Genomic DNA, 57,329 nt, shown 5'->3' on the forward strand with positions numbered 1-57,329 from the left:
TCGACAACCGAGCGCTTGAAACTCTCGCTGTATTTGGACATGCAAAACCCCCGAAGGTTGTGTCCAACTTTCGGGGGTCAGTTCAAAACGGGGCTTTTTTCATTGGAGCGGGAGGACGCATGGCCGGGCAGATCATTATCTTGAACGGCGCGCCGCGATCGGGAAAATCAAGCATCGCGAGGGCTATTCAGGAGAGCTTCGACGGCGTCTGGCTCCATCTCGGCGTCGACGTCTACGAGCAGGCCACGCCGGCACGCTATCGGCCTGGGATAGGATTGCGGCCTGGCGGCGAGCGTCCGGACCTTGAGGCCCTCGTGCCCGGATTATACGCCGCGCTCTACGAATCGATAGCCGCTCATAGCCGGTTGGAGCTGAATGTCGTTGCGGATGTCGGCCATCACGATGCCTATTCGAAACCGCTCCACATCCTGGCCGATTGCGCTCGCCGTCTCGCCGGTCTGCCGGTGCTGCTTGTCGGTGTTCGCTGTCCGATCGAAATCATCATGGAGAGGCGTGCGGCCAGCGCGGCAGACAAGGGATATGTAACCGGCTCGCCCGACGATCCCGTGCCATTGCCCGTGCGTCTGTGGCAGGAAGAGGTTCACCGGCCAGGCATATACGATCTGGAGGTCGACACCTCGCTCCTCAGCCCTGGGCAATGCGCGGATACGATCGGAGAGCAGCTTCGGCAAGCACCGTATCCAACAGCGTTTCAGAAACTATTCAACCCATCCAGCGCGGCCCTTGAGCCGTTTTGACCGGCATGGCCGCCGCAGGCGGGTTCGTCCAGATCGGCGAATTTACAGCCCGCATACGGCCGGCGATTGCATGGTGGAGCTCTCGATTTCAGCGGCCATGCGGTCCGACGCGAAACGTGTCACCAAATATCCGCACGCCTTCCAGATCGCGATCATCAGGAATGCACCCGCATAGCCATCCACGGCATAGTGCCAGCCAAGCACGACGGAACCGACCATAATGACGCCGGCGAATAACCACATCACAAGACCGGCCAGCCGAGACCGCCGTGTTGCATAGAGGGCGACCAGAACCGCCATCGCAACGTGCAGGGATGGGAAGGCGGATATACCGACGCTGCCGGTAGTTGCGCCGGTATAGCCACTCCACAGCATATCCTGCGTGCTGAGCGCCCAGATCGGATAGACGCGATCGGCAACGGCAAGTGCTTGCATGAGGGGGTGAAAGTCGTTGCCGAACCCCAATCGCTCGTAAAAGCAAGGGCCAGCCGACGACAGGCCCATCGCGAGGAAGAAGCCACCCAGCGTCCACATCGTCATGAAGCTCATCAGGAACTGGTGACGCAGCTTCGTATCCTTGCGTGTGATGCACACGGTGAAAACCGTGGTGATGAGCACGACGAACCAGAAATTGTACGCGATGTTGATGATCTTCAACGCAAGCGGCGACTGGACGACAAACCACAACCATTCGTGCGGGGCTCGACCGAAATGCAGGATGCGATCGGCGTGAGCCAATGCTTTGTCCCATGCAAACGGAGAGAGGATTGCAATGGCTCCCTTCAACACACCGATCGCGGATATGAAGGCAAGACCCGCACCCAGGCCATTCAGGCTGTTGGCAATGCGTTCGGCATCGCCAAAGAATCTACCCAGTGACTTGAGGAAGGTGTGCAGCGGTTCGGTATCCCGCTGGACCAGCGCAAGGTGGAAAAGCGTCCCAAGTGCAAGGGCTGAGCCGCAAATCCAGAAGGCGATGAAAAGATACTTGGCGTATTCCTCCAGAACGCCGAAATCCGGCATGTTTCCAGTGTGCCACCCGACTGCGCTTGCCAGAACCAGCGCAGCGGCAGCCATAGCGTGCAGCAGCCGGTGTCGCCAAAAGGCATCCGCCAAGATACCAAGAAAAGCACGTCCGAAAATTGCCCCCGTCAGCGGGGCCGATGCCGCAACCGAATCTTCCATGGTTTTGAAGCCCCACAGCTCGCCACGCCGTTACTGCTTTACCGTGAGACGGTTCAATATTTCCTAATCAGACGATTAGAGTTGCAAACGGTTGAGTCCCGGCCCGGCACGGCCGGGCACTAGAATCGTCTTCTCGGCTGAACGGCGCTACCCGGTCCGCCACATCGGCTTACCTCTCGCTCTCAATTTTTGAGTGCAGTCCGGATCTTTTCGGCATTTTCGGTCAGCACCTCCGGCTTCTCCATTCCTCCCGTGTGCGACTTCAGCGGGATGCCGTCGAAGCGCGGAATGACATGTACATGCAGATGATAGACGGTTTGCCCCGATGCCGGCTCATTGAACTGCATGATGGTGACGCCGTCGGCGCCAAAGGCCTTTTTCACCGCCAGCGCCACTTTCTGAACGACGCTCAAGAGATGGCCGAAAATCGACGGGTCGGCGTCGAGCAGGTTGCGCGATGGCGCCTTCGGCACCACGAGCGTATGGCCTGGCCCCTGCGGCATCACATCCATGAAGGCTATGAACGCATCGTCCTCGTAGACGCGGTGCGAGGGAATTTCGCCGCGCAGGATCTTGGCGAAGATGTTGTCGGTATCGTAGGCGGCCTCTGTCATGGTGAACGCTCCGGATTGCCTTTCGTGTAGCGAAACGGTGGAAAATCGGCAAGACGATCGGACAAAGTCGGCCCTGCTCGTCAAGGCAGCCCTGTTGCTACTCCTCCAGATCCTTGCGGAACGGGGTGTGCTCTTCCAGATATTCGCTCATCCGCTCCACCTCCTGTCGTTCGCGCCGGAGGTAGTCGGCGACGGCATTGCGCAGGCCTGGGTGTGCAATGTAGTGCGCGGAATGCATGGTCACCGGCCGGTAGCCGCGCGCCAGCTTGTGCTCGCCCTGCGCGCCCGCCTCCACCACCTTCAGCTTGCGCTCGATGGCGAAGTCGATCGCCTGGTGATAGCAGACCTCGAAATGCAGGAAGGGATGGTCCTCGATACAGCCCCAGTTGCGGCCATAGAGTGCGTCGGAGCCGATGAAATTGATGGCCCCGGCAATGTATCGCCCGTTGCGCCTCGCCATCACCAGCAGGATGTCGTCGGCCATGCGTTCGCCGATCAGCGAAAAGAATTGACGGTTGAGATAGGGCCGACCCCATTTGCGGCTGCCGGTGTCCATGTAGAAGGCGAAGAAATCGTCCCAGGCCTTCTCCGTGAGGTCCTTGCCGGTCAGCCGGTCGATCGAAATGCCTGGGGCAAGCGCTTCACGCCTTTCCTTCTTCATCGCCTTTCGCTTGCGCGAGGCAAGGGTGGCGAGGAAGTCGTCATAGGTCGAAAAGCCTTCGTTGAAGAAATGGAATTGCTGGTCGGTGCGGTGCAGGAAGCCTGCCGCTTCCAGCACCTCCACATCGCTCTCTTGCGCGAAGGTGACATGCGCGGAAGAGACGCCGAGTTTTTGCGTCACCGCCTTCAGGCCCGCCACGAGACCGGCCTTTACTTTGGCGCTGTCCTCGCCTTTGCTGACCAGCAGGCGAGGGCCGGTGACCGGGGAGAACGGCACGGCACTTTGCAGTTTGGGGTAGTAACGGCCGCCGGCGCGCTCGAAGGCATCCGACCAGCCATGATCGAACACATATTCGCCCTGGCTGTGCGATTTGAGATAACAGGGCACCGCGCCCAGCAATCTGCCTTGCCCGTCCTCCAGCCTGAGGTGATGGCCCTGCCAGCCGGTACGCCGCACGGCGCATCCAGAATCTTCGAGCGCACTTAGAAAAGCGAAGGAAACCAAAGGATTGTAACTGGTTTCTGAATCTCCGCGCGCAGTTCCGGCAAAGCCGTTCCATTCATCACAGGTGAAGGCGCCGATGCCGGCGGCGACGCGGATCGAATAGTCCGCATTGGCCGTTTGTCCGTCACCCTCGTCGCCCTGATCCATGAGGCTTATTTAAGCTCCGTCCGGCCTGGTACAAGTCACGTTTCAGACACTCAGGCGACTTTGACCAGATCGGGTTCGAACCCTTCGAACGTCATCTGGTCGGCATATCTGAAGGTCAGGTCGACCGCCGGCTGGTCATGCACCGTCCAGGTGATAACAGGCATTTTCAGCCTTTCACGCACGAAGCTGACAAATGGGTTCGGCAGGTCGCCGGCGGCGTAGGAGGTGAAGGCGATCTCATGCGCCAGCATGGCGAAATGCGCCTCGATCAACCCGACGTCCTTGCCGTAGGCGGTGAGCCCCCCTGGGATACCCGGCGCGTCCTTCGGAAAATCGCGGACCAGCCAGTGGTCGAACGACATGATCGCCGCTTTGCCCTTGTAGCGCTTGAGCATCTTGCCGACGCTTGCCACCAGGCCTTCGTCATAGCCGGGCGTGCCTTTCAACTCGACCACCAATGGCACGCGGCCGTTCACCAGGTCGAGCGCTTCCTGCAGCGTCGGCACATGGTCCGCCGTGCCACCGACCCTGAGCGCCGCGAGTTCAGCTGCGGTACGCTGCCAGACGAAACCATCCTGGCCGGTCAGGCGCTTGAGATCGCCGTCATGGATGATGACGGGAACACGGTCGGACGACAGGTGCACGTCGCATTCGATGGCATAGCCGCGCTCGGCGGCCGCGGCGAAGGCCGACAGCGTGTTTTCCCAGCGCGTCTTGTTCATGTCGTGGAAGCCGCGATGGGCGACGGGCCGGGCGGTCAGCCAGGATAGGTCGGTCATATCTATCCCCTGGCTCATTCGATTTCGAAGACGGCTTCGATTTCCACTGCGGCATTAAGCGGCAAGCAGGCGGTGCCGACGGCGGAGCGCGCATGCTTGCCACGTTCGCCAAGGGCCGCCACCAGGAAATCGGAGGCGCCGTTGGCAACCAGATGCTGCTCGACGAACTCAGGTGCCGAGGCGACGAAAACGGTGATCTTCACCAGACGGCTAATCTTCTCGAGGTCGCCGAGTGCTGCCTTGGCCTGTGCCAGGATGTTGATCGCGCAGTATTTTGCCGCGTCCTTGCCGCCTGCCGTATCCAGATCGCGACCTAACAGCCCGCTCGCCTGCAGCTTGCCGTCCTTGAGCGGCAATTGCCCGGCGGTGAACAGCAGATTACCGGTCCGGCAATAGGGCACATAGTTGGCGGCGGGCGCGGCGGCGACGGGAAGCGTCACACCCAGATCGCTTAGCCGCTTTTCGATTGTTTCACTCATGGTATTTCCCTATTGCTTGGTGACGCCGCGCCGGCCGGGCCGAAATTGCTATTTTTGCCTCGCTTCCGCCACGACTTTTTTTAAGCTGGACCATCTTTCCCTGCGGCCTGCCATCAGTCGCGACGATCGGAGTACCTCATGCGCGCAACGCGCCTCGCATTCCATGCCGTCCTGTTGTCGGGGGTCTTCTCGATAGGCCCTGCCTTCGCAGCGCCTGCGTTGCAAGCGCACCGCGCCGTTTACGATCTTACCCTGAAAAAAGCGTCCGATCAGTCCGGCATCACGGGCATATCCGGCCGCATGGTTTATGAGTTCAATGGCTCGGCCTGCGAAGGCTATACGGTGAAATTCCGCTTCGTCACCCAGATCGTCACCGCCGACAACACCAGGTTGACCGACCAGCAGACGACCACTTTCGAGGACGCCGAAGGCAAGACTTTTTCGTTCGTGACAAAATCCTTCGTCGACCAGAATCTCGACAAGGAGGTCAGGGGCATCGCCACGAAAGAGACCAAGGGCCTGAAGGTCGACATCGACAAGCCTGAAAAGAACAGCGTCGAGCTGGCGACAACCCAATTCCCGACCCAGCATCTGGTCGAACTGATCGGCAAGGCCGAAAAGGGCGAGAATTTTTACGAAACGAACCTGTTCGACGGTTCCGAAGACGCCAACAAGGTGATGACCACCACCGTGGTGGTCGGCAAGAAAACCGATGCCGACAAGGCCGACCCGGAAGCTTCGGCACTGGCAAAGCTCGCCACCGACAAATACTGGCCGGTCGACATCGCCTATTTCGACGACACCAACAAGACGGGCGAAGAGGTGCCGGAATACCGTATCAGCTTCAAGCTGCATGAGAACGGCATCACCCGCGATCTCGTCATGGACTATGGCGACTTCTCGATGACCGGCAAGCTGGTCAATCTGTCGCTGTTCGACCAGACGAAAGCCTGCCCGACGAAATAGGGCTTCATCCGGCCGGTTGATTAACCACGACACGGGGTGGTCGTCGCGGACGACTTGAACGTGCCGCAATCGTCTCTCAACCTCTCCCAGCGTCCAGGCGCGAGGGGGATCAGCTTGAGCAGGATCGATACATTCGTGGCGCCGCGGCCCAACCCGGCACTGATCAGGGCCATGACATCCGTCAACCGGATCGTCATGCTGCGCGGAATTCCCGGATTTCGCGATATCTTGCCTTTCAATCGCCTGGCCGGTCTGCGCGGCGTCTCAAATGTCCGCCATATCGACTTTCCCCATGCCGATCTTGAGCGGCTGAAGGCCAGTTGCGGGGCAGGGAAGGCGACCTTCATCACGCCCAATCATCCCGAATTCTTCACCGACTGGATGATCGACAAGGAGATCGTGTCGCAAGTCAGCCCGCTCGCGGCCTCATGGGCAACCAATGGTGTCGTCAACGGCCTTGGCCGGCTGATGCAGAAATTCTGGCTGGCCAACAATCTGATCGCCCAGATCCCCGGCAACAGCGGGGCAGCGAAGGAACACTCCGTCGCCTGGGCCTTGAAGGGCCATGGCGTGCTGCTGCATCCCGAAGGCGGCGTCGGCTGGCACGCCAATGTCGTTGCGCCGTTGCTGCCGGGTGCCGTCGAGATGGGGCTTGAGGCCCTCAAGCGTGGCCGGGCGACGGATCCGGATTTCAAGGTCTGGATCGCGCCAGTCGTCTGGAAGCTTGCCTTCACCAGGAATGTCGAAGCGGCGCTGGCGAAGGAATGCGCCTATGTCGAGAAAAGCCTGAACATAGAACGCCACGCGACCGACACGCTGCCGCAGCGCATCCACCATATCTATTCGACGCTGCTGACCCGCGACGAAGCCGTGTGGGGCATGCAATCCGACGAAGGCGCGACATATGCCAAGCGCCAACAGGGGTTGGTCACCGAGCTCGGCCGCCGGCTTGGCGAAAGCATCTCACACGACGCTGCCATCACCGACACCACCGAGCTTCTGCGGCGGGCGCGTCGTTGGCAGCGTGAAAACACCGGCGATGTGGAAGGGCAAAAGCAGGTCCGCGCGCTCGCCGACACGATTCAGAGGCTGCAACGCGTCGGGCCCTGGGCCGCGGCCAACCCGCGCATCAGCCTGGAAGAGATCGCCGAACATGTGAAGCGGGTCCGCAACGACTATTGCCGGGGCGGACTGCGTGACACGATGAACCGGTTCATTCCGCAGCCGGCGGGGCCGCGTTGCGCCCATATCCGGGTGCCCGATCCACTTGGCTTGCATGAATATCCGGGCTCGATCGACGATGCGGTTGCCGAGCTGCACCGTCGCATGCAGGACACAATCACCAGCACCGTGGCTGAAGTCGAGGCCGGCGGCGGCTTCATTTTCTATCCGAATCCCTTCTATCATCGCTAGACGAGTGCCTGTCGGCGCAAGATGAAGGAATACGGCAAGCTTCATGGCGGTCTATGTCGACGCAGCGATCTGGAACTGGGCCGGCCATCGCTGGTGCCATCTGTTGGCCGACGACACCGACGAGTTGCATCGCTTTGCCGCCCGGCTCGGCGTCAAGCGCTCATCCTACCAGGGGCCGCCCAAGACATCGGCCCCGCATTATGACATAACCGGCTTCGAGCGCGACCGAGCGGTGCGGCTCGGCGCTATCGAATGCAGCCGCGAGGAGATCGTCGCGGTCTTCCGGCGGGTGCGGGTGCCGAACGGGAAGATAAAGCGCTGACGCAGGGCGCGGATCGTCGCACGCAGCACCACGGATCCCGCGGCGCTTGCGTTTATCGCGCATACCCTCTATATGCGCGCTCATTCCACACACGGACTTTGGTGTCTGCCCGGGAGAAATCCGGCTGAAACCTCCGGTGGCGTTCGAGGACAAAGTCCAAAAATGCCTGTGTCCGTGGAGGCTAACCGGAAAGGAACTTTGAATGGCACTGCCTGATTTCAGCATGCGCCAGCTTTTGGAAGCTGGCATTCACTTCGGCCACCAGACCCACCGCTGGAACCCGAAGATGGCGCCCTACATCTATGGCGCCCGCAACAACATCCACATCATCGACCTGTCGCAGACGGTGCCTTTGCTGCACCAGGCGCTGAAGCAGGTTTCCGACACCGTCGCCAAGGGTGGCCGCGTGCTGTTCGTCGGCACCAAGCGCCAGGCCTCCGACATCGTCGCCGATGCGGCACAGCGTTCGGCTCAGTATTATGTCAACTCGCGTTGGCTCGGCGGCATGCTGACCAACTGGAAGACGATCTCGAACTCGATCCAGCGCCTGCGCAAGCTCGACGAGATGCTGGCCGGCGAAGCGCAAGGGTTGACCAAGAAGGAACGCCTCAACCTCGACCGCGAGCGCGAGAAGCTCGACAAGGCGCTGGGCGGCATCAAGGACATGGGCTCGACGCCCGACCTGATGTTCGTGATCGACACCAACAAGGAAGCGATCGCCATCCTTGAGGCCAAGCGCCTCGGCATCCCGGTCGTCGCCATCATCGATTCGAACTGCGATCCGGACAAGATCGACTTCCCGATCCCCGGCAATGACGACGCGGCCCGCGCCATCCAGCTCTATTGCGACCTGATCGCCAAGGCTGCGATCGACGGCATCGCCCGCCAGCAGGGCGCGCTCGGCGTCGACATCGGCGCTTCGGTCGAAGCTCCGGTCGAACCCGCGCTCGACCCGGCTCCGGCCCCGGCGTCGGAAGCTCCCGAAGCTTGATAATCGAAGGCCGGTTGCGGCCTTCATCTTTCTCATATTCTGGCACGCTAAACAGACGCACCATCGAATACCGATGGTGCGTCGGTGCATTTAAAACAAAGAGGCGACAATGAGCATTTCGGCTGCACAGGTCAAAGAACTCCGCGACTTGACCGGCGCGGGCATGATGGATTGCAAGGCCGCGTTGACCGAGACCAACGGCAACATGGAAGAGGCCGTCGACTGGCTGCGCAAGAAGGGTATCTCCAAGGCCGACAAGAAGGCTGGCCGCACCGCGGCTGAAGGTCTGATCGGCGTCGACAATGGCGTGCGCGAAGCTGCCGTCGTGGAAGTCAATTCCGAGACCGACTTCGTGGCCCGCAACGCCGCGTTTCAGGAAATCGTGGCCAACGTTGCCAAGGTTGCGCTGGCCTATGGCACGACGGAGGCTGTGGCCGCCGCAAAGTATCCAGGTTCCGACAAGTCGGTTGCCGACACCATCAAGGACGCTGTCGGCACCATCGGCGAAAACATGGGCTTCCGCCGCTCGGCCAAGCTCACCGTTCCGCACGGCGCTGTCGCTACCTACGTTCACAACGCGGTTGCCGACGGCCTTGGCAAGCTCGGCGTGCTGGTCGCGATCGAGACCACGGGCAATGAGCATGCCGCCAACGCCTTTGGCCGCCAGGTGGCCATGCATGTTGCCGCCACCAACCCTCTGGCACTGACCGCAGAGCAGATCGATCCGGCCGCGGTCGAACGCGAGAAGGCGATCTTCTCCGACCAGGCGCGCCAGTCCGGCAAGCCGGAAGCGATCATCGAGAAGATGGTCGAGGGCCGTCTGCGCAAGTTCTACGAGGAAGTCGTGCTCCTGAAGCAGGCCTTCGTGCTCAATCCCGACATCACTGTCGAGAAGGCGCTGAAGGATGCCGAGAAGGAGATCGGTGCGCCGGCCAAGATCACCGCCTACCTGCGCTTTGCGCTGGGCGAGGGCATCGAGAAGGAAGAGACCGATTTCGCCGCGGAAGTCGCTGCAGCGGTCAAGAAATAGCCCTTTCCAGGGCTCACGAACTCAGGCATCTCGGCCGGGTGTCCGCAAGGAGGCCCGGCCGATTTCTTGTGCGGTGTCGATAAAGGCCCTGAGCTTCGGCGCCATCGCCGCCCGGCGAGGGAAATAGAGGAATAGCCCCGGTTCCTCGATCGCCGTCTGCGGCAGCACCTGGACGAGGCGGCCCGCGGCAAGATCGGCGCGCGCCAGCGGCTCGAACACATAGGCAAGCCCGACGCCTGCAAGCGCAAGATCGATTGCTGCGAGCGAATCCGTCACGACAACGCTGCCCCGCGTCTCCATGGCGATGTCCTTGCCATCCTCGATCAAATCCCAGCGATAGAGCGCACCGGAGCGGACGAGCCGGTAGCCGATACAATTGTGGTTCGCCAGGTCGGCAACGCCGCCGGGACGGCCGTGCCTTCCGATATAGGCGGGCGAGGCGACGATTACGACGGAGAATGGCGGCGTCAGCCGGACCGCAACCATGTCCTGAGCGATCATCTCGCCAAGCCGGACGCCGGCATCGAAGCCTTCGCCGACGATATCAACCAGACCCTGGTCAGCGAAGACCTCGACCGTAACCTCCGGATAGCGCTCGGCCATCGCCGCGACCACCGGCGTCACCGCCAATGGTATCGCTATGTTGGAGGCGTTGATCCTGAGCAGGCCAGACGGCCTGCCTTTGACGCTGCGGATGCGGTCCATCCGCTCGGCAATATCCTGGAGGGCCGGAGCCGCCGTTTCCACCAGCGCCTTGCCGGCCTCGGTGAGCGAAACGCTGCGCGTCGTGCGGGCGAACAAGGGCTGGCCGATCCGCTCTTCGACAATGCGCACCGCATGGCTGACCGCCGAAGGGCTCATGCCGAGTTCGGCGGCGGCAAGCGCGAAGCCGCCACGCCGGGCAACGGCGACCACGACCGGAAGATGGCTGAGCAGATCGCGATCCATTCATGAATGATATCGCATGGTCTTTGCGAACAATGCAATCTTATCGATGCCAAGGCTGCGGTCCACATTGTCGCCAAAACATCGGCGATCGGCCGATGGCATCGAGGAGACGAGACATGAATGCGTTAAGACAGGTAACATTCGCGGCAGGCATGGCGTTGGCGCCGATGGATGCCGGTGGGGCGGAGCCATCAGACTGGCGGGCCCTTGCAGACGAACGCGCGGTCATTCGCATTGCCGATGCCATCGACCGGGCCGTCGACGCCCAGGACTGGAAACTTGCACGCGGCTATTTTGCGGATCGGATCACCGCCGACTTCAGCAGTCTCTCCGGACAGCCAGCGGCCAACATCGCTTCCGACGATCTGGTTGGCGCTTGGGCGGCCAACCTCAAGGGCAGCAAGACAAGCCTGCATCTGCGCACCAATCACCAGGTCGCTCTCAAGGCGGACACGGCGACTGTCCTGTCGAACGGCTATGCTTGGAACCGGATGGAAGGCAATGGCGACCCGCTTTGGGAGGTCTGGGGCACCTATGAGCATCACCTGACGCGTTTTGCGGATGGCTGGAAGGTCGATGGCTTCGCGTTCCACATGACACACGAGCGCGGCAATCCCTGGGTCAAGAACACTCCGGGCCAGTGACGCGCGGGGGTATCTATCACCAAGCATTGGAAGACGATCATGACCATGACCTACTACACTCTTGGCAACAGCGGCCTTAGGGTCAGCCGACTGGCACTGGGCACGATGACTTTCGGCAAGGAATGGGGCTGGGGAGCCGACAGGGATACGGCGCGGGCGATTTTCGACGCCTATGTCGAGGCGGGCGGCAATGTCTTCGACACGGCGGATCTCTACACAGATGGCACGGCCGAAGCCTGGCTTGGTGAATTCATCGCCGAGCGCGGGCTGCGCGACACGGCGGTGATAGCCAGCAAGTTCACCATGAACATGCAGCCCGGCAATCCGAATGCTGGCGGCAACGGCCGCAAGAACATCATGCGGGCCGTCGATGCTTCGCTGAAACGGTTGGGGACCGACTATATCGATCTCTATCTCATGCATGTCTGGGACAGGCTGACCCCGGCTGAAGAGGTCATGCGCACGCTGGACGACCTGGTTCGGATGGGCAAGATTCGCCATGTGGGACTTTCCGATGTGCCCGCCTGGTACGCGGGTCGCGCACAGGCGATCGCCGAATTGCGAGGATATGAGCCGGTTTCGGCGCTACAGCTCGAATATTCGCTGGCCGAACGCGCGATCGAGAACGAGTTCGTGCCATTCGGCACGCGCCATGGCGCCGGCATCATGGTGTGGAGCCCGCTGGCCAGCGGTTTGCTGAGCGGCAAGTATCGACCGGCCCAGACCGGAAACGGCCGCCTCGACGGATTTCGCAACTCGACGCATCCGGGTTTCCAAAAGTTCACGCAACGCAACTGGGCTATCGTGGCCGAACTCGAGAAGGTCGCATCCGAGATCGGCCGCAGCATGCCTCAGGTCGCTCTCAACTGGGTGGCGACGCAGCCGGGGATCGCAACCGTCATCCTCGGTGCGACGACGCTCAGCCAAATGCATGACAATCTTGGCGCGCTGGATTTCGAGATTCCGAAAGCGCATCGCGACCGGCTGGAGAGAGCCAGCGGAACTCCAGCGCCGTTTCCCTATTCCTATTTCGGTTCACAGATACAGGCGCGCGTTACCGGCGGCGCGACAACCGGCGACAAGCCCTCCAACTACGCGTCACCGGTGCTTATCGAAGGAGAGTCGGCCAGCGTGTCCACCAATTGATCGATGGGACGGGAAACCGGCAATTTGCCGTTTGGGCGCCGCGTGACATCGGGGCGCCCTTCGTGTATCGGAACGCCATTGTTTCGGATGGCGCGCCTGCGCCAGAGAGCCACCCGGAACGCGCCACATGCAAATGAAGAGGCCCAGATGACGGTGAAGCCCCTCTACCGACGTGTCTTGCTGAAAGCGTCGGGCGAAGCACTGATGGGCGAGCAGCATTTCGGCATCGACGTGTCAGTGGTGGATCGCATCGCCGGCGACATCGCCGAGGCGCGCGCATTGGGCATCGAGGTTGGCGTCGTCATCGGCGGCGGCAACATCTTTCGCGGCGTGGCCGTTGCCTCCAAGGGCGGCGATCGTGTCACCGGCGACCACATGGGCATGCTTGCCACGGTGATCAACTCGTTGGCGCTGCGCACGTCATTGAACAAGATCGGCGTCGACGCCGTGGTGCTTTCGGCGATCGCCATGCCCGAACTTTGCGAGAGCTTTTCGCAGCGCCAGGCGACCGCCTACATGAACCAGGGCAAGGTGGTGATCTTTGCCGGCGGCACCGGCAATCCGTTCTTCACCACTGATTCGGCCGCCGCCCTCCGTGCGGCTGAAATCGGCGCCGACGCTCTGTTCAAGGGCACTCAGGTCGACGGCGTCTACTCGGCGGACCCGAAAAAGGACCCCAGTGCGACGCGCTTCGAGCGCATCAGCCATGGCGAAGTCATAAATCGCGGCCTTTCCATCATGGATACTGCTGCGATTGCACTTGCGCGCGAAAACAACATTCCGATAATCGTCTATTCGATCCACGAAAAAGGTGGTTTCGGCGATATTCTGAGGGGCGGCGGCCGCTGCACGGTCGTCGCGGACGATTGATCGGCGGCCTGACCCGAAAAGGGAAGCCGGTTTTCGAAAGTTCGATTCGAAGACGGCCCCGAAGCAGTGAGCCCGCATTAGACGGGTCGAGGAGATAAAGATGAGTGGTGAGTACGACGATCTCAAGCGGCGCATGGATGGGGCTATTGCCGCGTTCAAGCATGATCTGGCCTCGCTGCGGACCGGTCGCGCCTCCAGCAATCTGCTCGATGCGATCCAGGTGCAGGCCTACGGCACCACCATGCCGATCAATCAGGTCGCCAACGTCTCGGTGCCGGAGCCGCGCATGATCTCGGTATCGGTATGGGACAAGTCGATGGTTGGCGCGGTCGACCGCGCGATCCGCGAATCCAATTTGGGGTTCAACCCGATCGTGGACGGCACCAATCTCAGGATTCCACTTCCCGAACTTAACGAACAGCGCCGCAAGGAACTGGTCAAGATCTCGCACACCTACGCCGAGAACGCCCGTGTCGCCGCGCGCCATGTGCGCCGCGACGGCATGGACTTCCTGAAGAAGGCGGAGAAGGACGGCGACATCAGCGAAGACGATCAGCGCAAGCGCTCGGACCAGGTCCAGAAACTTACCGACGAGACGATCAGCACCATCGACCACCTGCTTTCCGATAAGGAAGCTGAAATCATGCAGGTTTAGGGTCATGGCCGCCGGCTGACCCGAAAGCGAGAACATGGCAACGCCCGCGCATGTCGCGATCATCATGGACGGAAACGGACGCTGGGCCAAGGCGCGCGGCATGCCCCGTCTTGCGGGCCACCGTGCCGGTGTCGAGGCGCTGCGCAAGACGGTGCGCGCGGCACCTGGGCTCGGCATTTCCTACCTGACCGTCTATGCTTTCTCGTCGGAGAATTGGTCGCGGCCGAAGTCCGAGGTCAGCGACCTGATGGGCCTCTTGAAAATGTTCATCCGCCGTGACCTTGCCGAACTGCACCAGAGCGGTGTGCGGGTTAGAATCATCGGCGACCGGGCAGGGCTGCAGTCTGATATCAGGGGACTGCTCGATGAGGCCGAAACGCTGACGGCCGCAAACGAATCGCTGACGCTGGTGATCGCCTTCAACTATGGCGGACGAGACGAAATCGTTCGCACGGCACAAAAGCTTGCGGCGGCCGTGGCGCGTGGCGAACTCGACGCCGAGGCGATATCAGCCGAAAGTTTTGCCGGCGCGCTTGATACGCAAGGCATTCCCGACCCGGAACTCGTCATCCGCACCAGCGGCGAGCTTCGGTTGTCAAACTTCCTTCTGTGGCAAGCCGCCTATAGCGAACTCGTCTTCCTGCCTTGCTATTGGCCCGACTTCAGCCGCGAGCACCTTGCGGAAGCTTTGCGTGAGTTTGCTGGCCGCGAACGCCGTTTCGGCGGACTTGGAGGCCAGGACGTCGCTTCGCGACCGGCCGCGGGATGAGCAATCTTCAACTCCGTATCGTTTCGGCGATCGTGCTCGCCATCATCACTCTCGGCTTGACCTGGATCGGCGGTTTGCCGTTCCGGCTGCTGTGTGCCGTGATCGTAGCGGCGATCTTCTATGAATGGACCCGCATGTCGCGGCCAACCGGGGCAACGGGTCTGGGTTTCCTGCCGGAAGCACTGCTGGTTGTCTTCATTGGCGCCTTGATTGGCGGCCTGGCCTCCTCCTGGCTGCTACCGCTTGTGGCGGCCATTGTTGCCGCAACGGCGATAGCCGCCTCGGTTCGCAAGACCGGACAATGGGATGCGAGCGGCCTTGCCTATGCCGCGGTTTCAGGCCTGTCGCTCGCCTTGCTGCGGGATGGCGATCGTTCAGGCCTCATTGCCATCCTGTTCCTGTTCGCGGTCGTCTGGGCCACCGATATCCTTGCCTATTTCGTGGGGCGCGCCGTTGGGGGGCCGAAACTGGCGCCGGCGATCTCGCCCGGCAAGACGCGCAGCGGCGCACTCGGCGGCGCTGTCGGCGGCGTCGTCGCCGGGCTGGTCCTCGCCGCAGCTGCCGGTGTCGGCAATCTGGTATTGCTCGGCTTGGTCGCGCTCGTGCTGTCGATTGTCTCGCAGGCAGGCGACCTGTTCGAATCCTGGATCAAGCGCCGCCATGGCCGCAAGGATTCGGGGGCGCTCATCCCGGGCCATGGCGGCGTCATGGATCGTGTCGACGGGCTTGTCGCAGCGGCATTCGCCCTATACGTCATCGGCTGGATTTCGGCGAACGCCGATCATCCGGCGCAGGGTCTGTTTCCCGTTTGAGCGATGTCATTTCAGGGTCCTATGCGCGGTGCGCCTTGGATTCGCCCGGATTGGTGTCACAGTCACGGCGCAGTCTGCGCCGTGGAAGAATTTGAGGGTTTGTCTTGAACGAGATTCTTCACGCGCTTTTCAGCACAGAAGGCTTTGTCCTGGGCACGCTGGTGCCATTCCTCTTCGTGCTGACAGTGGTCGTGTTCGTCCATGAAATGGGCCATTACCTTGTCGGGCGCTGGTGCGGCATCGGTGTCAGGGCCTTCTCGATCGGCTTCGGCCCGGAACTTTTCGGCTTCAACGACAGCCACGGCACGCGCTGGAAACTGTGTGCGATACCGCTTGGCGGCTATGTCAAATTCGTCGGCGACATGAACGCCACATCGAGCCAGCCCACGTCGGAAGAAATTGAAACGCTGACCGAGGAAGAGCGCAAGGTCGCCTTCCACACGCAGCCGATCTGGAAGCGCGCGGCAACGGTGGTGGCCGGACCGTTGTTCAATTTCCTGCTGACGATCGTCGTCTTTTCCGTGCTGTTCACCGCCTATGGCCGCTATGTCGCCGAGCCCATGGTGGCCGAGGTGACCGCCGACAGCCCGGCGGCGAAGGCCGGCATTCTTCCCGGCGACCGATTCGTCAGCGTCGACGGCAACAAGGTCGAAACCTTTGGCGACGTTCAACGCCTGGTCTCGGGCCGTGCCGACGACGCAATCACCTTCGTCATGCTGCGCGACGGCCAGGAGGTCACTGTGACCGCGGCGCCGCGGCTGATGGAACAGGAAGACGCGCTCGGCAACAAGGTCAAGGTCGCCGTGATCGGTGTCGTCAATAACAAGGAACTCGGCCAGCCGAGGCTCATCACCTACACGCCGGTCGGAGCGGTCGCGGCGGCGGTCGAGGAAACCGGTCACGTCATCCAGCGCACCGGCCAGTTCCTGCAGCGCTTTGTTGTCGGGCGCGAAGACAAATGTCAGCTGGGCGGTCCGGTGAAGATAGCCGACATGGCGGGCAGGGCTGCGAAGCTGGGATTCGAATGGCTCGTGCAGCTGGTTGCACTGCTATCCGTTGGCATCGGAATTCTGAACCTTTTGCCGATTCCCCCCCTCGACGGCGGTCACCTCTTGTTCTACGGGGTGGAGGCTGTCATTCGCCGTCCGGTGTCGGAACGGATGATGGAAATGGCCTATCGGGCCGGGTTGCTTCTGGTGCTGTGCTTCATGGGGTTCGTTTTTTGGAACGATCTGTTTGGGTGCTGAAATCATGAAGAAATTTGGCTTCTGCATGGACGATGTTGAGACGCCGTTTACCATGCAAGGGGATATGAGTGACGCGAAAGCCACGCCGCAGGGTTAAGTAAATACAAATTAACCAGAAGCCTTGCGTGTAGGGAAAATCCGGTTAATACGGTAGGGGAAATTACCGCACGTCCGGTTTTCTCGCCGTGGGGACTACGAGAAAAGGTTATTAAGCCCGATGAAGGCAGCATCCAAGTTTCTAAGCGCCGCGTCCGCGGTGACCCTGTCCGCGGCCATGGTCGTGCCAGGCGCGCTCGCAGTGCAGTTCGTTGCCACATCGGCGGCTGAAGCCGCTGTCGTCAGCAGAGTCGAAGTGAGCGGCAATCAGCGTATCGACGCTGAGACCATCCGCAATTACATCACCATCAAGCCGGGCAAGGCTTTCTCCAGTTCCGATATCGACGGTGCGGTCAAGGCGCTCTTCGGCACAGGCCTGTTTTCGGACGTGCAGATCAACCAGGTCGGCTCGACGCTGGTGGTCAAGGTTGCCGAGTACCAGGTTGTCAACCAGGTGCTGTTCCAGAACAACAAGAAGCTCAAGGACAATGCGCTTGCGGCGGCCGTGCAGCTGAAGCCGCGCGGAACGTTCTCGCAGGCGACGCTCGATGCCGACGTGGAATCGGTCAAGGCTGCATACAGGCGCATTGGTCGCGACGATGTGACCGTGACCACGCAGGTCATGCAGCTTGGCGACAATCGCGTAAATGTTGTCTTCAACATCGCTGAAGGCGATCGCACGCAGATCGCGGCGATCAATTTCGTCGGCAATAGCGCCTATTCCAGCCGCCGCCTGTCGGATATCATCAACACCAAGCGTTCGTCCTGGGTTTCCTTCATCCTGCGCGACGACGTCTATGACGACGACAAGCTGCGCGCCGACCAGGAGCTGCTGCGTCGCTTTTACTACAATCATGGGTATGCCGACTTCCAGGTCGTGTCCGCTGTCGGTGAACTCGACAGTGCGACGAACAAGTACACGGTCACCATCACCGTCCAGGAAGGCGACCGCTACACGTTCGGTGACGTCAGCGTCGAGAGCTCGATCCCTGAAGTCGACGGCAAGTCGCTGGAATCGGTGATCGAGACCCACAAGGGTGACGTCTACAACGCCAAGAACGTAGAGGATTCCATCATCGCGCTGACCGAGAAGGTGGCCGGTTCCGGCTATGCCTTCGCGCAGGTCACGCCGCGCGGCGACCGCAATTTCGAGAACCACACCATTTCGGTTGTCTATACGATCGACCAGGGCACCAAGGCCTATATCGAACGCATCGAGATCCGCGGCAACGATCGCACGCGTGACTATGTCATTCGCCGTGAGTTCGACGTCAGCGAAGGCGATGCCTTCAACCAGGTGCTCATCCAGCGCGCGAAGAAGCGTTTGGAAAACTTGAATTACTTTGAGAAAGTCGACATCTCGACCGTGCCGGGCTCGCAGCCTGACCAGGTCGTTCTGGTGGTCGATGTGGTCGAGAAATCGACCGGCGAGTTCTCGGTAGGCGCTGGTTATTCGACCGGTGGCGACACGGCCGGTCCGTCGGTCGAAGGCTCGGTGACCGAGCGCAACTTCCTCGGTCGTGGCCAGTTCATCAAGCTGTCGGCGGGCGGCGGCAAGAATTCACGCGACTACAGCCTGTCCTTCACCGAGCCTTATTTCCTCGGACGGCGCATCGCTGCCGGTTTCGACATCTTCAAGCAGACCAGGGAATACGACAACTACGAAAGCGACACTGTGGGCGCGACGGTGCGCTTCGGTCTGCCGATCACCGACAGCATCTCGACCCAGTTGGCGTACAACATCTCGCAAGAAAAGTATAAGCTGGAAGACGATTGCGTGACCGGCGGCGTTTACGATCCGGCGAAGTGTGACGTTTCCACGGCTATCCTGGATGGCATCGAACAAAGCCCTTGGATCAAGTCGTCGGTCAGCCTCGGGCTGGTCTACAACACCATCGACGATATGAAGAGCCCGCACGAGGGTATCTACGCCACCACGACGGTAGAAGTCGCAGGCCTCGGCGGTGATGCCAAGTTCGTGAAGGTCACGGGACGCGGCAGCATCTACCAGACGCTGTCGGAGCAGTATGATCTGGTCGGGCTCGTTTCAGGTGGCGCTGGCCATGTTGAAGGATACGGCAGCGATGGTCTGCGGATTTTCGATCAGTTCCAGAGCACCGATCGCATGATCCGTGGCTTCGCCTATGGCGGCATCGGTCCTGTCGATACTGCTACGGGCGACCATCTCGGCGGCACGACCTATTTCAATGCGTCCGCAGAAGCTCAGTTTCCGTTGCCGGTTGTGCCGGAAAGCTTCGGCTTGCGTGGCGCTGTCTTCGCGGATGCGGCAACGCTCTATGGAAGCAAGGTCGACACCGCTGGCGTCACCCAGGACTCGGTCGGGATGAAGTTGCGTGCCTCGGTCGGCCTCGGCCTGATGTGGGCGTCGCCGTTCGGTCCGATCCGTATCGACTATGCGATCCCGGTCAAGAAGGAAGCGCGCGACGACGTGCAGGAATTCAACTTCGGCATATCGACCCGCTTCTGATCGGCGGCCAACGATGCTCCCGGGTCTTCAGGGTCCGGGAGAAATGTTCCGACCTAGCTGGATATAGCTTCTGGAATGACCGATCCGGTGTTCTTCGCGCCATCACGCCGGTATACGGCGGGCGAAGTCGCGAATCTGACCGGCTCGGTGCTCGTCGATTCCGGCCACTCAGATATTTCGATCGAAGCACTCGCGCCGGCCAGCGAGGGCGGCGAGAATGCGCTCGTCTTTGTCGACGGCAAGCGCAATTCCGCGCTGATGCCGTCGCTGCGGGCAGCCGCGGTCCTGTGCCCGGCGGAATTTGCCGGCAAGGCGCCGGCCGGCGTTGCCGTTCTGGTTCATCCGCGTCCGCAACAGGCCTTCGCGTTTGTCGGGCGTCTGCTGTTTCCGAGGGCGGCGACACCAGGGCCGATGACCAGTGAAACCGGCGTCTCGCCGCACGCTCATGTCGATGCGACCGCGCATGTCGAAGCCGGTGCCGTCATCGAGGCCGGCGCGGTCATCGGGCCAGGCGCTTCGATCGGCAGCGGTACCGTCATCGCCCCAAATGCGGTCATCGGACAATCCTGCCAGATCGGCCGCGACGGCTATGTCGGTCCAGGCGCGAGCGTCCAGTATGCCTTGATCGGCAATCGCGTCATCATTCATGGCGGTGCCAGGATAGGCCAAGATGGTTTTGGGTTCGTTGGAGGGGCCAAGGGTCCCGAACGCGTGCCGCAGATCGGCCGTGTCGTTATCCAGGACGACGTCGAGATCGGCTCCAACACCACCGTCGATCGCGGCGCCATGTCCGATACGGTCATCGGCCAGGGCACCAAGATCGACAATCTCGTGCAGATCGCCCATAACGTCCGCATCGGCCGCAATTGCATAATAGCCGGGCTTTCGGGTATTTCGGGTTCCGTGGTCGTGGGTGACAATGTCACCATGGGCGGCGGCGTCGGGCTTGCGGATCACCTGACCATAGGGACAGGGGCCAAGCTTGCCGCCAGAAGTGGATTTATGAGCAATGTCCCTGCAGGCGAGATCTGGGGCGGCTATCCGGCACAGCCGATGGCGGAAGCCATGCGGGAGATAGCCATGCTGCGCAAGCTCGCCAGGACCCGCAAACAGGGCGAGGGAGGCAATGGCTGACATGATCGCGTCGACGACGCTGGAAGCGGTCGACATCATGGGGCTGATGAAGCTCCTGCCGCACCGCTATCCGTTCCTGATGATCGATCGTATCGTCGACATCGATGGCGACGAATCCGCCATCGGCATCAAGAACGTGACCATAAACGAGCCGCATTTTCAGGGCCATTTCCCTGAGCAGCCGGTCATGCCGGGTGTGCTCATCGTCGAGGCGATGGCGCAGACGGCCGGCGCCATCTGTATCCGCAGCCTGGGCACCGAAAAGCCGTCGCTGGTCTATTTCCTGACCATCGACAACGCCAAATTCCGCAAACCGGTCGTTCCCGGCGACCAGTTGAAGATCTATGTCAAGAAAATCAAGAAACGCGGCAATCTGCTCAAATTCGCTTGTGAAGCTATGGTCGACGGCGCCAAGGCGGCCGAGGCCGAGATTTCAGCCATGATGGTCACCAGCGACTGACGATCGAGTGCTTATGAAAATCAAGACATCCATCCATGCTTCCTCCGTTGTGGAGGAAGGCGCTCAAATCGGCCAAGGTGTGCGCATCGGACCGTTCTGCCATGTCGGTGCCGATGTGGTGATCGGCGACGACGTCGAACTGGTCAGTCATGTCTCGGTGATGGGCGCGACGTCGATCGGCGCCTCGACCAAGGTCTATCCGATGGCGACATTGGGCGCACCGCCGCAAAACACCAAGCACAAGGGCGGCCGCACCACCCTGGTCATCGGCAAGAACTGCACGATCCGCGAAGGCGTGACCATGCATCTCGGCACCGATTCCAGCCGCGGCGAGACCACGGTCGGCGACAATGGCAATTTCCTTGCCTACGCCCATATCGCCCATGATTGCGTCGTCGGCAACAATGCGACGTTCGCCAATGGCGCAACGCTGGGCGGCCACTGCGAGGTCGGCAACAATGTCTATATCGGCGGCCTGACCGCAGTGCATCAGTTCGTCCGCATCGGCGACAACGCCTTTCTGGGCGGTTGCTCGGCGATCGTCGGCGATGTCATCCCCTTTGCCATCGCGGTCGGCAACCGCGCCAGCCTGCGCGGTCTCAACATCATCGGCCTCAAGCGCTCCGGCCTGCCGAGGTCCGAAATCCTTGTGCTGCGCAAGGCTTACAGGATGATCTTCGATCGTTCCCGCACCGTTGGCGAGAACATCGAATTCGCCAAAGCGGAGTTCGCGTCGTCGCCGACCGCCATGAAGATCATCGATTTCATCACCAGTCGCGGCAAGCGGCACTATGCTGTGCCGTCGCTCAAGGGCGGCGATGGCGACGATGTCGATGACGAAGACTGAGACAGCGGCAGCGCGTCTTGATCTTCCGCCGGGCTCCAGGGTCGGCATCATTGCCGGCGGCGGCAGTCTGCCGGTCGAAGTCGCGGCCGGTTCGGCTGAACAAGGTTATCCGCCCTTCGTCATCCTGATGGAAGGCGAAGTCGACCGCATCGCGGAACTCTCCCGATACGATCACGAAAACCTCGCTCTGGAAGGTATAGGCTCGCTCGTCCCATTGCTGCGGCGGCACCGGATCACCCATCTGGTGCTTGCAGGCGAGATCAAGCGCCGGCCGCGATTGCTTGCGCTGCGCCCCAGTCTCAGCCTGCTCGCGGTGATTCCTTTGGTCGTCATGGCGCTCGCGCGTGGCGATGATGGTCTTCTAAAGATCTTGGCACGGGGCCTCGAAGCGCGTGGAATAAAGGTCGTTGGCGCCCACGAAGTAGTGCCGAATCTTGTCGCCGCCGAAGGCGTGCTGACCAAGGCCGAACCGCGAAAATTGGACTGGCGCGATATCGAGGCGGGCCTTGCGGCAGCAAAGGCCATCGGGGCGCTGGATGTCGGCCAGGCGGCGATCGCGGTTGGCGGCCGGGCAATCGCGCTGGAAGGCATCGAAGGAACAGCCGGCCTGCTTGATCGTGCGAAGCTGCTGCGTGGCCACGGCCGTATTGCGGGCAAGACCCGCGGCGTCCTCGTCAAGTGCGCCAAGCCTGGTCAGGAACTGCGCGCCGATCTTCCATCCATCGGTCCGCAGACGGTCGAGGCAGCGCACGCGGCCGGGCTCGCCGGCATTGCCGTCGAGGCGGGACGCTCGCTGATCCTCGAAGGTCCTGGAACCATCGCACGCGCCAATGCACTCGGCCTGTTCGTCCTTGGCCTGCCTGTCGTCACGGAGCCGGGCAATGGCTGACAGGGCATTGAAGATCGCGATCGTTGCCGGAGAGGAGTCCGGCGACCTGCTCGGCGCCGACATAGTACGCTCGCTCAGGCAGGCGGCCGGGCGCGAGGTGCAACTCGTCGGCCTCGGCGGCCGTCATTTGCAGGCGCTGGGACTGGTCTCGCCATTCGATGCCGGTGAGATCGCCCTCATGGGGTTCAGTGCCGTCCTGCGCGACCTGCCGCGCCTGATACGGCGGATCAGCCAACTGGCCAAGACCGTTGCCGACGAAAAGCCGGACTGCCTTGTCACCATCGACAGTCCGGACTTTTCGTTGCGCGTCGCCAAAAAGGTGCGTGCGGCCAACCCGTCGATTCCAATCATCCACTATGTCTGCCCGAGCGTGTGGGCGTGGCGGCCGGGCAGGGCGGTGGCGATGAAGCCCTATGTCGACCACATCCTCTGCATCCTGCCTTTCGAGGTCAAGGAGCTCGAGCGGCTCGGCGGGCCACCGGGCACCTATGTCGGGCATCGCCTGACCCACGATGCGGGTTTGCTCGCCGCAGCCAAGGCGCAGGAGCTGCCGCGCGACCTTTCTCCTGATCGCGTCAAGACCCTGCTCGTCCTGCCCGGTTCGCGGCGTGGCGAGGTACGGCGGCTGCTCGACCCGTTCGGCGAGACGGTGTCGATTCTGCGTGCGCGTGGCCACCGCCTACGGCTGCTGCTGCCGACCGTTCCGCATGTCGCCGACCTCGTCAAATCCTTCGTCAACCGCTGGGATGAAAAGCCTGAGATCATCGTCGATCCCCAGCGCAAATGGCAGGCTTTCGGCAAAGCCGATGCGGCGCTGATCGCGTCCGGGACGGTATCGCTGGAACTGGCGCTGGCCGGCGTGCCGATGATTTCCTGCTACAGGCTCGACCCGGTCGCGCGCGTCTTGGCGCCGTACCTCGTTTCCGTCTGGTCGGCGCTGCTGCCCAATCTGATATCGGATCGAGCGCTTATTCCGGAATTCTACGACGGCTACATCAAGCCGAACAATCTGGCCCGGCAATTGGAAGCCCTGTTCGCCGACAGCGGCATGCGCGCCTGGCAGAAGAATGGATTTGCAGAGATCACGCGGCGCATGGCGACGGTTAGACCGTCCGGCGAGATCGCCGCGCAGGTGGTGATGCGGTATATCAAGAGAGGGAATAGTCAGTAGGAAGTAGGGAAGTTGACCGTGCCTACTGCCTAATGCCTACTGCCCAATCCCTACTCCCAATTCACCGCTTGGCGATCGGCACGTAGTCACGCTCGGGTGCGCCGGTATAGAGCTGACGCGGGCGGCCGATCTTCTGGCGCGGATCCTCGATCATCTCTTTCCACTGGGCGATCCAGCCGACGGTGCGGGCGACCGCGAACAGCACGGTGAACATGGTGGTGGGGAAGCCCAGCGCCTTCAGCGTGATGCCGGAATAGAAGTCGACATTCGGGTAGAGCTTCTTCTCGATGAAATAGGAATCGGTCAGCGCGATCTTTTCCAGCTCCATGGCGATGTCGAGCAGCGGATCGTCCTTGATGCCGAGCTCGCCCAGAACCTCATGTGCCGTCTTCTGCATGATCTTGGCGCGCGGATCGTAGTTCTTGTAGACGCGGTGGCCAAAGCCCATCAAGCGGAAGGGGTCGTCCTTGTCCTTGGCGCGGGCGATGAATTCGGGGATATGATCGACATGGCCGATCTCGCCAAGCATGTTGAGCGCCGCTTCATTGGCGCCGCCATGCGCCGGTCCCCACAGGCAGGCTATACCGGCGGCGATGCACGCAAACGGGTTGGCGCCCGACGAGCCGGCGAGACGAACGGTCGAGGTCGAGGCGTTCTGCTCGTGGTCGGCGTGCAAAATGAAGATGCGCTCCATGGCGCGCGCCAGCACCGGGTTGATCTTGTATTCCTCGCACGGCACGGCAAAGCACATGTGCAGGAAGTTGGCGGCGAAGTTGAGCTCGTTCTTCGGGTAAATGAACGGCTGGCCGATGTGGTATTTGTAGGCCATCGCCGCGATCGTCGGCATCTTGGCGATCAGCCGCATGGAGGCAACCATGCGCTGGTAGGGGTCGGAGATGTCGGTGGAGTCGTGGTAGAAGGCCGACAGCGCGCCGACCACGCCGCACATCACCGCCATCGGATGCGCGTCGCGGCGGAAGCCGGTGAAAAAGCGCGACATCTGCTCATGCACCATGGTGTGGCGCGTCACGCGGTAATCGAAATCGTCCTTCTGCGCCTTGGTCGGCAATTCACCGTAGAGCAGGAGATAGCAGACCTCGAGGAAGTCGCCATGTTCGGCCAACTGGTCGATCGGATAGCCGCGGTGCAGGAGGATGCCGGCGTCGCCGTCGATGAAGGTGATTTCGGACTCGCAGCTTGCCGTCGAGGTGAAGCCGGGATCGTAGGTGAAAGCGCCGGTGGTGGAGTAGAGCGAGGCGATGTCGATGACATCAGGCCCGACCGAACCACTTCGCACCTTGAATTCATGGGTCTTGCCGGCGAATGCAAGCGTTGCCGTGGCCTCCTGGGTCTTGCCGCCCAAATCCATTTTTTTCGCAGCTTCGGTCATTGCAAACTCCTTCTTGTTTCCTCATGCCGGCAAAGGCAAAATTCTGCAGAGCGACACGTCGAAAATCACCGCAATGCGCGTATTCGCCACCGCATTTCAGGAGGTGCGTGCCAGATTGGGCCAAGGCCTAATGTTGCACTGCGAAACCCGCCTTTCAATGCCAATCTTCTTGGGCCAGTTTGCTCCTAATCGATTTGATCTGAGATGCGCGCCAGGCTTTCCTCGCGGCCGAGCACGGCGAGCACATCGAACACGCCCGGCGAGGTGCTTTTGCCGGTCAAAGCGGCGCGCAAAGGCTGGGCCACCGCGCCGAGTTTGTGACTGCCGGCCGCAGCCACCTCACGGATCGCCGCCTCCGCCGAGGCGGCTGTCCAGTCACTCGCAAGCCCGTTCAAAGCTTCGTGAGCACTGCGCAGGATCTTGCGGGCATCGTCGGTGAGCAGAAGGGCCGCCTTGTCGTCGATCGGCAGCGGTCGCGTGGCAAACAGGAAGGCCGCGCCGTCGACGAGCTCGACCAGCGTCTTGGCGCGCTCCTTCAGGCCCGGAAGCGCTGCCAGCAACTGCGCCTTGGTGCTGTCCTTCAGGCGTGCTGCGATCGCCGGGCCACCTTCGAGATAGGGCAGGGTGGCGATGAAGATGTCGAACAGCTCGGCATCGCTCATGCGGCGCATATGCGCGCCGTTGATCGCTTCCAGTTTGGCGAAGTCGAAGCGCGCCGCGCCCTTGTTGACATCGCCGATGTCGAACCACGAGATCATATCCTTGATCGACATGATCTCGTCGTCGCCATGGCTCCAGCCAAGGCGCGCCAGGTAGTTGAGCAGCGCCTCCGGCAGGTAGCCCATGGCGCGATAGGCCTCGACGCCAAGCGCGCCGTGCCGCTTCGACAGCTTGGCGCCATCGGCGCCGTGGATCAGGGGGATATGCGACATGGACGGCACGTCCCAGCCCATGGCGTTGTAGATCACGGTCTGGCGAGCGGCATTGGTCAGATGATCGTCGCCGCGAATGATATGGGTGACGCCCATATCATGATCATCGACGACGACGGCATGCATGTAAGTGGGATTGCCGTCAGAACGCAGGATGATGAAGTCATCGAGATCTTTGTTGGGAAAGCGCACCTCGCCCTGGACACGGTCATGGACGATGGTCTCGCCTTCGGTCGGCGCCTTGATGCGGATGGCGCCCTTGACGCCTGCGGGCGCCTCAGAGGGGTCGCGGTCGCGCCAGCGGCCGTCATAGCGGGGCGGCAGCCCCTTGGCTCTGGCAGCCTCGCGCATGGCCTCCAGTTCGGCTGGCGTGGCATAGCAATAATAGGCCATGCCCATGCGCACGAGCTCCTCGGCCACCTCGCGGTGGCGCGGCGCACGCTCGAACTGTGACACCGGCTCGCCGTCCCAGCTCAGGCCAAGCCAGGAAAGCCCGTCGAGGATGGCAGCCGTCGCGGCTTCATTGAAGCGTTCACGGTCGGTGTCTTCGATGCGCAGCAGCATCGTGCCGCCAGTGTGCTTTGCATACAGCCAGTTGAACAGCGCCGTGCGCGCGCCGCCTATGTGCAGATAGCCGGTGGGCGAGGGGGCAAAACGGGTGACGACCTTGTCGGACATGGAACTCTCGGAAACCATCTGAAGCGGGTGCGGTTGCGCGGACTTTCGCGCGCCCGGCGTTCATGTAGCATAGGGTGTCGAGGGCGCAAGGGGCAGACCCGATGGCTGGACGAGGCTGGGGCTCGGATCAGGGCGAGGACGCTGCCATCGGCGTCAGCGAACGGTCCCTCTTTGCGCCTCTGCCATTGCCGTCGCCCCTCCTGCCGGATCCCGGCCAAGCGCCGTTACAAGCGGATGTCGCCGCCTCTGTTCCTGTTGCCGAAACCGGCAGGATCGTTCGCGTGCGCCGGCAAATCAGCCTGACATCACTGCCTCGCCTGCGCCACAGCGTGAACACGGCGGCGAGCCTGGAACTCGACCGGGGCGTGGCCTTCCTGCTGGTGCCGGTCTGCCTGGCGATCGGAGCGATCGGCTATTTTTCGCTGACGGCTGAACCCGACTTTGCGAGACCTGTCGCGGTTGTTATTCTGACGGGGATCTGTGCGCTGGTCTCGCGCTCATGGCCAAAGACCCATCTGTGTTTCATGGCGGCACTTTTGTGCGCCCTAGGACTGCTTGCTGCCAAAGTCGAGACGTGGCGTGCGGGCACACAAATGTTGGGCTCGGAAATTTCGACGCAAGTCACCGGCCGCGTCGTCTCGCTCGACCGGATGGAAACCGGCCGTATCCGGCTGACCATCGACGTGACATCGACCGCAAGACCGAAACTGCGCTATGCGCCGGAACGGGTGCGGCTTTCGGCACGCAAGATCCCGGCTGACGTGACCGCCGGCTCCCTCATCACCGGATATGCCAAGCTCTTGCCGCCGACCGGGCCGGTGCGGCCGGACAGCTATGACTTCTCCTTCGACAGCTACTTTGCCGGCATCGGTGGCAGCGGGTTCTTTCTCGGCAATCCAAAGCTTGTCGTCAACGATGACGGCGACATGCCGCTGCCGGCCCGAATTTCCTCTAGCGTGGAAAATGCCCGCGAAGGCATCGCCGACCATATCAGGGCGAGCGTCGGCGGCGCCGAAGGCGAGATCGCCGCGGCGCTGATCGTCGGCGTGCGCGCCGGCATTCCCGATGACATCAATGAGGCGATGCGACGTACCGGCATCTACCACATCATCTCCATTTCGGGACTGCACATGGCGCTGGTCGCAGGCACCATCATGGGTTTGCTGCGCGGCGCCTTCGCCTTGTCTCCCGACTTTTCCGCGCGTCGCCCGGTCAAGAAGTATGCCGCCGCCGCCGCACTGTTCTCGATCGCGGCCTATCTCATCATCTCGGGAGTCGTCGTTGCCGCCGAGCGCAGCTTCATCATGCTGGCGGTGATGCTGATTGCCGTGCTGTTCGATCGAGCAGCACTCACCATGCGCAATCTGGCGATCTCGGCGATCGCCGTCATCGTGGTGTCGCCGCATGAGGTGGTCGGCCCGAGTTTTCAGATGTCGTTCGCCGCGACCGCGGCTCTGGTCGGCGCCTATGCCGGCTGGGCCGATCACCGCGCGGGAAAAGCTAGACCGCCGCCGCCAAAGCGATCCATGCCAGGTTTCCTGACGCGAAAATTCCTGCTGGCGGCAACCGGCCTTGCCATGACCTCGATCATCGCCGGAAGCGCCACGACGCTGTTTGCCATCTGGCATTTTCAGCGTGTCTCGCCGCTTAGCCTGTTTGCCAACCTCGCGGTTATGCCGATCGTCACCGTCGTCATGTTCCTGGCCGTCGCCAGCGCGCTGCTGATGCCTTTCGGATTGGATTGGCCGGCTCTCTACCTGATGGGTAAGGGCCTGACGATGATGATCGCCATATCCGGCTGGATCTCCGAGCGTTCGCCTGTCGACGGGGTCGGGCTGATTTCGCAACAGTCGGTCCTGTTGGTGGCAATTGCTTTGGTCATCGCGACGATGGCGACAACTTGGCTGCGGCTCGCTGCCCTGCCATTCGCGCTGGCAGGCTTGCTGACCGTCTCGGATACGCGCACGCCGGATGTGCTGATCTCGGAAGACGCCCGGCTGGTGGCGTTGCCGATCGGTGGCGGCGAGCTTGCCGTCAGCCGGGAACGGCCGAACGAATTCACCGTCGACAACTGGAAACGCGCCCTGACATCAGAAACCATCGTCGTGCCAGAGGTGTTCGACAACAGCTATGGGCAATTCGATGTCGCGGATGCCGTTGATCTGCCGCTGGGATCGCCGTTCTATTGCTCCTCAGGCGTTTGCGTGGCCAGGCACATGTCCGGTGCGATCATTGCCTATGTCGAGGACCGCAAGGACACCTGGAAAGCCTGCGGCTTCGCCGAGCTGATCGTCATCAATGACGCCACCGCGTATGACGCCTGTCACAATCCGCTGGTTCTCGTCATCACCAAGCGGCAACTGGCTCGCAAAGGCAGTGCCGCGGTCTTCTTCGATCGCCAATCGGCGACCACGCCGGCGACGATCAGCTTCGCGGTGGACAGCCCATATCGGCCCTGGCACACGCAACGCAAATACTCTCGTGAGGCAAGGGGGCTGGCACCCTTCAAGAAACCGGAGAAGCCAGCGGCCAACCCGCAGCCGGCTCAGTAGCGGCGGATCAGGCCGACGAGCTTGCCTTGCACCTTGACCCTGTCCGGGCCGAAAATCCGTGTCTCGTAGGCTGGATTGGCGGCTTCGAGGGCAATCGAGGCGCCCTTGCGGCGGAACCGCTTCAGCGTCGCTTCCTCTTCGTCGACCAGCGCCACGATGATCTCGCCTGGCTGGGCGGTGTCGGCGTTGCGGATGATGACGGTGTCGCCATCGAAGATGCCGGCCTCGATCATCGAGTCACCCTTGACCTCCAGCGCATAGTGGGCGCCGCCCATGATCATATCCGGCGGCACCGAGATCGAATGCGTCTGATGCTGGATGGCATCGATCGGCACGCCGGCGGCGATGCGGCCCATCACCGGGATCGACACGGCGGAGACCGCATCGTCGTCATTGCCAGGCGAGGGCATCCGCGAAGGCGCCGGCTTGATCTGCCGGCCAAGGGCACCACCCTGACCGAGACTGCCCTGGATGACGCTTGGCGAAAACTTCTTTGCCGCGTTGAGACCGGGCGCGATCGAGTCCGGCAATCGCAGCACTTCCAGCGCGCGTGCCCGGTTGGGCAACCGGCGAATAAAGCCGCGCTCCTCAAGTGCGGTGATCAGCCGATGAATCCCGGATTTGGAAGCAAGGTCGAGCGCCTCCTTCATCTCGTCGAAGGATGGCGGAATGCCGCTCTCCTTCAGGCGTTCATGGATGAACATCAGCAGTTCATGTTGCTTGCGCGTCAGCATGGCGGCCCCCAGGTTACCTGAAACCAGAATCGAAAAACAAACCCAGAACAAACCCTATCTGTTCCAGTTGTGTTCTGCAACCGTTTAAAGTTTAATGAATTTGTTAAGGCTGCTGAAATTATTTGGCGCTTGCCAGCGGATCGCGATCAACAGGCGCTAGGCACGGCGATGCGCCTGTTCACATTGAAATTATTATGGTTAATGACCTGTGGCTCATCCTCGACCCAAGGCTTGGCATTATCAGTCTATCGACCTCCACAAAGGACGATATCAATCTTCGGGACGTTCGTTTGCCGTGAACGAAACGGAGCCAAAACGCCAACGTCTGTTGGCATTTGTGGCTGGAAATTCAGCCCTCCGTCATCTGCCAGGCAGTGAGGGCGGCGGCGGTGGATCGCGGGGATCGTTGCGTCAGGTAACGGCTTCCTTGACCGCGAAACGGCGGTCCTTCCATGCGCCCGTGCGCAGAATATCCTCCAGCACCTCAACCGCCAGCCACACATCCTTGTAGCCGACATAGAGCGGCGTGAAGCCGAAACGGATGGTCGATGGCGCACGAAAATCACCGATGACGCCGCGCTCGATCAGCGCCCGCATGATTTGATAGCCGTGATCGTGAAGGAACGACACCTGGCTGCCGCGCCTGGTCGCGTCGCGGGTGGTCTCCAGCGTGAGACCGTAGGCGCCGCACCTGGCTTCGACGAGCTGGATGAACAGTTCTGTCAACGCGACACTCTTCTTTCGCAATGCCGCCATGTCGACGTCATTCCAGATGGCAAGCGCGCCTTTGAGCGCCCGCATCGACAGGGTCGGCTGAGTGCCGCACAAAAAGCGGCGGATGCCGGTGCCGGCAACATAACCCCGTTCGAAGGCAAAGGGCCGCGCATGGCCCCACCAGCCGCTGAGCGGCTGGCTGATATCGCCGTGGTGGCGCTGCGCGGCATAGATGAAGGCCGGTGCGCCCGGACCGCCGTTGAGGTACTTGTAGGTGCAGCCGATGGCGAAATCGGCATTTGCGTGATCGAGCTCGACGGGCAGGGCGCCGGCGGTGTGGCAAAGATCCCAGACGATCAGCGCTCCGGCCGCATGAGCTTTGCGCGTCAGCGCCGCCATGTCGCGCAGTTCACCCGATTTGTAATTGACGTGATTGACCAGCACCACCGCGACGTTTTCGTCGATCAGCTCTTCGATGGTCGGCGCGTCGACACCCGCGAGGCGCAGCAGGACGCCATCCCGGGTCGAGGCCACGCCTTCGGCGATGTACAGGTCGGTGGGAAAACTGTCACCTTCGGCGACGATGGCCGACCGGCCGGGCCGCATCTCCATCGCCGCGTGCAGCACCTTGTAGATGTTGGTCGATGTCGTGTCGCAGACAACGGTCTGGCCGGCCGCGGCTCCTATCAGGCGTCCGAGCTGGTCGCCGAGTTCGATTGGCATCTCGAACCATCCGGCCGTGTTCCAAGCTCGGATGAGATCCTGGGCCCATTCTTGGGTCGCCGCCTGCTGCAGCTCGCTGAAAACGGCATGAGACGCTGCCCCCAGTGAATTGCCGTCGAGATAGATCATCCCCTCCGGCAGAATGAAACGGTCGCGCATGGCCCGCAGCGGATCCGTGGCATCCATCGCTTCGACTGCGGCGAGATCAGGAATTCCACTCATGGTCGGTCAGTCCCCGGTTGTTCGCGAAGGGTTTTCCGCCACAGCGCGTCCCCTCGGTGTGCCTGTTTTCATTTCGACGTCAGAGCCGGGTGCGGACCGTCCACAGCTCCGAGAACAGCACGACCTCGAGCATTTTCTTCAGATACGAAGCACCCGACGTGCCGCCGGTGCCGCGTTTCAGGCCGATGATGCGCTCCACCGTGGTGACGTGGTTGAAGCGCCAGCGGCGGAAGTAGTCCTCGAAGTCGACCAGCTTCTCGGCCAGTTCGTAGAACATCCAGTAGCGCTGCGGATCGCGGTAGATGGTCTGCCAGGCGACCAGCACCTCTTCATTCTCGGTTCGCGTCTCACGCCAGTCCGTGCGCCTGGCATCGGCACCGATGTCGAATCCGTTGCGCGCCAAAAGCAGCAGTGCCTCGTCATAGAGCGACGGCTCGGCCAGGATCGCTTCCAGCTTGCCGCTCAGGTCGGGCCGATGCTTGTGCGGCCCGAGCATTGCCAGGTTTCGGTTGCCGGCCATGAACTCGATGGCGCGATACTGCCAGGACTGGAAACCCGAGGACTGGCCGAGCGCGTCGCGGAACTCGGTGTATTCGCTGGGCGTCATCGTCCGCAGCACGTCCCAGGCATTGTTCAGCTGCTCGAAGATGCGCGCAACGCGCGACAGCATCTTGAAGCTCGGCTCGAGCCGGTCGGCGCGGATGGAACGGATCGCGGCGCCAATCTCGTGCAGAGCAAGCTTCATCCAGAGCTCGGAGGTCTGATGCTGGATGATGAACAGCATCTCGTCATGCGCCGATGACAGCGGCGTCTGGGCCTCCAGCACTTTCTCCAGGTGCAGGTAGTCGCTGTAGGACATGCGCTCCTTGAACGACATCTGGGCGCCTTCGGACGCCGGATCGTACGGTTGGCTCAATTGATTTTCTCCGTGCGCAGCCGGAAGCGCTGGATCTTTCCGGTCTGGGTCTTGGGCAGAGCGGCGATGAATTTTACCGATCGCGGATATTTATAGGGCGCGATCGTTGCCTTGACATGGTCCTGCAGGCGCTTGGTGGTGAGGGCGTCGGGCGCGACGCCCTGCACCAGCACGACATGCGCCTCGACGATCTGGCCGCGTTCGGCGTCCTCTGCACCGATCACCGCGCATTCGGCGACGTCCGGATGCGCCAGCAGCGCCGCCTCGACCTCGGGACCGGCGATGTTGTAGCCGGCGCTGACGATCATGTCGTCGGAGCGTGCGGCGAAATGGAAGAAGCCGTCTTCGTCCTGCGTGAAGGTGTCGCCGGTGATGTTCCAGCCGTCGCGCACATATTCCTTCTGCCTGTCATCGGCCAAGTAGCGGCAGCCGGTCGGGCCACGCACCGCCAGCCTGCCGGTCGTGCCGCGCGGCACCTCGCGCATCTCGTCGTCGAGGATGCGCGCCTCGTAGCCGCCCACCGGCTTGCCGGTCGACGCAGGCTTCATGTCGCCAAAACGGTTGGAGATGAATATGTGCAGCATTTCGGTGGCGCCGATGCCGTCGAGGATCGGCTTGCCGGTCTTTTTCGTCCACTCTTCGAAAACCGGAGCGGGCAAGGTTTCGCCGGCCGAAACTGCAACGCGCAGCGACGACAGGTCGGCACCTTCATCCATGGCCTTCAGCATGGCGCGGTAGGCAGTCGGCGCGGTGAAGGAGATCGTCGCTTTGTAGGTCTCGATGATGTGGATCATGTTGGGTGGCGTCGCCTGCTCCAGAAGCGTCGCCGCCGCACCGAAGCGCAGCGGAAAGATAGCGAGCCCGCCAAGGCCGAAGGTGAAGGCCAGCGGCGGCGAGCCGACGAAGATGTCGTCCGGCGTCACCTCCAGGATTTCGCGAGCATAGGCGTCGGCGATGATCAGCAGGTCGCGGTGGAAATGCATCGTCGCCTTCGGAACGCCTGTCGTGCCCGAGGTGAAGCCGAGCAGCGCGACATCGTCGCGGCCGGTGTCAACTGCGGTGAACGTTACCGGCTTGTCGAGAGCGGCACGATCGAGTTCGGCATCATGGTTGGCGGTGCCGTCGAAACCGATGACCTGCTTGAGGAACGCGCTGTCCTTGGCGCAGGCAGTCATCTCGTCCATCAGTCTGGTGTCGCACAGCGCGACGGTAATCTCGGCCTTGTCGACGATCTTGGCGAGTTCGCCGGCGCGCAGCATCGGCATGGTGTTGACGACCACGGCGCCAACCTTGGTGGCGGCCAGCCAGCAGGCGACCATGGCGGGGTTGTTGGCGGAGCGGATCAGCACCCGGTTGCCGGGCTCGACGCCATAATTCTCGACCAGCGCGTGGGCCAGCCTGTTCGTCCAGTCGGACAGTTCCTTGTAGGTGCGGCGGCGGCCATTGCCGATCAGCGCGGTGTGGTCGCCCAGACCTTTCTCGACCAGCTTGTCGGTCAGTTCGACGCCGGCGTTGAGGCGTTCGGGATAGTCAAAGCCATCGAGCAGGATATCGGGCCATTGCTCCGGCGGCGGCAGGTGATCGCGCGTGAACGTGTCGATATGCGCTGAAGGCCCAAGCATGTCGCCGCTCTCCCGTCTGCTGCCTGGCCAGTGCGCGACGCGCCTTGGCTGGCTGTGGTGGATCTAAAAGTCCTGTTTTTGAGGAGGCTTGGTGTCGCCGTCGCACCTGCTTCGGGGATGCCCCCAGAAAGGGTACACATTGCAGGTTTTGGGCAGCACAGCAGACCTCCCATTGTCGGCTGTTCGTCAGGGCAGGATCGCACCAGTCGAAATTTGTTTCAAGCCTAAAATGTTTTTGTCCTAGAGCATTGACGCATGGCATGGCGGTGGCCATTGCTAGCGAAGAAGCGATGCCGTCTTGGGGAAGGGCACAGATGTTCGAACGTCACATCGTCGATTGGGATGATGCCTATGCCAACGGTGCGAATATCGCCGGCAGTGATCGCTGGCCGGCCGCATGGGCGAAGCCGGCGCAAGCATTCCGTGATGCGCTGTCGGCGCAGGGCCGGGCACGGCTCGACATCGCCTATGGCGAAGGGCCGCGCAATCGGCTCGATCTTTTCCTTCCTAGTGCCGCGCCCAAAGGGCTGGTGGCGATTATCCATGGCGGTTACTGGCTGGAGACCGACAAGAGTTTGTGGTCTCACCTTGCCAATGGCGCGGTCAGCAACGGTTTTGCCGTTGCGATGCCGTCCTACACGCTGTGCCCGGACATACGCATCGCCGGCATCGTCAGGGAGATTGGGGCGGCGATCGGCGAGGCGGCGGCAATGGTCGACGGACCGCTGATGCTGACCGGGCATTCGGCCGGCGGCCATCTTGCCACCCGGATGGTGACGACAACCACGCCGCTGGCTGCCGATGTGGCGCGGCGCATACGCCACGTCATTTCGATTTCAGGCCTGCATGACCTGCGTCCGCTCATGCGCACCGGCATGAACGCGGCGCTGGCCATCGACGAGCACGAGGCGCTGACTGAAAGCCCGGCGCTGCTGAGGCCGATGGATGGTGCCCGCATCACTTGCTGGGTCGGCGGCGGCGAGCGCGCCGAGTTCCTGCGTCAGAATGCGTTGCTTGCCAACATCTGGACCGGCCTCGGCGCCACCACCAGAACCGTGGTCGAGCCCGACCGGCATCATTACAGCATTGTCGAAGGCCTTGCCGATTCGGCGCATCCGCTGACGCAGAGCCTGATCTCGAACTAGAGCCGGGATCATTTTCTCGTCTGTTATGAATGGCTTGTTCGGGGTTCCTCAGCGCAGCATCAAAACGCTGCAAGCCTCGCCCGCGGCTGCTGCAGGGGCAAACGGCGCCCGCACGATCAGCCCGTTGGCGTCGGCCAGCATTCTCAGCATTGAGGAATCCTGGATACCGAACGGCGTCGCCACCGGTACGCCGTCATCTTCCCTGACCACGGCTCGGACATAGTCCTGGCGCAAATCATTGGCCGGCATTGCGGCGCCCAATCGCGCTTGGCGAACGTCCTGGCGATGATTGCGGCCGCCGAGCCGCGCCAGCAGCGGCTTCAGGAACAACTGCGAGCAGACCAGGCTTGCCACCGGATTGCCGGGCAGGCCGATGCACCTGATATCGCCGAGGCGGCCGAACATCAGCGGCTTGCCGGGGCGCATGGCGATCTTCCAGAAGCCGAGCGTCATGCCTTCGCCGGTCAGCACGTCGTGGATCAGGTCGTGATCGCCGACCGAGGCGCCACCAAGCGTCACGATGACATCCGCACCGGCCGCGACCGCTTGTCTGATCAGGGCAGCGATAGCCTCCTTGCGATCGGCGGCAATGCCGAGATCGAGCGCGCGGGCGCCGACCGATTGTGCAGCAGCGGCAACGCCATAGGCATTGGACGAGATGATCTGGTCCGGGCCGAGATCACTGCCCGGCGGCAGCAATTCGTCGCCGGTGGCGATGATGGCGACCAGCGGCCGTTTCACCACGCTCACCCGGGGATGGTTGGCCGATGCTGCCAGCGACAGTGCCGCCGGGTCGAGCAAGCGGCCTTTCTCCAGCAGCATGTCGCCTGTTGAAAAATCGAGCCCGATGCGGCGGATATTGCGCCATTGCGCTGTCGGCTCGATCACTTCGATATCGCCGCCGCCGAGGTCGCGGACATTCTCCTGGATGACGATGGTGTCGGCGCCTTCGGGCAGCGGCGCGCCGGTGAAGATGCGCACGGCCTGCGTCTGGCCGACCGTGCCGTCGAAGCCACGTCCAGCCGGCGCTATGCCGATCACCGACAGCCTGGATGGGACCGACGTGACGTCGGCGGCGCGCGCCGCATAGCCGTCCATGGCGGAAGCATTGAAAGGCGGCTGGGTGCGAAGAGCAACGACCGGTTCCGCCAGAACACGATCCACCGCCTCGAACAGAGGAACGCTTTCGCCGGCTAGAGGTGCCGCACCATCAAGCAAGCGTTCAAGCGCCTCCGCGATAGGAACCAGCGCCATCAGGCGCTCGCCTTGTAGTCACCCGACTTGCCACCCGTCTTTTCGACCAGGCGGATGCCGGAGATCACCATGGCGCGGTCGACTGCTTTCGCCATGTCATAGATGGTCAGGCAGGCTACCGAAGCGGCCGTCAGCGCTTCCATCTCGACACCCGTCTTGCCGGTGACGCGGGCGAGTGCTGTGACCTTCAGGCCCGGCAAAGCATGGTCGGGCTCGATGTCGACGGAAACCTTGGTCAGCAGCAGCGGATGGCAGAGCGGGATCAGTTCATGCGTCTTCTTCGCCGCCATGATGCCGGCGATGCGCGCGGTGCCGAGCACATCGCCCTTCTTGGCGTTGCCGGCGAGGATCATCTTCAGCGTCTCGGACTGCATCGCGACAAAGCCTTCGGCAATCGCCGTGCGCGTCGTCTCCGCCTTGTCGCCGACATCGACCATGTTGGCTTCGCCGTGCGCGCCGAGATGGGTAAGGCCTGATACCATCGTCAGATAGCCTCGGCCAAAGCCTTGCCTGTCAGCAGCAGGCGCGTCGCCGCGGTGACGTCCTGTTGCCGCATCAGGCTCTCGCCGACAAGAAAAGTGCCGATGTCGCTCTTTTGCAGCCTGAGGCAGTCGTCATGTGAGAAAATACCGCTCTCGCTGACCAGCAAGCGGTCGGCCGGAACCATCGTCGCCAGCCGCACTGAAGTGTCGAGGCTGGTCTCGAATGTGCGCAGATTGCGGTTGTTGATGCCGATCAGCCGCGACGACAATTTCAGCGCGCGCTGCGTCTCGGCCTCGTCATGCACTTCGACCAGTGCATCCATGCCGAGTTCGAACGCCGTCACCTCAAGTTCGCTCGCCAGCGCGTCGTCGACGCTGGCCATGATGATCAGGATGGCATCCGCGCCCCAGTCGCGGGCTTCGTAGACCTGATACGGATCGAACAGGAAATCCTTGCGCAGCGCCGGCAGCGCGACGGCGGCTCGCGCCCGGGTGAGAAATTCAGGCGCACCCTGGAAGGAGGGTGCATCGGTCAGCACCGAAAGACAGGCAGCACCACCCTTGGCATAGGCCTGCGCCAGCGCCGGTGGATCGAAATCGGCACGGATCAGACCCTTGGAGGGGCTCGCCTTCTTGATCTCGGCGATCAGCGCGAAGGCGCCGGATTTGCGCTTCGCTTCCAGTGCGGCAAGAAAACCGCGCGGTGCGTCGGCATCTTTTGCCCGGGCCTTGATTTCGGCCAACGGCACGCGTGCCTTTGCCGCCGCGATCTCGTCGCGCTTGTAGGCCTCGATCTTGCGAAGAATGTCAGACACGCTCTATCCGTTATCCGTTCGAAATCTCGACCAGCCTGTCGAGCACTTGCAGGGCACGGCCGCTATCGATGGCTTGCGCCGCCGCCGCGATGCCGTCGCCAAGCGTCGTCGCCTTGCCGGCCACAACCAGTCCGGCACCGGCGTTCATCAGCACGGTGTCGCGATAGGCGCCGGCGCCGCCGCCCAGCATATCGCGCAAGGCCTTGGCGTTGTAGTCCGCATCGCCGCCGCGCAACTCATCCTTGCTATGGCGCGCCAGCCCAACCGCTTCAGGGGTCAGCGTGAAGCTGCGGATTTCGCCGCCGATCAGTTCGGCGACCTGCGTCTCGCCGGTGGTGGTGATCTCGTCATAGCCGTCGCCATGGGCGACCCAGACATGCTCGGCACCCAGCGCCTTCAGTGTCTCGGCAACCGGCAGGATCCATTCCGGCAGGAACACACCGACCAGCTGCCGCTTGACGCCGGCCGGATTGGAGAGCGGCCCGAGCAGGTTGAATATGGTGCGGGTGCCGAGTTCGACGCGGGTCGGGCCGACATGCTTCATCGCAGGATGATGCGCGGGCGCGAACATGAAGCCAACGCCTGCCTCGTGGATGCAACGGCTAATGAAATCGGGCGAGATGTCGATCTTGACCCCGAGCGCCACCAGCACATCGGCTGCCCCTGTCAGCGACGACAGGCCGCGATTGCCGTGTTTGGCAACCGGCACGCCGCTGCCGGCAACGACGAAGGCCGATGCCGTCGAAATGTTGACGCTGTGAGAATTGTCGCCGCCGGTACCGACGATGTCGACGGCATCGGTGGGCGCGTCGACGTGCAGCATCTTGGCCCGCATGGTTGCGACGGCGCCGGAAATCTCGCTCACCGTCTCGCCGCGCACGCGCAGCGCCATCAGGAAACCGCCGATCTGGCCGGGGGTCGCGTCACCCGACATGATGATGTCGAAGGCCTCGCGCGCTTCCTCAAAGGAAAGCGCGCTACCGGTCGCGATCTTGGCGATATGGGTTTTCAGCGCGCTCATCTTGTCGAGGCTTGGGCGACGGCGGCCTGGTCGATGCGAACGTCGTACTGTGTCTGCAACTGTGCCACCAATTGGTCGAGCAGATCATCCGACATGCCGGAGGTGAAGGATTTCTGCGCATCGTCCGGCACCGAGCTGGCATCGGCTCCGGCGGGCTCGAAGACTTCGGCGACCTTGTACAGGATCTGTCCGTCGCCGGTGGGCGAGGGGATCAGGCCGGTACCGCCTTCGCCAACGCCGAACATTGCTGCGGCGCCTTCCTTGCCGAAATCGACATCGTCGGCCTCGCGCTTGACACCGCGCTTGGTCTGCTTTTCCAGCTTCAGTTCGCTGGCGATGACATCGAGCGTTGCGCCGGCCTTGAGCCGCTTTTCCAGCTCGTCAGCCTTGGCGGCGAGCCGCTTGCTTGTTTCCGCCGCCGTCCAGTCGGCCACGACTTTCTGACGAACCTCATCCAGCGTGCGGTCGCGAGCCGGCGTGATGGACGCCACCTCATAGAAGACGAAGCCGTTGTCGGCTGTGGTCAAGGCATCGTTTTCCGTGTTGGGTTCGGCGTCGAAGACCGCTTTGATCAGCTCCGGCGATTGCGGCAGGTCCTTGACGATGCTTGCATCTGGCCGCAGCCCACTGCGATCGATGGCGTCGATGGTGACGATCTTCAGCTTCAGCTTGGCCGCGGCCTCTGCCAGCGAACTGCCGGCGGCGCGGGTGTCATCGTAATTGTCGCGCACGTCCAGAAGGATGCGGCTTGCCTCGCCCAGCGCCAGATCCTTGCGGATCTGATCGGACACCTCGGCCAGTGGCTTCACCACCTCGGGCTTGATCTCGGTGACGCGCAGCAGCACCGGACCGAAGGCGCCTTGCACGACCTGGCTGACTTCATTGGCATTGAGCGAAAAGGCCGCGTCGGCGACTGCCTTGTCGGCGATCTTGTCCTTGGCAAGCGTGCCGAGCAGCGTGTCTGCCGGCGTCTTGCCTTCCGCCGTGACCAGCTTGTCGAAAGTAGCGCCGGCCTTGAGCGAATCGAGTGCGGCCTTGGCCGCATCCGGCGTCTTGAACACGAGCTGCTCGACGGTGCGCAGTTCCGGCGTGGTGTAACGCGCCTTGTTCTTGTTGTAGTCGTCGCTGACTTGGCTGTCGGTGACGGCGGTCGTATCCATGATGTCGACGGGTTCGAGGCGGACATAGGAGAATTTGCGGTATTCGGGTGCCGCATATGTCTTCTTGTTGGCTTCGAAATAGGCCAAGAGCACGCTATCGGACGGTGCCGCGATCGGCTCGACCAGTGCCTTGGGCAGCGTCAAATAGTCGATGGTGCGGTCTTCGCCGCGATAGAGTGCAACAGCCTTGAAGAAAGTGTCCGGAGCCTTGAGGCCATCCGAGACAGCCTCGACGATCTGCTGGCGCACCGCCACCTGGGCACGGTTCTTCAGATAGTCCTCGGGCCGCATGCCAATCTGCTGCAGCATGTATTCGAATGTTCTGCGGTCGAACTGGCCGCCCGGGCCCTTGAATGCCGGGTCTTCGCGCGTCAACTCGGCCAACCGGTCCTTGGAAAGTCCGAGGCCCAGCTTGCGGGCCTGTTCGTCGAGAACGGCGCCCGAGACGAGTTGCGCCAGCACCTGGTTGTCGACACCGAGTGCCTTTGCCTGTTCGTGGCTGAGACGCTGGCCGAACTGCTGCGACATGACAGCGAGTTGGCGATCATAGGCGAGACGGTATTCGTTGATCGACACTTTGGTGCCGCCGGCGGCAATGACCGAATCATGGCCGGCCAAACCGCCCATTAGCCGTCCGGAAACGCCCCAGACCAAAAAGCTGAGCACCAGCAGCACCAACAGCCCTTTCGCGACCCAGGTGCCTGCCGCGCTTCTCAATATACCAAGCATTTTTACTTCCGATTTATGCGCATTTTCGCATGCGCCGAGTCTGAAACAAGCGCAATAGCGCCCTTCCGGCCCACTGTCGATTGCTTTGTGGCCTGATTTTGGTAGTGAGGGCCAGAGCCCCGATATCATCCGGAGAAGCAAACCCATGACGCCAGGAATTCGCCCGCTCGTCGCCGGTAACTGGAAAATGAACGGCACCAGCGCCTCCCTCAACGAGCTCCGGATGATCGGCAACGGTTTCATGAGCGGACTTGACGCGGAGACCGAAGCGCTGGTTTGCGTTCCCGCAACCCTGCTTGCCCACGCTGCGGAGATCCTGTCACGCACGCCGGTGCATGCCGGCGGTGAGGATTGCCATACCAAGGAGAGCGGCGCCTACACCGGCTGCATCTCGGCGGAAATGCTCAGGGATGCCGGTGCGAGCCATGTCATCGTCGGCCATTCCGAATGCCGCGAGCAACGCGGCGAGGATGACGCCACAGTCCAGGCCAAGGCATCCGCCGCATGGCGTGCCGGGCTTGTTGCCATCATTTGCATTGGCGAGACACAGCGGCAGCGCGAAGCGGGCGCGACGCTGGACGTGCTGTCGCGGCAGGTCGACGGCTCGGTGCCGCCAAGCGCCACACCGTCCAACACCATCATTGCTTATGAGCCGGTATGGGCGATTGGCACCGGCCTGACGCCGACCGCCGCCGATGTGGCCGAAGCACACGCGCATATTCGCGAAAAGCTGTCGGAAAAGCTCGGCGGCGTTGCGGCCAAGGTGCGCATTCTCTATGGCGGCTCGGTCAAGCCTTCCAACGCGGTCGAATTGCTCGGCGTCAGGAATGTCGACGGGGCGCTGGTCGGCGGCGCCAGCCTGAAAGCGGCGGATTTCCTAGCTATTGCCGAGGCCTATCGCAATATTGCTTGAAGACATTCGCCACGCCGGACAGGGCTTCCGGTGCCTGAAATCGTTGCAAAGGACGGGTTGCTTCCCATATTCCGGCCACGGGCTTGGAAATGCCGTCAAAGCATTGTATTGAGCCGCCTCCAATTCACCGGTCGTGTCCGCGGCCGGGCAAGGCCTTGCCAGGATAAACTATGGAAACCGTACTGATCGTCATCCATCTCATGGTTGTGCTCGCCCTTGTCGGCGTGGTGCTGCTGCAGCGCTCCGAAGGCGGCGGCCTCGGCATCGGTGGCGGCTCCGGCTTCATGACCGCGCGTGGCGCTGCCAATGCGCTGACGCGTGCGACGGCGATCCTGGCGGCCGCCTTCTTCGCCACCTCCTTGACCCTGTCGATCGTCGCCCGCTACGGCGAGAAGCCGATCGACATCCTCGACCGCGTGCCGGCGACATCGGACGGTGCAGGCAAAGGCGTGCTCAACCAGTTACCCGGCACGACCACCCCGGCGCCCGCAGGCACCACCACGCCGACGCCGCCGTCAGGCAACGATGCCGCGGCTCCGGCCACTGCGCCTGCCGCCGGCTCGACGCCGCCGGCGACCAACGGCACGGCTCCCGCCGCGCCGGCGGCCCCGCAGGTTCCAAACCAGTAGTCTTCGGCGGCTGAAGCCGCGATCTGTGCTCGTTTGAACACAGTCGCGGCAAATGCAGCGAGATCACAAAGATTCGACTGGGTGAGGTACGACCTCACGCTTGAGGCCCCCGCGCTTATTCGACTATAGATTGCGCGCGGCACTTCCGGCGCCCTTGGGGGGCGCTGGGCGACGCCGTGGGCAACACGCATAGAACGATCGGATCTTCGCCATGCAGCTTCGCAGCTTCATTTTCCTGGGACTTTGTGCCGCAATCGGCATCAGTTCCCCCGCTTTCGCTGGCGTTCCAGCCAATATGGCCGCACAGCCTTCGGTTGAAACAACCTCCGCCATCAACGTCGCCGTCAAAAGTGACGCGTCGCAATTGAAGCTTCTCAAGAAGAAGAAAAACCCGACGCCCGACGACCTCGCCCAGATCAAGAAGATCGAGGCCAAGATCGTTGCCGACAAGGAGGCCGCCAAAGCCAAGGCGCTCGAAGCCAGGAAACTGGCGATGCGCGAGGCGGCCAAGGCCAAGGCCGACGCTGAACGGCAGGCGTTCCTTGCCAAGAAGGGCAAGAGCGCGCCGGCAACCGAGGTGGCCGATGCCAAGCCGGCCAAGAAGCAGGTTGCCAAGATCATCGAGCCTATCGAACCGATCGCGCCGATCCAGTCGGCAGAGCCGCTTCCGGCAGAGGCGATGAACGTCGCCTTGACCGGCAACAATGGCGAGCTGCGCAGCGAGGTCATCGGCCAGAAGCAGCCGAGCAGCGGTGGTCTGTTCGCCGGTCTCTTCGGCGGCACCTCGTCCGGGTCTTCGATAAGCTATCTCCCTGAGACACGGGCTCTCGACCAGGTGCTCGCCAAGAGGGAAGCCAAGAAGCAGTTCAAGGTGAAGCCGGAATTCGTGCCGCAGGACGTGGAATTCAGCGGTTACGATGCGGGCACCATCGTCATCGACACCAGCGCGCGGCGCCTCTACCTCGTCGAATCGTCCTCCACCGCCCGCCGCTACGCCATTGCGGTCGGCCGCGAGGGTCTGCAGTACAAGGGTACGGTTGCGGTCGGCGACAAGCAGGAATGGCCGCGCTGGATCCCGACGCTGGACATGCAGAAGCGTGAGCCGAAGCATTACGGCCAGTACAAGGACGGCATGCCCGGCGGTGGTCAGAATCCGCTCGGCGCGCGCGCCATCTATCTCTATGACGGCAAGAAGGACACGCATCTGCGCATCCACGGCACCATCGCGCCGCAGTCGATCGGAACCAGCGCCTCGAATGGCTGCTTCCGCATGATCAACGAGCACGTCATGGACCTCTACAGCCGCGTCAGGGTTGGCACCAAGGTCGTTATCATCTGACGTTTTCGTCATCCTGCCGAAAGGGCCGGCTCAGCCGGCCCTTTTGTTTTGCCCTGTTCACGATCCGAGCGCCTTCTTGGGAAAAAACCTTCGCGGTGGTTTTTTCTCTGGCGGAATCAATCCGGCCGCGTTAAGCGATGACTCCCATGGCGCGATATGTATTCATCACAGGCGGCGTGGTTTCCTCACTTGGAAAAGGCATAGCCGCAGCGGCCCTTGGGGCTCTCCTGCAGGCGCGAGGCTATCGCGCACGCATCAAAAAACTCGACCCCTACCTCAATGTCGATCCGGGCACGATGTCGCCGTACCAGCATGGCGAGGTTTTCGTCACTGATGATGGCGCGGAAACCGATCTCGATCTTGGCCATTACGAGCGCTTCACCGGCCGCTCCGCCAATCAGCAGGACAACATCACCACCGGCCGCATCTACAAGAACATCATCGAGCGCGAGCGGCGCGGCGATTATCTCGGCGCAACCGTGCAGGTCATTCCGCACGTCACCGACGAGATCAAGAATTTCGTCCTCAACGGCAATGACGACTATGATTTCGTGCTTTGCGAGATCGGCGGCACGGTCGGCGACATCGAGGCGATGCCGTTCCTGGAAGCGATACGCCAGCTCGGCAACGACCTGCCGCGCAACAACGCCGTCTACGTGCATCTGACGCTGATGCCCTACATCCCGACGGCCGGCGAGCTGAAGACCAAGCCGACCCAGCATTCGGTCAAGGAACTGCGCGGCATCGGCATCGCGCCCGACATCCTGCTGGTCCGCGCCGATCGCGCCATTCCCAAGGAAGAGCGCAGAAAACTGTCGCTGTTTTGCAATGTGCGCGAAAGTGCCGTGATCCAGGCGCTCGACGTGCCGCATATCTACGATGTGCCGATGGCATACCATAGGGAAGGGCTCGATTCGGAAGTGCTGGCCGCCTTCGGCATCGATCCGGCGCCGAAGCCGCGCATGGAGCCCTGGCAGGCGGTGTCCAACCGCATCCACAATCCGGAAGGCGAGGTCACCATCGCCGTGGTCGGCAAATATACCGGCCTCAAGGATGCCTACAAATCGCTGATCGAGGCGCTGTCGCATGGCGGCCTGGCCAACCACGTCAAGGTCAAGCTCGACTGGATCGAATCGGAGATCTTCGAAAAGGAGGATCCGACGCCATGGCTGGAAAAGGTGCATGGCATCCTGGTTCCCGGCGGCTTTGGCGAGCGCGGTGCCGAAGGCAAGATACTGGCGGCGAAGTTCGCGCGCGAGCGCAAGGTGCCGTATTTCGGCATCTGCTTCGGCATGCAGATGGCCTGCATCGAGGCGGCGCGGTCGCTGGCCGGCGTCGAACATGCGTCTTCGACCGAGTTTGGTCCGACCGAGGAACCGGTCGTCGGCCTGATGACCGAATGGCTGAAAGGCAACATGCTGGAGAAGCGCCGGGAAACCGGCGATCTCGGCGGCACGATGCGGCTCGGCGCCTATCAGGCCGAACTCGCCAAGGGCTCCAAGATCGCCGAGATTTACGGCGACACACAGATTTTCGAGCGCCATCGCCACCGCTACGAGGTCAATATCGACTACAAGGAGCGACTCGAGGATTGCGGCCTGGTATTCGCCGGCATGTCGCCCGACGGCGTGCTGCCGGAGACGGTCGAGTATCCAGACCACCCCTGGTTCATCGGCGTGCAATATCATCCGGAACTGAAAAGCCGGCCGCTCGACCCGCATCCGCTGTTCGCCAGTTTCATCGAGGCGGCGGTGGAGCAGAGCCGGTTGGTGTAGCGATCAGGTCGGGCGGCAATGCAGACCTATGTCGCGCTGCTTTACAGCATCATCCTGGGCGAGGGCCGCCGGGTCGTCATGGCCGACCTCAAGGCCATGGCCGAAGAGCTCGGGCTGAACAACCCGCGCACGCTGGTGGCGACGGGCAATCTGGTCTTCGAGGCACCGGCAACTGATATCGCCGACCTGGAACAGCGGCTGGAAGCAGCCTTCGAAAAAACCTTCGGCCGCCATGTCGATATCATCGTGCGCGGTGCCGAGGACTGGCTGAAGCTTGCCGCCGGCAATCCGTTTCCAGATGAATCGAATGCGACCGCGGATCAGGTGGCGGTGCGCGTGATGCGCCGGCCGGTGCCGGACGAAGCCGTCACGGCGCTCGGCTCCTATGTCGGCAAAGACGAAAAGATGCACGCCGTCGCTGGCAATATCTGGATTGTCTTCTCGCGCGCCGCACCCAGTTCACGGCTTCTGACCGCAGCGAGCCACAAGCGTCTGGGCGTCGGTACCTCACGCAACTGGAACACGGTGCGAAAACTGGCCGAGATGGTGGGCAGTAGGCAGTAGGGAAGCAGTTCTCTACTCCCTCACACCTACTGCCTACTGCCTCATTTTCAAGCCTTTGCCGTCTTCGCTCCGGCGCCAAGGGCGGCGGTGCGCAGCACGTAGTAGATGATGCCGGCGATCGCCACGCCGAAGAACCAGCCATAGACGCCCCACCAGGACGGCAGCCAGTTGGTGAAGTTGGGCAGGATCGACGAGAAGATGGCGCCGATGCCGGCGGCGATGAATGCATTGACGTGCCAGCCGCCCTGGAAACGGAACTCGCCGTCTTCGCGGTAAAGCGCCTCAACGTCGATCTCACCCTTCCGGATCAGGTAGTAGTCGACCATCATCACCCCGAAGATCGGCCCCATCGTCGCGCCGATGATGTTGACGAAGGAAGCGGCACTGCCTTCCCATGGCGCGAAGGGATAGAGCAGCAGGGCAATGACGGCCGCGATATAGCCGCCCTTCTTGAAGTCGATCTGCCTGGGGAAGACGTTGGAGAAGTCGAAGGCCGGCGAGACGAAATTGGCGACCACGTTGATGCCCAGGGTCGCAACCGCAAAGGTCAGGGCTGCGAGCGCCGCCAGGAACCAGCTGTCGAATTTCGCCGAGATCTGGTCGGGATGCAGCAGCACCTCGCCATAGACGTCAAAGGCGGCAATGGTGGTGACGCCGGCGACCAGCGAGAACAGGATGAGGTTGATCGGCAGGCCCCAGATGTTGCCCTTGCGCAGCGATGCCTTGTCCGGCGCGTAACGGGCGAAATCGCAGAAGTTGAGATAGAGCGCCGAGAAATAGGTGACCCAGATTGCTGCCACCGCAAACAGCGAAGTCCACGAGCCGGGCGTGCCGGGCACGCCCGCGTCCTTCGTCTTGTCCAGCAACACGTCCATCGGGATGTCGCTGGTGAAGGCAAATCTCCCGGATTTGACGCAGAGATAGATCGCCAGGATCAGCATCATCACCCACACTGCGGGGCCGGCCCAGTCCTGGAAGCGGCGCACCGTTTCCATGCCGTTCTGGATGATCAGCAGTTGCAGCCCCCAGATGACCACGAAGCAGATCACCTCCAGGCCGGTATGGCCGAGGAAATGCGTGCTGGCGTTGAAATCGGCGAACCACTGCGTGCGGATCAGCAGCGCCACGATCGCGCCCGAGGCGGCGGCCGTCTGCGCGCCGTACCAGAAGCAGGCGACGATGGCGCGCACCAGTGCCGGTATGTTGGCGCCCCAGATGCCGAAAGAGGCGCGGGCAAGCACGGGGTAGGGCACGCCCGTCTTCACGCCGGCATAGCCGACCATGTTCATCAGCGCGTAGATGATCAGCGATCCGATGCCTATGGCGATGATGAAATTGACAAAGCCGCCGCAGAACAGGAACAGACTGGCGGCGAGATAGTAGCCCCAGAGGCTGTGAACGTCCGATGTCCAGACGTTGAAGATCGAGAATGGTCCCCAGTTTCGAACTTTGGCTGGAGCCAGATCCTCGTTATAGAGATCAGGTGAAGCACCCTGTATTGTCATTGCAATGGTCCCCTTTTGCAGCACGCGCCCTCACGCGTTGGCCGCGTGCAGGTTAAGCCTGCCGCAGGGGAACCGACAAGCAACCTATTTGCCGGCTTTGGCCTTAAAGATATTCAATGAGAACTGCGATTATCGATGCACGGCGATGGTGGGTCATCGCTGAGCCCGGCACGGATGATTCGAAGTTCGACGCCGGGATTCCAATCTGAAGCGGTAGGGCCATCTAAGCGATGGCCATAAGCTGCTTGTGATCCGCGACTTCGGCGAGCAGCCAATCCTGAAACAGGCCGGTGCCTGGTTTGTTGCCGATGCTGCGACGCTGATGCAGGTAAATGCCGGCCGGATAGGTGTGGCGGGCACGGAACGGGGCGACCAGTTTGCCTTGCTGCAGAAAATCTTGCGCCATCATCGTGTCCGCGAGCGCTATTCCCGCGCCATTGATCGCTTCGCGCATGATCAAGGTGCAATCATCCAGTGTTGTGCTGGATTTTGGCGTCGTTTCCAGAACGCCTTCCTGCTCCAGCCAACGCTTCCATCTCATGGTTTCGCATTCATGGATCAGATGATGATTGACCAAATCGGCCGGCGATCGCAGCGGCACAGGCCCCTCCAAAAGCGAAGGCGCACAGACCGGCGTCAAAAGCAGCGGGATCAGCAGCGTCAAAGCCGGGCCGGCCTTGTAGACGAACTCGTCGACAATGGCCAAATCGAAGTTGGCGCGCTTGCCTGAAGTGGAGATCTCCAGATCCACCGACGGATGCAACCGGCGAAAGTTCGGCAACCGGTCCGCCAGCCAAAGGTTCAGAACAGTGGGCACGCACAAGACCCGGACACGTTGGATCTTGCCGTGGCGCGACCCCTCGGAGAGGCTGACGTCATCGGTGGCGCGCCAGATGGCTTCGAACGCCTCCGAGAGGCTGCGTGCATAGTAGGAGCCCCTGATAGTTGGCGTTATCTGGCGAAAACCGCGTTCGAACAGGTCCTGGCCAAGATTTCGTTCAAGCGCGCGGATGTGGCGGCTGACAGCCGAGGGTGTCAGATGCAGTTCTTCCGCCGCGTCCTTGACGCTGCCGAGGCGAGCGGCGGCCTCGAAAGCGCGCATGCCATTGAGTGAGGGAAGGGCCATTGGCCGATCATGAATTGTCAGTTGAGTTTTTGTCAATCGACATGGGCAGAATTCGCGTTTGATCGCCTGCCCCGTTAGGGGATACCCAGAAGGCAAGAGCAATTAAGTCGTCTCAAGAAAGCGACTGTTTGGGGACCGGCATTATACCACGAACGGCGGAGACCGGCTTGACCAGTCTCCACCGGGGCGAGCGGAGCGTTGCTCGCTACCGGCTGGTATTGCCGCAATTGGAGAGAGCGCCAGCCTATGCCTCAATCGCCAGCGCCGGTTTTCGAGACCGCGGATGAGATTTCCGCCGAAGCCTCTGTCGTCGTGATTTTGCAAACTGCCCACACGGGCTTTGGCCCGCGGGCAGTCGCCCTGGATGCCGAGATGAGCGGGATCCTCTCTCGCGCCTGCTCCGACCCGGCCGCCTTGGCCGAATCCGGCACCTGCATCGATCTTATTGCTCCTCAGGCCGTATCGATTAAGCGCGTGGTCGTCCTGGCCTTGGGCAAAGCTGAAACCGTAACCGCCCTGTCGTTGGCACGCGCCGGCGGTCTGCTTGCCGCGCATCTGGAGGCCAAGGGAGAATGCGCGGCCACGCTGGTCCTGGACCCCATCGCCGGCGTTGACCTGCCCGGAGCCGAAATCCTGGCGCGTGTCGCGCTCGGCATGCGGCTGCGCCGCTATCGTTTCGACATGCGCAACCGGCGGCAAGGGGCGGGAGCGGATCGAACCTTGCGGGTGAAACTGGTCGGGGCCCGCGGCCCAAATCTGACCGCGGCGCTGGCGCGGATCAATGCCATCGCCGACGGTGTCGAATATGCACGCACCTTGGTCAACCTGCCGCCGAACCATCTCCATCCCGACAATTTCCATGATCATCTGGAGCCGCTGCGTGAAGCCGGAATCGACATCGAAATGCTCGATGCCGCGCAACTGAAGGAGCTCGGCATGAACGCGCTTCTTGCTGTTGGATCGGGCTCGGCGCGCCCGCCTAGGGTCGCTGTCCTGCGTTACCGGGGCAAGGGTGCGCCCGCTCAACCACTCGCTTTCGTCGGCAAGGGCGTCTGCTTCGATTCGGGAGGCCTCTGCATCAAGGGCGGAGCGCAAATGTTCGACATGAAAGCCGACATGGGCGGAGCGGCCGCTGTGGTCGGCCTGCTGATCGCGCTCGCCCGGCAAGGCAGCCCGGTACATGTTGTCGGTGTTCTCGGCATCGCCGAGAACATGCCATCCGGCACCGCGCTCAAACCGCGCGACATCATCACCACGGCCTCGGGACAGACCGTGGAAGTGTTCGACACGGACGCGGAAGGACGCCTGCTTCTGGCCGACTGCCTCCACTATGCAGCCACGCGCTTCAACCCTTCGGTGATCGTCGATCTGGCAACGCTGACCTATTCGGTGACGCGTGGCCTGGGCTCGATATTCGCCGGCCTGTTCAGCACCGACGATGCCATCGCGTCACAGATGATCGCGGCCGGAGAAACGGTCGGCGAACGGTTCTGGCGGCTGCCGCTCGACCGGGCCTATGATGAGGGCCTGCAATCGCCGTTCGCGGACCTCAGGCATCATGCCAAGGACATGGAGGACGGCGACGCTCCCTATGCCGCGGCCTTTCTGCGCCATTTCACGGAAGATCGCCCCTGGGTGCATCTCGACATCGCCAGCAAGGAACTGACCGACACCGATCGGCCTCTCGGCAGGCAAGGTGCCACGGCATTTGGCGTGCAGATGCTGGAAGAGTGGGTGCAGGTCAGCCGAAACATGAGTTAGGCCCCCGTCGTCACGGACAAATACAAGATGCCTTCAACCGCACTGGGAACTGGGATGTCATCTGAGATCATCGGCATGGAAGGACGGGGCGCTTTCGGTGCCTACGAGACCTGGTATCGGGTCAGTGGCGAACTCGGTGGCGAAAAGGCGCCGGTGGTGATCCTGCATGGCGGCCCGGGCGTCGCCCACAATTATGTCGATGCCTACAAGCTTCTTGCGCGAAGGGATCGCGCCGTCATTCATTACGACCAGTTGGGCTGCGGCAATTCCACCTTACTGCCTGAGAAGGGCGCCGATTTCTGGACACCTGGGCTGTTCATCGACGAGCTTGAAAACCTGGTCGACCACCTCGGCATTCGGGCGGGCTTCCATGTGCTCGGCCAGAGCTGGGGCGGCATGCTGGGCGCCGAATATGCCGTGACGCGGCCGCAGGGTCTGAAATCGCTGACCATTGCCAACTCACCGGCGTCCATGAAGCTGTGGGTCGAAGAGGCCAACCGGTTGCGTGCGGATCTGCCCGCCGATGTGCAGGAGACTCTGACCTGGCACGAGCAGGCCGGCACGACGGACGATGCGGCGTACCAGGCGGCGACGATGGTGTTCTACGAGCGGCATGTCTGCCGGGTCGTGCCTTTCCCGCCCGAAGTCACGGAAAGTTTCGCCCAGGTCGTGCGCAATCCGACCGTCTATAATCTGATGAATGGGCCGAACGAGTTCCATGTCATCGGAACGCTGAAGAACTGGAGCATCGTTGAGCGCCTGCCGGCCATCGATGTTCCCACATTGATCATCTCCGGACGTCACGACGAGGCCACGCCCGCGACCGTGCAGCCCTACAAGGACGGCATCAAGGGGTCTCGCTGGGAGATATTCGAGCATTCCAGCCACATGCCGCATGTCGAAGAGCAAGATGCGTGCATGCGGGTGGTGGGAGACTTCCTGGACCACAACGATAACTGAAAAAAGGGGAATCAAGACATGAAGAAACTGCTTCTGGCGGCAACAGCCGCGGCATTGCTGGCCGGTACATGGCTGGCCCCGGCACAGGCCGAATATCTCAAGGAGCACCGGGGCGGCACCATCCGCCTGCTGGCCCGCTCCGCGGCCGGAACGCTCGATCCGCACATCAATTACACGGACCAGGGCTGGCAAATGTACCAGCCGATCTATGACGGCCTGGTGGCCTTCCGCAAGGCCGAGGGCATGGACGGCTTCACCATCGTTCCCGATCTGGCCGAGGCCCTGCCGCAGGTCAGCAATGACGGTAAGACCTTCACCTTCAAGCTGCGCAAGGGCATCAAGTTCTCCAGCGGCCAGGATCTTGGCGTGAAGGACGTCGTCGCTTCCTTCCAGCGCATCTTCAAGGTTTCCGGACCCACCTCCGGCACGTTCTATGCTGGCATCGTCGGCGCGGACAAATGCCTGGCCGACACCAAGAGCTGCACGCTGGAAGGCGGCGTTGTCGGCGACGAAGCGGCCGGCACCATCACCATCAACATCACCAAGCCGGATGCCGAACTGCTCTACAAGCTGGCCTTGCCGCATGCCGTGGTCCTGCCGGCGGACACGCCCGCAGAAGACATGGGTTCCAAGCCCATTCCCAGCACCGGCGCGTACACGATCTCGGCCTTCGACCCCAACAAGGGCATGACGGTTTCCCGCAACCCCAATTTCAAGCAGTGGAGCGAAGAAGCCCAGCCGGACGGCTATCCGGATGTCGTCCAGTATGATTTCGGCTTGTCCGAAGAGGCAGCCGTCACCGCGATCCAGAACGGCGAAGCGGACTGGATGTTCGACGCTCTGCCCAGCGATCGCCTGGGCGAACTGGGCAGCAAATCCATGGACCAGCTGCACATCTCACCGCTTTCGGCGTGGTGGTACGCGCCGCTGAACAACCGTCTCGCACCCTTCGACAATGAAAAAGCCCGCCAGGCCGTTGCCTATGCGATCGATCGCAACACGCTGGTCAAGCTGTTCGGCGGCAAGGTGCTGGCTTCGCCGGTCTGCCAGGTCCTGCCTCCGGACTTCCCCGGCCATGAAGACTATTGCCCCTTCACCAAGAATCCGGGCGCCAAATGGTCGGCTCCTGATCTCGACAAGGCAAAGCAGCTCGTCGAGGACTCCGGCACCAAGGGCCAGAAGGTGACGATCATCGTCGAGGACACCGCCATTTCGCGGTCCATCGGCGTCTATCTGCAGAGCGTGCTGACCAGCATCGGCTATGTCGCCGACGTCAAGCCGATCTCGTCGAACATCCAGTTCACCTACATCCAGAACACCAACAACAAGGTGCAGATGTCCGTCACCCAGTGGTACAAGGACTATCCTGCGGCCTCGGACTTCCTGAACATCCTGTTCAGCTGCGCCTCCTTCCGTGAAGGTTCGGACGCCTCGATCAACATCGCCGGCTTCTGCGACAAGGAAATCGACGCCAAGATGCAAAAGGCATTGGACCTCGGCGTCACCGATCAGAAAGCCGCCGACAAAATGTGGGCTGAAATCGACAGGCAGGTCACCGACAAGGCACCTGCCGTCGGCCTCTTCACGCCGAAGCGGCTCGACTTTGTCAGCAAACGTCTCGGCAATTTCAAGTTCAACCGGCAGTTCAACTGGATGATCACCCAATCCTGGGTACAGTAATGGCCTGGGTGCAGTAACGAACCGCGGAGAGGCACGCGCGTGTCGAACCAAGCTGTCACCATGCCGCGCAAGACGCGAGGCCCCTGGGCCGTCGCGTTTGCGAAGCTGGCAACGGACGGGGCTGCCATGGCGTCCCTGGCCGTGTTCCTCCTCATCGTCCTTGCCTGCCTCAGTGCGCCTCTTTATGCGAAATGGGCAGGCGTGGATCCCTTCGCCTCGACGCTCGACGCCGTCATCCAGATCGACGGTGCCGACGTTCCGGTGATGGAACAATCGACGGAAGGGCTGGGGCTTGGCTACACACCGCTCGGCCCGACCTGGCGGCTGGGCAATTATTTCCTCGGCGCCGACAGCCAGGGCCGCGATGTCATGGCCAGGATGCTCTATGGCGGGCTGAGCTCGTTGTTGATCTCCGGAGCAGCCACTATCTTCACCCTGATCCTGGGCACGGCGGCGGGATTGATCGCCGGCTATTTCGGCGGCGTCACCGACACGGTGCTGTCGCGCTTCCTCGACATACTGTGGGCGTTCCCGATCTATCTGCTGGCGATTTCGCTCTCCATCGTCACCATCGCGCATGGCATCACGATCGGTCCGATCCAGATCGAGTCCGGCAGTCTGTGGCTGCCTGTCATCATCATCGGCATCGTCTACGTGCCCTATGTGGCCCGCCCAATCCGCGGGCAGGTTCTGGCACTGCGTAAAAGCGAGTTCGTGCTGGCCGCGATCAATCTGGGCGTGCCGGGGTGGCGCATCCTGTGGCGCGACATCCTGCCCAACGTCACCACCACGCTCATCGTCTTCGTGCCGCTGATGATGGCGCTAAACATGCTTACGGAATCGGCCCTTTCCTTCCTTTCGATCGGCGTGCAGCCACCCGCAGCGAGCTGGGGCACCATCATCCAGGACGGACAGGCGCTGCTTTACACCAGGCCATTGGTGGCGCTGGTGCCGGGGCTGGCGATCGCGGTTTCCGTCATGGCGCTCAATGTCTTTGGCGACGGCCTGCGCGACGCGCTTGATCCGCGCTCCAAGGTTCGGCTGGGGCGCGACTGATGATCTACGCCATCCTGCGCCGTTTCGGCCAGATGCTGTTCGTGATGTTCGGCATCTCGGTCATCGTCTTCCTGATTTTCTTCGCAACGCCGGGCGCCGACCCGGCGGCGCGGATCGCCGGCCGCAATGCATCGCCCGAAGTGCTGGAGGCGGTACGCCACAGCTTCGGCTTCGACCGGCCGCTCTACGTGCAATATGTGACGATGATGGAGAAGATCTTCGTCACAGGCGACTTGACCTCCTTCGTCAATCGTGGCTGGAAAGTGGTGCCGGCGGTGATGGATTCGATCCCGGTCACGCTCTCGCTGGTGTTCGGAGCAGCGATCCTGTGGGTGGTCGTCTCCATCATCATCGGCATCGCCGCCGCCGCCACGCGCGGCAGCTGGCTGGACAAGCTGCTGATGGCGCTAGGGCTGCTCGGTATTTCGATGCCGGTGTACTGGCTGGGCGAAGTGATGAACCTGATCACCCAGAGCCGCTACCACGACAGCTGGGCGTTCTCCTGGGTGCCACCGCTCGGCTACAAGAATTTCTCCGACGATCCGAAGGGCTGGTTTCTGACCCTGGTCATTCCCTGGATCACACTGTCCATTCTCTATATCGGCATTTACGGGCGCGTGCTGCGCGCGGCAATCATCGAATCGCTGCAGGAAGACTATATCCGCACGGCCCGGGCCAAGGGGCTGTCGGAAACCCGCATCCTGCTGCGCCATGCCTTGCGCACGTCGCTCATCGCCTTCGTCACTCTGTTCGGCCTGGATTTCGGCGCGCTGGTGGGAGGCTCGGCCTTGCTCACAGAGGTGGTGTTCGGGCTGCACGGCATCGGCAAGCTCACTTATGACGCTCTGCAGAATCTCGATCTGCCGATGATCATGGCGACGGTGATGTATGCGTCCATGTTCGTGGTTATCGCCAATGCGGTCGTCGATTTCGTCTACATCCTTCTCGATCCGCGCCTGAGGACATCATGATACTGTCGGTGCGCGACCTCAGAGTTTCCTTCCGCACAAATGATGGCCTGGTGCGGGCCATTGATGGCGTTTCCTTCGACCTCGAGGAGAGCGAGATCCTCGGTGTCGTCGGTGAGTCCGGTTCCGGCAAGACCGTGTCGCTGCTGGCCGTCATGGGTCTCATCACCGATCCCAACGCCACCATCGAAGGGTCGATCCGCTACAAGGGCCGCGAACTCGTGGGACTGCCCGCGCGCGAACTCAGGCGGCTGCGCGGCAACGAGATCGCGATGATCTTCCAGGATCCGATGACCGCATTGACGCCTGTCTACACGATCGGCTGGCAGATCGCCGAACAGATCCGCGCGCATCGCAACATCAGCAAGTCCAAGGCGATGGAGCGCGTCGAGGAACTGCTGGCCGAGGTGAATTTTCCTAACCCGCACGAGGCGATGTCGCGCTATCCGCACCAACTGTCCGGAGGCATGCGTCAACGGGCGGTGATCGCAATGGCTTTGTCCTGCAATCCGGCGCTGCTGGTGGCCGACGAACCGACCACGGCGCTCGACGTCACCGTACAGGCCGGTATTCTCGATCTGGTGCGCAAGCTGCGCGCGACGCACAAGTCGGCGGTCGTCTTCATCACGCATGACATGGGCGTGGTCTCCGAACTCGCCGACCGGGTCATGGTCATGTATGCCGGCCGCGTGGTGGAGCGCGGCAGTCGCGCGGAGCTGTTTTCCGATCCGCGACACCCCTATACGCGCGCGCTGCTGGGTTCGATCCCGCCGCTGACCGGCGAAAAACCACGGCGCCTGCCGGCCATTCCCGGTTCGCCGCCGTCATTGCTGCGATTACCGCAGGGCTGTGCGTTCGGTCCGCGGTGCCCGGTTCACTACGAGCCCTGCGAGGCCGGCAAGCCCGACCTCGGGAGCGGCACCCATGCCGCGGCATGCTTCAGGGTGGCACAGGCATGAGCGGACCGATGATCGACAAGAACCGCCCAATCCTCGAGACGCGTTCGCTGGGCAAGCGCTTTTCGATCGGGAGCCGCTTTTCTGCCGAGGGCAAGCGAACCGTCCATGCGGTCGACAATGTTTCCCTGACCGTGTGGCGCGGCGAGACGGTTGGGCTGGTCGGCGAATCCGGATGCGGCAAGTCCACGCTGGCGCGCTGTCTGGTGAGGCTCTACGACATATCGGACGGCGAGCTTCTGTTCGAAGGCAAAGACATCACCTCGAAGTCGCTGTCTGAACTCAGGCCGCTGCGGCGGCGCCTGCAAATGGTTTTCCAGGATCCGTCGGCATCGCTCAATCCGCGCCGGCGCGTCGGCGACCTGGTGGCCGAGCCGCTGCGCATCCATGGCAGGCTCTCGTCGAGCGAGATCACCAAACGCGTGGCGGAACTGTTCGACCTTGTCGGCTTGCTGCCGGATCACGTCATGCGGTTTCCGCACGAATTTTCCGGCGGACAACGTCAGCGCGTCGGCATCGCGCGGGCTATTGCCCTGAACCCGGACCTCGTGGTCCTGGACGAACCCGTCTCCGCGCTCGACGTGTCGGTGCAGGCGCAAATCGTCAACCTGCTTGCCGATCTACAGGAGAAGCTCAACCTCACTTACATATTCATCGCCCACGACCTGTCGGTGGTACGTCAGGTTTCAACCCGCATCGCGGTCATGTATCTCGGCTCGATCGTCGAAGAAGGGCCGGCGGAAGAAGTGTTTGCAGCACCAGCCCATCCCTATAGCCAGGCGCTGATCTCGGCGGTTCCCGTCGTGGAGACGACGCCCGGTGGGACGCGCAAGCGCATCATCCTCACCGGCGACGTACCGAGCCCGCTGAACCCTCCAACCGGCTGCCGTTTCCATCCCCGATGCCCGATCGCGGCGGAGCGCTGCCGTTCGGAGCGGCCGCAGTTACGGGAATACCGGCCCGGTCGCAAAGTCGCCTGCCAC

General features: G+C 62.2%; 52 protein-coding genes (1 of these 52 running past the window's edge). 33 read left to right on the forward strand and 19 right to left on the reverse strand.

Going from position 1 to position 57,329, the window contains the following annotated elements; translation table 11 throughout:
- Window positions 1–119 precede the first annotated feature (119 nt).
- A complete protein-coding gene (locus NKJ04_RS16230; protein WP_352676588.1) occupies window positions 120–758 on the forward strand; it encodes a chloramphenicol phosphotransferase CPT family protein in 639 nt (212 codons plus the stop codon).
- Window positions 759–800: 42 nt separating this feature from the next.
- Here the strand turns inward: NKJ04_RS16230 and NKJ04_RS16235 are convergent, their stop codons facing one another.
- The 5 genes from NKJ04_RS16235 to NKJ04_RS16255 all read right to left on the reverse strand — a co-directional run bounded on the left by NKJ04_RS16235 (window position 801) and on the right by NKJ04_RS16255 (window position 5,127).
- Complete coding sequence (locus tag NKJ04_RS16235) at window positions 801–1,943, reverse strand: phosphatase PAP2 family protein (protein WP_352676308.1); 1,143 nt, start codon at window positions 1,941–1,943, stop codon at window positions 801–803.
- Window positions 1,944–2,125: 182 nt separating this feature from the next.
- Window positions 2,126–2,557, reverse strand: coding sequence for an HIT family protein (locus NKJ04_RS16240; protein WP_352676309.1), 432 nt, complete (start codon window positions 2,555–2,557; stop codon window positions 2,126–2,128).
- A 97-nt stretch (window positions 2,558–2,654) separates the two neighbouring features.
- Window positions 2,655–3,869, reverse strand: coding sequence for a GNAT family N-acetyltransferase (locus NKJ04_RS16245; protein ID WP_352676311.1), 1,215 nt, complete (start codon window positions 3,867–3,869; stop codon window positions 2,655–2,657).
- A 50-nt stretch (window positions 3,870–3,919) separates the two neighbouring features.
- The gene (locus NKJ04_RS16250; protein WP_023812942.1) at window positions 3,920–4,648 is read right to left on the reverse strand and encodes a glycerophosphodiester phosphodiesterase; all 729 of its coding nucleotides are present in this window, start codon (window positions 4,646–4,648) and stop codon (window positions 3,920–3,922) included.
- A 14-nt stretch (window positions 4,649–4,662) separates the two neighbouring features.
- Window positions 4,663–5,127, reverse strand: coding sequence for a RidA family protein (locus tag NKJ04_RS16255; protein WP_023812941.1), 465 nt, complete (start codon window positions 5,125–5,127; stop codon window positions 4,663–4,665).
- A gap of 138 nt (window positions 5,128–5,265) precedes the next feature.
- Here NKJ04_RS16255 and NKJ04_RS16260 point away from each other — a divergent pair, with 138 nt between their 5' ends.
- From NKJ04_RS16260 to tsf, 5 genes are all read left to right on the forward strand, one after another.
- Window positions 5,266–6,093 carry a cell envelope integrity EipB family protein gene (locus NKJ04_RS16260; protein WP_352676314.1) on the forward strand — a complete coding sequence of 276 codons (828 nt, stop codon included), beginning with the start codon at window positions 5,266–5,268 and terminating at the stop codon, window positions 6,091–6,093.
- 114 nt (window positions 6,094–6,207) lie between these two features.
- The gene (locus tag NKJ04_RS16265; RefSeq protein WP_352676317.1) at window positions 6,208–7,506 is read left to right on the forward strand and encodes a lysophospholipid acyltransferase family protein; all 1,299 of its coding nucleotides are present in this window, start codon (window positions 6,208–6,210) and stop codon (window positions 7,504–7,506) included.
- A 43-nt stretch (window positions 7,507–7,549) separates the two neighbouring features.
- Window positions 7,550–7,828: a DUF4031 domain-containing protein gene (locus tag NKJ04_RS16270; protein ID WP_027036667.1), complete on the forward strand. Its 279-nt coding sequence runs from the start codon at window positions 7,550–7,552 to the stop codon at window positions 7,826–7,828.
- Between the two features lie 202 nt (window positions 7,829–8,030).
- A complete protein-coding gene (rpsB, locus tag NKJ04_RS16275; protein WP_023812937.1) occupies window positions 8,031–8,819 on the forward strand; it encodes a 30S ribosomal protein S2 in 789 nt (262 codons plus the stop codon).
- Between the two features lie 109 nt (window positions 8,820–8,928).
- Complete coding sequence (tsf, locus tag NKJ04_RS16280) at window positions 8,929–9,849, forward strand: translation elongation factor Ts (protein ID WP_023812936.1); 921 nt, start codon at window positions 8,929–8,931, stop codon at window positions 9,847–9,849.
- 21 nt (window positions 9,850–9,870) lie between these two features.
- Here the strand turns inward: tsf and NKJ04_RS16285 are convergent, their stop codons facing one another.
- On the reverse strand, window positions 9,871–10,797 hold the full coding sequence (locus tag NKJ04_RS16285) for a LysR family transcriptional regulator (protein WP_352676321.1): 927 nt from the start codon (window positions 10,795–10,797) through the stop codon (window positions 9,871–9,873).
- Between the two features lie 116 nt (window positions 10,798–10,913).
- On the opposite strand from NKJ04_RS16285, the gene NKJ04_RS16290 reads away from it, so the two are divergent.
- From NKJ04_RS16290 to lpxB, 13 genes are all read left to right on the forward strand, one after another.
- Window positions 10,914–11,441, forward strand: a complete 528-nt coding sequence (locus NKJ04_RS16290) for a nuclear transport factor 2 family protein (RefSeq protein WP_352676323.1) — start codon at window positions 10,914–10,916, stop codon at window positions 11,439–11,441.
- A gap of 39 nt (window positions 11,442–11,480) precedes the next feature.
- Window positions 11,481–12,587 (forward strand): aldo/keto reductase, encoded by a 1,107-nt coding sequence (locus NKJ04_RS16295; RefSeq protein ID WP_352676326.1) that lies wholly within the window; start codon window positions 11,481–11,483, stop codon window positions 12,585–12,587.
- A 147-nt stretch (window positions 12,588–12,734) separates the two neighbouring features.
- Complete coding sequence (gene pyrH, locus NKJ04_RS16300) at window positions 12,735–13,457, forward strand: UMP kinase (protein ID WP_027161554.1); 723 nt, start codon at window positions 12,735–12,737, stop codon at window positions 13,455–13,457.
- A gap of 100 nt (window positions 13,458–13,557) precedes the next feature.
- Window positions 13,558–14,112 carry a ribosome recycling factor gene (gene frr / locus NKJ04_RS16305; protein WP_013531759.1) on the forward strand — a complete coding sequence of 185 codons (555 nt, stop codon included), beginning with the start codon at window positions 13,558–13,560 and terminating at the stop codon, window positions 14,110–14,112.
- Window positions 14,113–14,146: 34 nt separating this feature from the next.
- Window positions 14,147–14,881 (forward strand): isoprenyl transferase, encoded by a 735-nt coding sequence (locus NKJ04_RS16310; RefSeq protein WP_023812930.1) that lies wholly within the window; start codon window positions 14,147–14,149, stop codon window positions 14,879–14,881.
- A complete protein-coding gene (locus NKJ04_RS16315) occupies window positions 14,878–15,693 on the forward strand; it encodes a phosphatidate cytidylyltransferase (RefSeq protein WP_023812929.1) in 816 nt (271 codons plus the stop codon). Before NKJ04_RS16310 ends, NKJ04_RS16315 begins: the two co-directional genes overlap by 4 nt.
- 104 nt (window positions 15,694–15,797) lie before the next feature.
- Complete coding sequence (gene rseP, locus NKJ04_RS16320) at window positions 15,798–16,940, forward strand: RIP metalloprotease RseP (RefSeq protein WP_023812928.1); 1,143 nt, start codon at window positions 15,798–15,800, stop codon at window positions 16,938–16,940.
- Between the two features lie 217 nt (window positions 16,941–17,157).
- A complete protein-coding gene (gene bamA / locus NKJ04_RS16325) occupies window positions 17,158–19,524 on the forward strand; it encodes an outer membrane protein assembly factor BamA (protein ID WP_352554841.1) in 2,367 nt (788 codons plus the stop codon).
- A 75-nt stretch (window positions 19,525–19,599) separates the two neighbouring features.
- Entirely contained in the window at window positions 19,600–20,658 is a 1,059-nt protein-coding gene (gene lpxD, locus NKJ04_RS16330) for a UDP-3-O-(3-hydroxymyristoyl)glucosamine N-acyltransferase (RefSeq protein WP_128303621.1), read from the forward strand.
- Window positions 20,651–21,118: a 3-hydroxyacyl-ACP dehydratase FabZ gene (fabZ, locus tag NKJ04_RS16335; RefSeq protein ID WP_013531753.1), complete on the forward strand. Its 468-nt coding sequence runs from the start codon at window positions 20,651–20,653 to the stop codon at window positions 21,116–21,118. Before lpxD ends, fabZ begins: the two co-directional genes overlap by 8 nt.
- 13 nt (window positions 21,119–21,131) lie before the next feature.
- On the forward strand, window positions 21,132–21,965 hold the full coding sequence (lpxA, locus tag NKJ04_RS16340; RefSeq protein ID WP_023812925.1) for an acyl-ACP--UDP-N-acetylglucosamine O-acyltransferase: 834 nt from the start codon (window positions 21,132–21,134) through the stop codon (window positions 21,963–21,965).
- Complete coding sequence (locus tag NKJ04_RS16345; RefSeq protein WP_352676333.1) at window positions 21,937–22,854, forward strand: LpxI family protein; 918 nt, start codon at window positions 21,937–21,939, stop codon at window positions 22,852–22,854. The genes lpxA and NKJ04_RS16345 overlap by 29 nt, the downstream gene beginning before the upstream one ends.
- The gene (gene lpxB / locus NKJ04_RS16350; protein ID WP_352676335.1) at window positions 22,847–24,025 is read left to right on the forward strand and encodes a lipid-A-disaccharide synthase; all 1,179 of its coding nucleotides are present in this window, start codon (window positions 22,847–22,849) and stop codon (window positions 24,023–24,025) included. Before NKJ04_RS16345 ends, lpxB begins: the two co-directional genes overlap by 8 nt.
- A 61-nt stretch (window positions 24,026–24,086) precedes the next feature.
- Here lpxB and gltA read toward each other — a convergent pair whose 3' ends face one another.
- Both gltA and gltX read right to left on the reverse strand, forming a co-directional pair.
- Window positions 24,087–25,415 (reverse strand): citrate synthase, encoded by a 1,329-nt coding sequence (gene gltA, locus NKJ04_RS16355; protein WP_027036654.1) that lies wholly within the window; start codon window positions 25,413–25,415, stop codon window positions 24,087–24,089.
- A gap of 185 nt (window positions 25,416–25,600) precedes the next feature.
- Window positions 25,601–27,025, reverse strand: a complete 1,425-nt coding sequence (gene gltX, locus NKJ04_RS16360) for a glutamate--tRNA ligase (protein WP_352676337.1) — start codon at window positions 27,023–27,025, stop codon at window positions 25,601–25,603.
- A 101-nt stretch (window positions 27,026–27,126) separates the two neighbouring features.
- On the opposite strand from gltX, the gene NKJ04_RS16365 reads away from it, so the two are divergent.
- Window positions 27,127–29,577, forward strand: coding sequence for a ComEC/Rec2 family competence protein (locus NKJ04_RS16365; RefSeq protein ID WP_352676340.1), 2,451 nt, complete (start codon window positions 27,127–27,129; stop codon window positions 29,575–29,577).
- On the opposite strand, the gene lexA is transcribed toward NKJ04_RS16365, so the two are convergent.
- From lexA to NKJ04_RS16385, 4 genes are all read right to left on the reverse strand, one after another.
- Window positions 29,571–30,311, reverse strand: a complete 741-nt coding sequence (lexA, locus tag NKJ04_RS16370; RefSeq protein ID WP_128303628.1) for a transcriptional repressor LexA — start codon at window positions 30,309–30,311, stop codon at window positions 29,571–29,573. The genes NKJ04_RS16365 and lexA overlap by 7 nt on opposite strands.
- Window positions 30,312–30,722: 411 nt before the next feature.
- Window positions 30,723–31,970: a kynureninase gene (gene kynU / locus NKJ04_RS16375; RefSeq protein ID WP_352676343.1), complete on the reverse strand. Its 1,248-nt coding sequence runs from the start codon at window positions 31,968–31,970 to the stop codon at window positions 30,723–30,725.
- Window positions 31,971–32,049: 79 nt separating this feature from the next.
- Complete coding sequence (kynA, locus tag NKJ04_RS16380) at window positions 32,050–32,886, reverse strand: tryptophan 2,3-dioxygenase (RefSeq protein ID WP_352676346.1); 837 nt, start codon at window positions 32,884–32,886, stop codon at window positions 32,050–32,052.
- On the reverse strand, window positions 32,883–34,508 hold the full coding sequence (locus tag NKJ04_RS16385) for an AMP-binding protein (RefSeq protein WP_352676350.1): 1,626 nt from the start codon (window positions 34,506–34,508) through the stop codon (window positions 32,883–32,885). Before NKJ04_RS16385 ends, kynA begins: the two co-directional genes overlap by 4 nt.
- A 314-nt stretch (window positions 34,509–34,822) precedes the next feature.
- Between NKJ04_RS16385 and NKJ04_RS16390 the strand changes: the two genes are divergently transcribed.
- A complete protein-coding gene (locus tag NKJ04_RS16390; RefSeq protein ID WP_352676353.1) occupies window positions 34,823–35,653 on the forward strand; it encodes a hormone-sensitive lipase in 831 nt (276 codons plus the stop codon).
- A 48-nt stretch (window positions 35,654–35,701) separates the two neighbouring features.
- On the opposite strand, the gene NKJ04_RS16395 is transcribed toward NKJ04_RS16390, so the two are convergent.
- From NKJ04_RS16395 to NKJ04_RS16415, 5 genes are read right to left on the reverse strand one after another with little or no spacing between them, the layout of a single operon-like run.
- Entirely contained in the window at window positions 35,702–36,907 is a 1,206-nt protein-coding gene (locus tag NKJ04_RS16395) for a molybdopterin molybdotransferase MoeA (protein WP_352676356.1), read from the reverse strand.
- Window positions 36,907–37,389, reverse strand: a complete 483-nt coding sequence (gene moaC, locus NKJ04_RS16400) for a cyclic pyranopterin monophosphate synthase MoaC (protein WP_352676358.1) — start codon at window positions 37,387–37,389, stop codon at window positions 36,907–36,909. The genes NKJ04_RS16395 and moaC overlap by 1 nt, the downstream gene beginning before the upstream one ends.
- A gap of 2 nt (window positions 37,390–37,391) precedes the next feature.
- Window positions 37,392–38,204 (reverse strand): indole-3-glycerol phosphate synthase TrpC, encoded by an 813-nt coding sequence (gene trpC, locus NKJ04_RS16405; RefSeq protein WP_352676360.1) that lies wholly within the window; start codon window positions 38,202–38,204, stop codon window positions 37,392–37,394.
- A 10-nt stretch (window positions 38,205–38,214) separates the two neighbouring features.
- Window positions 38,215–39,225, reverse strand: coding sequence for an anthranilate phosphoribosyltransferase (gene trpD / locus NKJ04_RS16410; RefSeq protein ID WP_023812911.1), 1,011 nt, complete (start codon window positions 39,223–39,225; stop codon window positions 38,215–38,217).
- A complete protein-coding gene (locus NKJ04_RS16415; protein WP_352676363.1) occupies window positions 39,222–41,114 on the reverse strand; it encodes a SurA N-terminal domain-containing protein in 1,893 nt (630 codons plus the stop codon). The genes trpD and NKJ04_RS16415 overlap by 4 nt, the downstream gene beginning before the upstream one ends.
- A gap of 145 nt (window positions 41,115–41,259) precedes the next feature.
- Here NKJ04_RS16415 and tpiA point away from each other — a divergent pair, with 145 nt between their 5' ends.
- The 5 genes from tpiA to NKJ04_RS16440 all read left to right on the forward strand — a co-directional run bounded on the left by tpiA (window position 41,260) and on the right by NKJ04_RS16440 (window position 46,334).
- Entirely contained in the window at window positions 41,260–42,027 is a 768-nt protein-coding gene (gene tpiA, locus NKJ04_RS16420) for a triose-phosphate isomerase (protein ID WP_352676365.1), read from the forward strand.
- 170 nt (window positions 42,028–42,197) lie between these two features.
- Window positions 42,198–42,656: a preprotein translocase subunit SecG gene (gene secG / locus NKJ04_RS16425; RefSeq protein WP_352676368.1), complete on the forward strand. Its 459-nt coding sequence runs from the start codon at window positions 42,198–42,200 to the stop codon at window positions 42,654–42,656.
- Window positions 42,657–42,867: 211 nt separating this feature from the next.
- Window positions 42,868–43,995 (forward strand): L,D-transpeptidase, encoded by a 1,128-nt coding sequence (locus tag NKJ04_RS16430; RefSeq protein WP_128303637.1) that lies wholly within the window; start codon window positions 42,868–42,870, stop codon window positions 43,993–43,995.
- Window positions 43,996–44,132: 137 nt separating this feature from the next.
- Window positions 44,133–45,770 (forward strand): CTP synthase, encoded by a 1,638-nt coding sequence (pyrG, locus tag NKJ04_RS16435; protein ID WP_352554855.1) that lies wholly within the window; start codon window positions 44,133–44,135, stop codon window positions 45,768–45,770.
- Between the two features lie 18 nt (window positions 45,771–45,788).
- Window positions 45,789–46,334 (forward strand): DUF1697 domain-containing protein, encoded by a 546-nt coding sequence (locus NKJ04_RS16440; protein WP_352554856.1) that lies wholly within the window; start codon window positions 45,789–45,791, stop codon window positions 46,332–46,334.
- A 47-nt stretch (window positions 46,335–46,381) separates the two neighbouring features.
- On the opposite strand, the gene NKJ04_RS16445 is transcribed toward NKJ04_RS16440, so the two are convergent.
- Window positions 46,382–47,839: an NCS1 family nucleobase:cation symporter-1 gene (locus NKJ04_RS16445; RefSeq protein ID WP_352612265.1), complete on the reverse strand. Its 1,458-nt coding sequence runs from the start codon at window positions 47,837–47,839 to the stop codon at window positions 46,382–46,384.
- A 223-nt stretch (window positions 47,840–48,062) separates the two neighbouring features.
- Window positions 48,063–48,965 carry a LysR substrate-binding domain-containing protein gene (locus NKJ04_RS16450; RefSeq protein ID WP_128303639.1) on the reverse strand — a complete coding sequence of 301 codons (903 nt, stop codon included), beginning with the start codon at window positions 48,963–48,965 and terminating at the stop codon, window positions 48,063–48,065.
- A gap of 246 nt (window positions 48,966–49,211) precedes the next feature.
- Here NKJ04_RS16450 and NKJ04_RS16455 point away from each other — a divergent pair, with 246 nt between their 5' ends.
- The 7 genes in view from NKJ04_RS16455 to NKJ04_RS16485 are tightly spaced (at most 54 nt apart) and all read left to right on the forward strand, a layout consistent with a single transcriptional unit that may run on beyond the window.
- Window positions 49,212–50,726 (forward strand): leucyl aminopeptidase, encoded by a 1,515-nt coding sequence (locus NKJ04_RS16455; RefSeq protein WP_352676374.1) that lies wholly within the window; start codon window positions 49,212–49,214, stop codon window positions 50,724–50,726.
- 54 nt (window positions 50,727–50,780) lie between these two features.
- On the forward strand, window positions 50,781–51,686 hold the full coding sequence (locus NKJ04_RS16460; protein ID WP_352554859.1) for a proline iminopeptidase-family hydrolase: 906 nt from the start codon (window positions 50,781–50,783) through the stop codon (window positions 51,684–51,686).
- An 18-nt stretch (window positions 51,687–51,704) separates the two neighbouring features.
- A complete protein-coding gene (locus tag NKJ04_RS16465) occupies window positions 51,705–53,366 on the forward strand; it encodes an ABC transporter substrate-binding protein (RefSeq protein ID WP_023813927.1) in 1,662 nt (553 codons plus the stop codon).
- A gap of 39 nt (window positions 53,367–53,405) precedes the next feature.
- Complete coding sequence (locus NKJ04_RS16470; RefSeq protein WP_023813928.1) at window positions 53,406–54,422, forward strand: ABC transporter permease; 1,017 nt, start codon at window positions 53,406–53,408, stop codon at window positions 54,420–54,422.
- Window positions 54,422–55,393, forward strand: a complete 972-nt coding sequence (locus NKJ04_RS16475) for an ABC transporter permease (protein WP_023813929.1) — start codon at window positions 54,422–54,424, stop codon at window positions 55,391–55,393. Before NKJ04_RS16470 ends, NKJ04_RS16475 begins: the two co-directional genes overlap by 1 nt.
- Window positions 55,390–56,349, forward strand: coding sequence for an ABC transporter ATP-binding protein (locus tag NKJ04_RS16480; protein ID WP_013531724.1), 960 nt, complete (start codon window positions 55,390–55,392; stop codon window positions 56,347–56,349). Before NKJ04_RS16475 ends, NKJ04_RS16480 begins: the two co-directional genes overlap by 4 nt.
- A gap of 8 nt (window positions 56,350–56,357) precedes the next feature.
- Window positions 56,358–57,329, forward strand: the 5' portion of a protein-coding gene (locus NKJ04_RS16485) for an ABC transporter ATP-binding protein (RefSeq protein WP_502897935.1). It continues 15 nt past the right edge of the window; 972 of the gene's 987 nt are visible here — the first part of the coding sequence; the start codon lies at window positions 56,358–56,360; its stop codon lies beyond the right edge, outside the window.

Source organism: Mesorhizobium sp. M0618 (genome assembly GCF_040320765.1).
GTDB lineage: Bacteria > Pseudomonadota > Alphaproteobacteria > Rhizobiales > Rhizobiaceae > Mesorhizobium.

Bases quoted from the DNA above. Each gene is read 5' to 3' on its own strand.
- NKJ04_RS16230 (WP_352676588.1), top strand. From the start codon at position 120: ATGGCCGGGCAGATCATTATCTTGAACGGCGCGCCGCGATCGGGAAAA.
- NKJ04_RS16235 (WP_352676308.1), bottom strand. From the start codon at position 1,943: ATGGAAGATTCGGTTGCGGCATCGGCCCCGCTGACGGGGGCAATTTTC.
- NKJ04_RS16240 (WP_352676309.1), bottom strand. From the start codon at position 2,557: ATGACAGAGGCCGCCTACGATACCGACAACATCTTCGCCAAGATCCTG.
- NKJ04_RS16245 (WP_352676311.1), bottom strand. From the start codon at position 3,869: ATGGATCAGGGCGACGAGGGTGACGGACAAACGGCCAATGCGGACTAT.
- NKJ04_RS16250 (WP_023812942.1), bottom strand. From the start codon at position 4,648: ATGACCGACCTATCCTGGCTGACCGCCCGGCCCGTCGCCCATCGCGGC.
- NKJ04_RS16255 (WP_023812941.1), bottom strand. From the start codon at position 5,127: ATGAGTGAAACAATCGAAAAGCGGCTAAGCGATCTGGGTGTGACGCTT.
- NKJ04_RS16260 (WP_352676314.1), top strand. From the start codon at position 5,266: ATGCGCGCAACGCGCCTCGCATTCCATGCCGTCCTGTTGTCGGGGGTC.
- NKJ04_RS16270 (WP_027036667.1), top strand. From the start codon at position 7,550: ATGGCGGTCTATGTCGACGCAGCGATCTGGAACTGGGCCGGCCATCGC.
- rpsB (WP_023812937.1), top strand. From the start codon at position 8,031: ATGGCACTGCCTGATTTCAGCATGCGCCAGCTTTTGGAAGCTGGCATT.
- tsf (WP_023812936.1), top strand. From the start codon at position 8,929: ATGAGCATTTCGGCTGCACAGGTCAAAGAACTCCGCGACTTGACCGGC.
- NKJ04_RS16285 (WP_352676321.1), bottom strand. From the start codon at position 10,797: ATGGATCGCGATCTGCTCAGCCATCTTCCGGTCGTGGTCGCCGTTGCC.
- NKJ04_RS16290 (WP_352676323.1), top strand. From the start codon at position 10,914: ATGAATGCGTTAAGACAGGTAACATTCGCGGCAGGCATGGCGTTGGCG.
- NKJ04_RS16295 (WP_352676326.1), top strand. From the start codon at position 11,481: ATGACCATGACCTACTACACTCTTGGCAACAGCGGCCTTAGGGTCAGC.
- pyrH (WP_027161554.1), top strand. From the start codon at position 12,735: ATGACGGTGAAGCCCCTCTACCGACGTGTCTTGCTGAAAGCGTCGGGC.
- frr (WP_013531759.1), top strand. From the start codon at position 13,558: ATGAGTGGTGAGTACGACGATCTCAAGCGGCGCATGGATGGGGCTATT.
- NKJ04_RS16310 (WP_023812930.1), top strand. From the start codon at position 14,147: ATGGCAACGCCCGCGCATGTCGCGATCATCATGGACGGAAACGGACGC.
- NKJ04_RS16315 (WP_023812929.1), top strand. From the start codon at position 14,878: ATGAGCAATCTTCAACTCCGTATCGTTTCGGCGATCGTGCTCGCCATC.
- bamA (WP_352554841.1), top strand. From the start codon at position 17,158: ATGAAGGCAGCATCCAAGTTTCTAAGCGCCGCGTCCGCGGTGACCCTG.
- lpxD (WP_128303621.1), top strand. From the start codon at position 19,600: ATGACCGATCCGGTGTTCTTCGCGCCATCACGCCGGTATACGGCGGGC.
- fabZ (WP_013531753.1), top strand. From the start codon at position 20,651: ATGGCTGACATGATCGCGTCGACGACGCTGGAAGCGGTCGACATCATG.
- lpxA (WP_023812925.1), top strand. From the start codon at position 21,132: ATGAAAATCAAGACATCCATCCATGCTTCCTCCGTTGTGGAGGAAGGC.
- NKJ04_RS16345 (WP_352676333.1), top strand. From the start codon at position 21,937: ATGGCGACGATGTCGATGACGAAGACTGAGACAGCGGCAGCGCGTCTT.
- lpxB (WP_352676335.1), top strand. From the start codon at position 22,847: ATGGCTGACAGGGCATTGAAGATCGCGATCGTTGCCGGAGAGGAGTCC.
- gltA (WP_027036654.1), bottom strand. From the start codon at position 25,415: ATGACCGAAGCTGCGAAAAAAATGGATTTGGGCGGCAAGACCCAGGAG.
- gltX (WP_352676337.1), bottom strand. From the start codon at position 27,025: ATGTCCGACAAGGTCGTCACCCGTTTTGCCCCCTCGCCCACCGGCTAT.
- NKJ04_RS16365 (WP_352676340.1), top strand. From the start codon at position 27,127: ATGGCTGGACGAGGCTGGGGCTCGGATCAGGGCGAGGACGCTGCCATC.
- lexA (WP_128303628.1), bottom strand. From the start codon at position 30,311: ATGCTGACGCGCAAGCAACATGAACTGCTGATGTTCATCCATGAACGC.
- kynU (WP_352676343.1), bottom strand. From the start codon at position 31,970: ATGAGTGGAATTCCTGATCTCGCCGCAGTCGAAGCGATGGATGCCACG.
- NKJ04_RS16385 (WP_352676350.1), bottom strand. From the start codon at position 34,508: ATGCTTGGGCCTTCAGCGCATATCGACACGTTCACGCGCGATCACCTG.
- NKJ04_RS16390 (WP_352676353.1), top strand. From the start codon at position 34,823: ATGTTCGAACGTCACATCGTCGATTGGGATGATGCCTATGCCAACGGT.
- NKJ04_RS16395 (WP_352676356.1), bottom strand. From the start codon at position 36,907: ATGGCGCTGGTTCCTATCGCGGAGGCGCTTGAACGCTTGCTTGATGGT.
- moaC (WP_352676358.1), bottom strand. From the start codon at position 37,389: ATGGTATCAGGCCTTACCCATCTCGGCGCGCACGGCGAAGCCAACATG.
- trpD (WP_023812911.1), bottom strand. From the start codon at position 39,225: ATGAGCGCGCTGAAAACCCATATCGCCAAGATCGCGACCGGTAGCGCG.
- NKJ04_RS16415 (WP_352676363.1), bottom strand. From the start codon at position 41,114: ATGCTTGGTATATTGAGAAGCGCGGCAGGCACCTGGGTCGCGAAAGGG.
- tpiA (WP_352676365.1), top strand. From the start codon at position 41,260: ATGACGCCAGGAATTCGCCCGCTCGTCGCCGGTAACTGGAAAATGAAC.
- secG (WP_352676368.1), top strand. From the start codon at position 42,198: ATGGAAACCGTACTGATCGTCATCCATCTCATGGTTGTGCTCGCCCTT.
- NKJ04_RS16430 (WP_128303637.1), top strand. From the start codon at position 42,868: ATGCAGCTTCGCAGCTTCATTTTCCTGGGACTTTGTGCCGCAATCGGC.
- pyrG (WP_352554855.1), top strand. From the start codon at position 44,133: ATGACTCCCATGGCGCGATATGTATTCATCACAGGCGGCGTGGTTTCC.
- NKJ04_RS16440 (WP_352554856.1), top strand. From the start codon at position 45,789: ATGCAGACCTATGTCGCGCTGCTTTACAGCATCATCCTGGGCGAGGGC.
- NKJ04_RS16445 (WP_352612265.1), bottom strand. From the start codon at position 47,839: ATGACAATACAGGGTGCTTCACCTGATCTCTATAACGAGGATCTGGCT.
- NKJ04_RS16450 (WP_128303639.1), bottom strand. From the start codon at position 48,965: ATGGCCCTTCCCTCACTCAATGGCATGCGCGCTTTCGAGGCCGCCGCT.
- NKJ04_RS16455 (WP_352676374.1), top strand. From the start codon at position 49,212: ATGCCTCAATCGCCAGCGCCGGTTTTCGAGACCGCGGATGAGATTTCC.
- NKJ04_RS16460 (WP_352554859.1), top strand. From the start codon at position 50,781: ATGTCATCTGAGATCATCGGCATGGAAGGACGGGGCGCTTTCGGTGCC.
- NKJ04_RS16465 (WP_023813927.1), top strand. From the start codon at position 51,705: ATGAAGAAACTGCTTCTGGCGGCAACAGCCGCGGCATTGCTGGCCGGT.
- NKJ04_RS16475 (WP_023813929.1), top strand. From the start codon at position 54,422: ATGATCTACGCCATCCTGCGCCGTTTCGGCCAGATGCTGTTCGTGATG.
- NKJ04_RS16480 (WP_013531724.1), top strand. From the start codon at position 55,390: ATGATACTGTCGGTGCGCGACCTCAGAGTTTCCTTCCGCACAAATGAT.